At 33.5% G+C, this 57,671-nt stretch carries 57 protein-coding genes; 37 read left to right on the top strand and 20 right to left on the bottom strand.

Features of this window, described 5'->3' with window-relative positions:
- Nucleotides 1–28 precede the first annotated feature (28 nt).
- The 9 genes from KAOT1_RS09830 (at nucleotide 29) to KAOT1_RS09790 (ending at nucleotide 10,593) form a co-directional block, all read left to right on the top strand.
- Nucleotides 29–658, top strand: coding sequence for a hypothetical protein (locus KAOT1_RS09830; protein WP_007094642.1), 630 nt, complete (start codon nucleotides 29–31; stop codon nucleotides 656–658).
- A 38-nt stretch (nucleotides 659–696) separates the two neighbouring features.
- Nucleotides 697–1,326, top strand: a complete 630-nt coding sequence (locus KAOT1_RS09825) for an arsenate-mycothiol transferase ArsC (RefSeq protein WP_007094641.1) — start codon at nucleotides 697–699, stop codon at nucleotides 1,324–1,326.
- Between the two features lie 4 nt (nucleotides 1,327–1,330).
- On the top strand, nucleotides 1,331–2,377 hold the full coding sequence (arsB, locus tag KAOT1_RS09820; RefSeq protein ID WP_085956381.1) for an ACR3 family arsenite efflux transporter: 1,047 nt from the start codon (nucleotides 1,331–1,333) through the stop codon (nucleotides 2,375–2,377).
- 484 nt (nucleotides 2,378–2,861) lie between these two features.
- Entirely contained in the window at nucleotides 2,862–4,043 is a 1,182-nt protein-coding gene (locus KAOT1_RS09815) for an aspartate aminotransferase family protein (protein WP_007094639.1), read from the top strand.
- A gap of 199 nt (nucleotides 4,044–4,242) precedes the next feature.
- The gene (locus KAOT1_RS09810; RefSeq protein ID WP_007094638.1) at nucleotides 4,243–5,643 is read left to right on the top strand and encodes a tetratricopeptide repeat protein; all 1,401 of its coding nucleotides are present in this window, start codon (nucleotides 4,243–4,245) and stop codon (nucleotides 5,641–5,643) included.
- Nucleotides 5,644–5,717: 74 nt separating this feature from the next.
- Nucleotides 5,718–6,668, top strand: coding sequence for a DUF368 domain-containing protein (locus tag KAOT1_RS09805; RefSeq protein WP_007094637.1), 951 nt, complete (start codon nucleotides 5,718–5,720; stop codon nucleotides 6,666–6,668).
- Between the two features lie 15 nt (nucleotides 6,669–6,683).
- Nucleotides 6,684–7,700 carry a DUF368 domain-containing protein gene (locus KAOT1_RS09800; RefSeq protein WP_007094636.1) on the top strand — a complete coding sequence of 339 codons (1,017 nt, stop codon included), beginning with the start codon at nucleotides 6,684–6,686 and terminating at the stop codon, nucleotides 7,698–7,700.
- Entirely contained in the window at nucleotides 7,675–8,436 is a 762-nt protein-coding gene (locus KAOT1_RS09795; protein WP_007094635.1) for a shikimate dehydrogenase family protein, read from the top strand. The genes KAOT1_RS09800 and KAOT1_RS09795 overlap by 26 nt, the downstream gene beginning before the upstream one ends.
- Nucleotides 8,437–8,556: 120 nt before the next feature.
- Nucleotides 8,557–10,593: a DUF349 domain-containing protein gene (locus tag KAOT1_RS09790; protein WP_007094634.1), complete on the top strand. Its 2,037-nt coding sequence runs from the start codon at nucleotides 8,557–8,559 to the stop codon at nucleotides 10,591–10,593.
- A gap of 437 nt (nucleotides 10,594–11,030) precedes the next feature.
- Here KAOT1_RS09790 and mazG read toward each other — a convergent pair whose 3' ends face one another.
- Entirely contained in the window at nucleotides 11,031–11,804 is a 774-nt protein-coding gene (mazG, locus tag KAOT1_RS09785) for a nucleoside triphosphate pyrophosphohydrolase (RefSeq protein ID WP_007094633.1), read from the bottom strand.
- Nucleotides 11,805–11,884: 80 nt separating this feature from the next.
- Between mazG and KAOT1_RS09780 the strand changes: the two genes are divergently transcribed.
- From KAOT1_RS09780 to KAOT1_RS09770, 3 genes are all read left to right on the top strand, one after another.
- Nucleotides 11,885–12,328: a DinB family protein gene (locus tag KAOT1_RS09780; RefSeq protein WP_007094632.1), complete on the top strand. Its 444-nt coding sequence runs from the start codon at nucleotides 11,885–11,887 to the stop codon at nucleotides 12,326–12,328.
- A gap of 170 nt (nucleotides 12,329–12,498) precedes the next feature.
- A complete protein-coding gene (locus tag KAOT1_RS09775; protein ID WP_007094631.1) occupies nucleotides 12,499–15,174 on the top strand; it encodes a pentapeptide repeat-containing protein in 2,676 nt (891 codons plus the stop codon).
- A gap of 209 nt (nucleotides 15,175–15,383) precedes the next feature.
- Nucleotides 15,384–15,884, top strand: coding sequence for a hypothetical protein (locus KAOT1_RS09770; RefSeq protein WP_157560090.1), 501 nt, complete (start codon nucleotides 15,384–15,386; stop codon nucleotides 15,882–15,884).
- 80 nt (nucleotides 15,885–15,964) lie between these two features.
- On the opposite strand, the gene KAOT1_RS09765 is transcribed toward KAOT1_RS09770, so the two are convergent.
- From KAOT1_RS09765 to ruvX, 3 genes are all read right to left on the bottom strand, one after another.
- Nucleotides 15,965–16,378, bottom strand: coding sequence for a DUF5606 family protein (locus KAOT1_RS09765; RefSeq protein ID WP_007094629.1), 414 nt, complete (start codon nucleotides 16,376–16,378; stop codon nucleotides 15,965–15,967).
- A gap of 223 nt (nucleotides 16,379–16,601) precedes the next feature.
- Nucleotides 16,602–17,192, bottom strand: a complete 591-nt coding sequence (gene def, locus KAOT1_RS09760; protein WP_007094628.1) for a peptide deformylase — start codon at nucleotides 17,190–17,192, stop codon at nucleotides 16,602–16,604.
- A 7-nt stretch (nucleotides 17,193–17,199) separates the two neighbouring features.
- Nucleotides 17,200–17,607 carry a Holliday junction resolvase RuvX gene (gene ruvX / locus KAOT1_RS09755; RefSeq protein ID WP_007094627.1) on the bottom strand — a complete coding sequence of 136 codons (408 nt, stop codon included), beginning with the start codon at nucleotides 17,605–17,607 and terminating at the stop codon, nucleotides 17,200–17,202.
- A 202-nt stretch (nucleotides 17,608–17,809) separates the two neighbouring features.
- On the opposite strand from ruvX, the gene KAOT1_RS09750 reads away from it, so the two are divergent.
- From KAOT1_RS09750 to KAOT1_RS09740, 3 genes are all read left to right on the top strand, one after another.
- A complete protein-coding gene (locus tag KAOT1_RS09750; protein WP_202944329.1) occupies nucleotides 17,810–18,988 on the top strand; it encodes an acyltransferase family protein in 1,179 nt (392 codons plus the stop codon).
- 109 nt (nucleotides 18,989–19,097) lie between these two features.
- Complete coding sequence (locus KAOT1_RS09745; protein WP_007094625.1) at nucleotides 19,098–19,877, top strand: SDR family NAD(P)-dependent oxidoreductase; 780 nt, start codon at nucleotides 19,098–19,100, stop codon at nucleotides 19,875–19,877.
- A gap of 223 nt (nucleotides 19,878–20,100) precedes the next feature.
- Complete coding sequence (locus tag KAOT1_RS09740) at nucleotides 20,101–20,916, top strand: 2,3,4,5-tetrahydropyridine-2,6-dicarboxylate N-succinyltransferase (protein WP_040559990.1); 816 nt, start codon at nucleotides 20,101–20,103, stop codon at nucleotides 20,914–20,916.
- A 268-nt stretch (nucleotides 20,917–21,184) separates the two neighbouring features.
- On the opposite strand, the gene KAOT1_RS22875 is transcribed toward KAOT1_RS09740, so the two are convergent.
- Both KAOT1_RS22875 and KAOT1_RS09730 read right to left on the bottom strand, forming a co-directional pair.
- Nucleotides 21,185–21,328: a hypothetical protein gene (locus KAOT1_RS22875; protein WP_007094623.1), complete on the bottom strand. Its 144-nt coding sequence runs from the start codon at nucleotides 21,326–21,328 to the stop codon at nucleotides 21,185–21,187.
- 277 nt (nucleotides 21,329–21,605) lie between these two features.
- Nucleotides 21,606–22,280: a M15 family metallopeptidase gene (locus KAOT1_RS09730; RefSeq protein WP_157560305.1), complete on the bottom strand. Its 675-nt coding sequence runs from the start codon at nucleotides 22,278–22,280 to the stop codon at nucleotides 21,606–21,608.
- Nucleotides 22,281–22,309: 29 nt separating this feature from the next.
- Here KAOT1_RS09730 and KAOT1_RS09725 point away from each other — a divergent pair, with 29 nt between their 5' ends.
- From KAOT1_RS09725 to KAOT1_RS22345, 6 genes are all read left to right on the top strand, one after another.
- Complete coding sequence (locus KAOT1_RS09725) at nucleotides 22,310–23,497, top strand: tetratricopeptide repeat protein (RefSeq protein WP_007094621.1); 1,188 nt, start codon at nucleotides 22,310–22,312, stop codon at nucleotides 23,495–23,497.
- Nucleotides 23,487–24,089 (top strand): alpha-ketoglutarate-dependent dioxygenase AlkB family protein, encoded by a 603-nt coding sequence (locus KAOT1_RS09720; protein ID WP_007094620.1) that lies wholly within the window; start codon nucleotides 23,487–23,489, stop codon nucleotides 24,087–24,089. The genes KAOT1_RS09725 and KAOT1_RS09720 overlap by 11 nt, the downstream gene beginning before the upstream one ends.
- A 278-nt stretch (nucleotides 24,090–24,367) precedes the next feature.
- A complete protein-coding gene (locus KAOT1_RS09715; protein WP_007094619.1) occupies nucleotides 24,368–25,228 on the top strand; it encodes an SPFH domain-containing protein in 861 nt (286 codons plus the stop codon).
- A 1-nt stretch (nucleotide 25,229) separates the two neighbouring features.
- A complete protein-coding gene (locus KAOT1_RS09710) occupies nucleotides 25,230–25,409 on the top strand; it encodes a hypothetical protein (RefSeq protein ID WP_007094618.1) in 180 nt (59 codons plus the stop codon).
- Between the two features lie 159 nt (nucleotides 25,410–25,568).
- A complete protein-coding gene (locus KAOT1_RS09705) occupies nucleotides 25,569–26,090 on the top strand; it encodes a DUF1648 domain-containing protein (protein WP_007094617.1) in 522 nt (173 codons plus the stop codon).
- Nucleotides 26,091–26,092: 2 nt separating this feature from the next.
- Nucleotides 26,093–26,266 carry an Arc family DNA-binding protein gene (locus KAOT1_RS22345; protein WP_007094616.1) on the top strand — a complete coding sequence of 58 codons (174 nt, stop codon included), beginning with the start codon at nucleotides 26,093–26,095 and terminating at the stop codon, nucleotides 26,264–26,266.
- 497 nt (nucleotides 26,267–26,763) lie between these two features.
- Here KAOT1_RS22345 and KAOT1_RS09700 read toward each other — a convergent pair whose 3' ends face one another.
- On the bottom strand, nucleotides 26,764–28,515 hold the full coding sequence (locus KAOT1_RS09700) for an OstA-like protein (RefSeq protein ID WP_007094615.1): 1,752 nt from the start codon (nucleotides 28,513–28,515) through the stop codon (nucleotides 26,764–26,766).
- A gap of 289 nt (nucleotides 28,516–28,804) precedes the next feature.
- Here KAOT1_RS09700 and KAOT1_RS09695 point away from each other — a divergent pair, with 289 nt between their 5' ends.
- The 11 genes from KAOT1_RS09695 (at nucleotide 28,805) to KAOT1_RS09650 (ending at nucleotide 38,853) form a co-directional block, all read left to right on the top strand.
- Nucleotides 28,805–30,946: a M16 family metallopeptidase gene (locus KAOT1_RS09695; protein WP_007094614.1), complete on the top strand. Its 2,142-nt coding sequence runs from the start codon at nucleotides 28,805–28,807 to the stop codon at nucleotides 30,944–30,946.
- The gene (locus KAOT1_RS23560) at nucleotides 30,931–31,656 is read left to right on the top strand and encodes a M16 family metallopeptidase (protein WP_083777300.1); all 726 of its coding nucleotides are present in this window, start codon (nucleotides 30,931–30,933) and stop codon (nucleotides 31,654–31,656) included. Before KAOT1_RS09695 ends, KAOT1_RS23560 begins: the two co-directional genes overlap by 16 nt.
- Nucleotides 31,657–31,815: 159 nt before the next feature.
- Nucleotides 31,816–32,586 (top strand): ParA family protein, encoded by a 771-nt coding sequence (locus KAOT1_RS09690; RefSeq protein ID WP_007094612.1) that lies wholly within the window; start codon nucleotides 31,816–31,818, stop codon nucleotides 32,584–32,586.
- 5 nt (nucleotides 32,587–32,591) lie between these two features.
- On the top strand, nucleotides 32,592–33,497 hold the full coding sequence (locus KAOT1_RS09685; protein ID WP_007094611.1) for a ParB/RepB/Spo0J family partition protein: 906 nt from the start codon (nucleotides 32,592–32,594) through the stop codon (nucleotides 33,495–33,497).
- A complete protein-coding gene (locus KAOT1_RS09680; RefSeq protein WP_007094610.1) occupies nucleotides 33,487–34,119 on the top strand; it encodes a DUF5683 domain-containing protein in 633 nt (210 codons plus the stop codon). The genes KAOT1_RS09685 and KAOT1_RS09680 overlap by 11 nt, the downstream gene beginning before the upstream one ends.
- A 30-nt stretch (nucleotides 34,120–34,149) precedes the next feature.
- A complete protein-coding gene (gene dapB, locus KAOT1_RS09675) occupies nucleotides 34,150–34,851 on the top strand; it encodes a 4-hydroxy-tetrahydrodipicolinate reductase (RefSeq protein WP_007094609.1) in 702 nt (233 codons plus the stop codon).
- Nucleotides 34,852–34,941: 90 nt separating this feature from the next.
- Nucleotides 34,942–36,504, top strand: a complete 1,563-nt coding sequence (lepB, locus tag KAOT1_RS09670) for a signal peptidase I (RefSeq protein ID WP_007094608.1) — start codon at nucleotides 34,942–34,944, stop codon at nucleotides 36,502–36,504.
- A gap of 68 nt (nucleotides 36,505–36,572) precedes the next feature.
- On the top strand, nucleotides 36,573–37,193 hold the full coding sequence (locus KAOT1_RS09665; RefSeq protein ID WP_040559455.1) for a WbqC family protein: 621 nt from the start codon (nucleotides 36,573–36,575) through the stop codon (nucleotides 37,191–37,193).
- Nucleotides 37,193–37,507, top strand: coding sequence for a DUF6122 family protein (locus KAOT1_RS09660; protein ID WP_007094606.1), 315 nt, complete (start codon nucleotides 37,193–37,195; stop codon nucleotides 37,505–37,507). Before KAOT1_RS09665 ends, KAOT1_RS09660 begins: the two co-directional genes overlap by 1 nt.
- 299 nt (nucleotides 37,508–37,806) lie before the next feature.
- Nucleotides 37,807–38,061, top strand: coding sequence for a hypothetical protein (locus KAOT1_RS09655; protein WP_007094605.1), 255 nt, complete (start codon nucleotides 37,807–37,809; stop codon nucleotides 38,059–38,061).
- Between the two features lie 60 nt (nucleotides 38,062–38,121).
- Nucleotides 38,122–38,853: a hypothetical protein gene (locus KAOT1_RS09650; protein WP_007094604.1), complete on the top strand. Its 732-nt coding sequence runs from the start codon at nucleotides 38,122–38,124 to the stop codon at nucleotides 38,851–38,853.
- 170 nt (nucleotides 38,854–39,023) lie between these two features.
- On the opposite strand, the gene KAOT1_RS09645 is transcribed toward KAOT1_RS09650, so the two are convergent.
- From KAOT1_RS09645 to KAOT1_RS09615, 7 genes are all read right to left on the bottom strand, one after another.
- On the bottom strand, nucleotides 39,024–40,058 hold the full coding sequence (locus tag KAOT1_RS09645; protein WP_007094603.1) for an endonuclease/exonuclease/phosphatase family protein: 1,035 nt from the start codon (nucleotides 40,056–40,058) through the stop codon (nucleotides 39,024–39,026).
- Between the two features lie 3 nt (nucleotides 40,059–40,061).
- Complete coding sequence (locus tag KAOT1_RS09640) at nucleotides 40,062–40,958, bottom strand: rhomboid family intramembrane serine protease (RefSeq protein WP_007094602.1); 897 nt, start codon at nucleotides 40,956–40,958, stop codon at nucleotides 40,062–40,064.
- A complete protein-coding gene (locus tag KAOT1_RS09635) occupies nucleotides 40,958–41,722 on the bottom strand; it encodes a rhomboid family intramembrane serine protease (protein ID WP_007094601.1) in 765 nt (254 codons plus the stop codon). The genes KAOT1_RS09640 and KAOT1_RS09635 overlap by 1 nt, the downstream gene beginning before the upstream one ends.
- Nucleotides 41,723–41,725: 3 nt before the next feature.
- Nucleotides 41,726–43,588 carry a DNA mismatch repair endonuclease MutL gene (gene mutL / locus KAOT1_RS09630; RefSeq protein WP_007094600.1) on the bottom strand — a complete coding sequence of 621 codons (1,863 nt, stop codon included), beginning with the start codon at nucleotides 43,586–43,588 and terminating at the stop codon, nucleotides 41,726–41,728.
- Between the two features lie 3 nt (nucleotides 43,589–43,591).
- Entirely contained in the window at nucleotides 43,592–43,891 is a 300-nt protein-coding gene (locus KAOT1_RS09625) for a hypothetical protein (RefSeq protein WP_007094599.1), read from the bottom strand.
- 256 nt (nucleotides 43,892–44,147) lie between these two features.
- The gene (locus tag KAOT1_RS09620; RefSeq protein WP_007094598.1) at nucleotides 44,148–45,419 is read right to left on the bottom strand and encodes an adenylosuccinate synthase; all 1,272 of its coding nucleotides are present in this window, start codon (nucleotides 45,417–45,419) and stop codon (nucleotides 44,148–44,150) included.
- 34 nt (nucleotides 45,420–45,453) lie between these two features.
- Complete coding sequence (locus tag KAOT1_RS09615; RefSeq protein ID WP_007094597.1) at nucleotides 45,454–45,897, bottom strand: Fur family transcriptional regulator; 444 nt, start codon at nucleotides 45,895–45,897, stop codon at nucleotides 45,454–45,456.
- A 341-nt stretch (nucleotides 45,898–46,238) separates the two neighbouring features.
- Here KAOT1_RS09615 and KAOT1_RS22870 point away from each other — a divergent pair, with 341 nt between their 5' ends.
- From KAOT1_RS22870 to KAOT1_RS09605, 3 genes are all read left to right on the top strand, one after another.
- Nucleotides 46,239–46,400: a hypothetical protein gene (locus KAOT1_RS22870; RefSeq protein WP_157560088.1), complete on the top strand. Its 162-nt coding sequence runs from the start codon at nucleotides 46,239–46,241 to the stop codon at nucleotides 46,398–46,400.
- A gap of 125 nt (nucleotides 46,401–46,525) precedes the next feature.
- Complete coding sequence (locus KAOT1_RS23415; protein ID WP_007092873.1) at nucleotides 46,526–46,912, top strand: helix-turn-helix domain-containing protein; 387 nt, start codon at nucleotides 46,526–46,528, stop codon at nucleotides 46,910–46,912.
- Between the two features lie 5 nt (nucleotides 46,913–46,917).
- Nucleotides 46,918–47,817, top strand: coding sequence for an IS3 family transposase (locus tag KAOT1_RS09605; RefSeq protein ID WP_007092993.1), 900 nt, complete (start codon nucleotides 46,918–46,920; stop codon nucleotides 47,815–47,817).
- A gap of 64 nt (nucleotides 47,818–47,881) precedes the next feature.
- Here KAOT1_RS09605 and KAOT1_RS09600 read toward each other — a convergent pair whose 3' ends face one another.
- The 3 genes from KAOT1_RS09600 to KAOT1_RS09590 form a co-directional block, all read right to left on the bottom strand.
- On the bottom strand, nucleotides 47,882–50,095 hold the full coding sequence (locus KAOT1_RS09600; protein ID WP_007094595.1) for a RelA/SpoT family protein: 2,214 nt from the start codon (nucleotides 50,093–50,095) through the stop codon (nucleotides 47,882–47,884).
- 194 nt (nucleotides 50,096–50,289) lie between these two features.
- Nucleotides 50,290–50,769, bottom strand: a complete 480-nt coding sequence (locus KAOT1_RS09595; protein WP_040559454.1) for a hypothetical protein — start codon at nucleotides 50,767–50,769, stop codon at nucleotides 50,290–50,292.
- 17 nt (nucleotides 50,770–50,786) lie between these two features.
- Entirely contained in the window at nucleotides 50,787–51,593 is an 807-nt protein-coding gene (locus KAOT1_RS09590; protein ID WP_007094593.1) for a TrmH family RNA methyltransferase, read from the bottom strand.
- A gap of 158 nt (nucleotides 51,594–51,751) precedes the next feature.
- Between KAOT1_RS09590 and KAOT1_RS09585 the strand changes: the two genes are divergently transcribed.
- A complete protein-coding gene (locus tag KAOT1_RS09585; RefSeq protein ID WP_040559985.1) occupies nucleotides 51,752–52,465 on the top strand; it encodes an SGNH/GDSL hydrolase family protein in 714 nt (237 codons plus the stop codon).
- A gap of 121 nt (nucleotides 52,466–52,586) precedes the next feature.
- The gene (locus KAOT1_RS09580; RefSeq protein ID WP_007094591.1) at nucleotides 52,587–53,393 is read left to right on the top strand and encodes a DUF6503 family protein; all 807 of its coding nucleotides are present in this window, start codon (nucleotides 52,587–52,589) and stop codon (nucleotides 53,391–53,393) included.
- Between the two features lie 94 nt (nucleotides 53,394–53,487).
- On the opposite strand, the gene KAOT1_RS09575 is transcribed toward KAOT1_RS09580, so the two are convergent.
- Genes KAOT1_RS09575 through KAOT1_RS09565 form a run of 3 tightly spaced genes read right to left on the bottom strand, consistent with a single transcriptional unit; the run spans nucleotide 53,488 to nucleotide 57,588 of the window.
- On the bottom strand, nucleotides 53,488–53,895 hold the full coding sequence (locus tag KAOT1_RS09575) for a hypothetical protein (protein ID WP_007094590.1): 408 nt from the start codon (nucleotides 53,893–53,895) through the stop codon (nucleotides 53,488–53,490).
- A 48-nt stretch (nucleotides 53,896–53,943) separates the two neighbouring features.
- On the bottom strand, nucleotides 53,944–55,242 hold the full coding sequence (locus KAOT1_RS09570) for an amidohydrolase family protein (protein ID WP_007094589.1): 1,299 nt from the start codon (nucleotides 55,240–55,242) through the stop codon (nucleotides 53,944–53,946).
- A gap of 12 nt (nucleotides 55,243–55,254) precedes the next feature.
- Nucleotides 55,255–57,588, bottom strand: coding sequence for an amidohydrolase family protein (locus KAOT1_RS09565; protein WP_316927985.1), 2,334 nt, complete (start codon nucleotides 57,586–57,588; stop codon nucleotides 55,255–55,257).
- Nucleotides 57,589–57,671 lie beyond the last annotated feature (83 nt).

The raw sequence follows: 57,671 nt of genomic DNA, 5'->3' as shown, positions 1-57,671 counted from the left end.
TTAACTAATATATGAAATACTAAAAACCATGAAAACAAAAAAAACAATCACAATTTTCATTTTATTCTTTTGCTTCTTTCAAGTTTTAGAAGCTCAAACTTTGAAAAGTGACATTAGAAACTCTGTACTTGAAATAGGAAAAACGTTTGTAGATATTCCTTCAGAACGCCTAAAACAATTAGATCAAATAGCTTTTTTGATATTTAGAAACACTAAAAAGTCTTCAGATGTAAAAATTGTTATGGTAGATAAAACAAACCAAGAAATAAGTCAACAAGCAATGATATGGTTACGAACAGGCATGATATACTATGGACACAGTAATCTATTTACTATTGAGTCTGCTGGTGTAGTTCCTGATAACAAATTATTATCCAATCTTTCTGATTTGAAAAAATTCGGCTTTAAAATTAAAAAAAAACGTAAAAAGAAACTTAAAGCTTATGAGGTTGATTATGGTTCAGGTAAATGGATGATATCTACAAAATCATTAGCATCATTAAATCAAAATCAAGCTGTTGAAATATATCTTGAAAGCATATCTTCTGATACTTCTTTGAATAAGAAAGTGGAATTACTCTTTTCAGATACTAATACTATCGCGCGAGAAATGTTGTACATAGCTACACGAATAAATAGTTTGATTCCAAAAAAATAGAGAAACTTTAAAAATTAAAAACAATAACAAATCTAGAAATGGCAACAGAAAATCCTATGTTTTTTAAGATAGCGGAAACCATCAAAAATGTAAGTACTTTTTCAATTACAGAAAAACGCGCAGAAACTTTAAAACCTTTGGTTGACTTTATCCAGTCAAAAACATCTAAATTACAACCTATCCGAATTAATTTTATCTGTACGCATAATTCACGAAGAAGCCACCTCTCACAAGTCTGGGCACAAATAATGGCGTATTATTTTAATATCAAAAATGTATCTTGTTATTCAGGAGGAACAGAAACGACAGCTCTTTTTCCGATGGTTGCAGAAACATTAAAAAATTCAGGTTTTAAAATAAAAATGATATCAAAAGGGGAAAATCCAATTTACAGCATCAAGCATACTGAAAATGAACCTGCAATAATCGGGTTTTCCAAAAAATATGATGATGACTTTAATCCCCAATCACAGTTTGCTGCAATTATGACTTGCTCGCAAGCGGATGGAGGTTGTCCTTTTATTGTTGGTGCTGAAACTCGTATTCCAATCACTTTTGAAGATCCGAAAGCATTTGATAACACTCCACAACAGGAAGAAAAATACAAAGAAAGAAGTTTGCAAATTGCATCGGAGATGTATTATGTTTTCTCTCAAATCAAATCATAAGAATATAGTTATGAAAAAATTAAGTTTTCTTGACAGAAATCTCACGCTTTGGATATTTGTGGCAATGGCTTTAGGTGTCGGTCTTGGGTATTTTATACCAACCTTCCCAAATATTATCAACTCATTTAGTAGTGGCGCAACTAACATTCCTATTGCAATTGGTTTAATTTTAATGATGTATCCACCTTTAGCAAAGGTTAATTATTCCTTGTTACCAAAAGTGTTTAAAAACACAAAAATACTTTCTATTTCACTTATTTTGAATTGGATAATTGGTCCTGTTTTAATGTTTTTACTAGCAATCATTTTTTTAAAAGATTATCCAGAATATATGGTTGGACTAATTTTAATTGGTTTGGCTCGTTGTATTGCAATGGTTTTAGTTTGGAACGATCTGGCAGAAGGAAGTAATGAATATGGAGCAGGTTTAGTTGCACTGAATAGTATTTTTCAAGTATTTGCCTATAGTTTTTATGCTTGGATTTTTATAACAGTTCTTCCACCTTATTTTGGGTTTGAGGGAGCAATTGTTGATATCTCAATTGAAACAATTGCAGAAAGTGTTGCTATTTATTTAGGAATTCCATTTGCAATGGGAATTTTAAGTAGATTGGTTTTAGTAAAGATAAAAGGCGAAGAATGGTATATAAAGAAGTTCATACCGACAATTTCGCCGATCACATTAATTGCACTCTTATTTACTATTATTGTGATGTTTTCTTTAAAAGGCGAACTAATTGTAGAGATTCCTATGGATGTTGTAATTATAGCAATTCCTTTGCTCATTTATTTTACATTAATGTTTATCATTGGATTTTTCTTTACCAAAGCAACAGGGACTGAGTACGACAAAACCGCTTCTGTGGCGTTTACAGCAGCAGGCAATAATTTTGAATTAGCAATAGCAGTAGCCATTGCGGTATTTGGCTTAAATTCAGGACAGGCTTTTGCAGGAGTAATTGGTCCGCTAGTTGAAGTTCCTGCGCTAATTTTATTGGTTCGAGTTTCCTTTTGGTTACGGAAAAAATACTTTTTAAAAGTCAGTGACTAAAAACATTTAAAAATAATAGTTAAATGATAAAAAGATTAATTAGAAACATATGAGAGTATAGGTAAAATCTACTTCTATTCATACACGAAATAGTTGCTTAATCCATATATACCTCATTTCCTTTATGTAGTTCTACTGAGTTTGCATGACGCACTTTCTAATACATACACATTACAAAAACCCGTTGTGCATTTTGATAAAATTTGCATCGAGAATAGAATTTTTCATACTAAAAATGTTCTCGATAGTTCTGTTGAGTGTTGTCGAAATACAATTTTTTCGTACCTCAAAATCACTCGAAACAGACGTTTCATTAAACATTTAAATTCAAAATGCACAACGGATTAAAAATAGTTTTGTAAATAACTTTTCAAGGAGATATTTTCTTTATACTTAGAATACAGAAACCCAAAAATAAAATGTAATGATTACCACGAGATAACTTCGTATCTTTGCAACGAAGATTTTGAAGGAGGTTTTAGCTATGAAAGAAGATTTTTTTACATATCAGGCACAAACAACGCCACATCCGCTTGCCATGGAAATATCGCATGCGGAAGGAAGTTACATTTACGATAGCAACAATAAAGCATATTTAGATTTTGTGGCTGGTGTTTCTGCGTGTAGTTTAGGTCATAAACATCCAAGAGTTGTCAATGCTATCAAAGAGCAATTAGACAAATATTTACACGTAATGGTATATGGAGAATATGTGCAAAAATCGGCAGTAGATTTGACAAAATTATTAGCTTCACAATTACCTGATCCGTTAAAAAAAACATACCTCACCAATTCAGGAACGGAAGCGATTGAAGGCGCTATGAAGCTTGCCAAACGTTTCACAGGACGTTCGGAAATTATTGCAGCTAAGCGCGCGTATCACGGAAACACACAAGGCGCAATGAGCATTATGGGCTTTGAAGAACGCAAACAAGCTTTTCGTCCATTGCTACCTGATGTTCATTTTATTGGATTTAATAATGAAGCCGATTTAGAAAAAATCACTACAAAAACAGCAGCTGTTATTTTAGAAACCATTCAAGGTGGCGCAGGATTTATTGTTCCTGATGAAAACTATCTCAGAAAAGTGAAATTTCGTTGTCAAACTGTTGGCGCATTGCTCATACTTGATGAAATTCAACCTGGATTTGGTCGCACAGGAAAACTTTTTGGTTTCCAAAATTACAACGTTGTTCCAGATATTGTTGTGATGGGAAAAGGAATGGGTGGCGGAATGCCCATTGGTGCATTTACAGCTTCGACGGAAATCATGGATGTTTTACACGATCAGCCAAAACTAGGACACATTACAACATTTGGAGGTCATCCCGTAATTGCCGCAGCGAGTTTGGCGACATTAAAAGAAATTTTAGATAGTGATTTAATGTGTCAAACTTTAGATAAAGAAGAACTTTTTAGAGAATTGTTACAACACGAATACATTGAAGAAATTCGCGGAAAAGGATTAATGCTTTCACTAATTGTAAAAAATGCTGACATTGCCAATCAAATTATTTTGGGCTGTTTGCAAGAAGGATTAATTCTTTTTTGGCTACTTTTTGAACCAAAAGCGGTTCGAATTACACCGCCTTTAACAATTTCAGAAGAAGAAATTAAGCAAGGTTGCTCCATAATTATGAAAGTTTTACGAAATATTAAAGACTAAATACTTCTTACAATCGTTATTAATACCTACAAAACCTACCATTACTAAAAATAACCAACTAAAAATCAAATCGTTGTCAAAGCGACACATATTATTCGTTGTTGATTACTTTGTTGAAAACAATTAGCCGTAAGCTAACAAAACAACACTTTCATCAACTACATTTAATGTTATAGAAATCTAAAAGCACGTATTGCCTATGCTATTTAGCTCTAATGAAGATCAAAATTTTGCACTTTCGAAGTTTGAATCGATGTTGAAAACTAACAATGTTTTCTTTTTTGATTCGGCTGAATTTGAAGATATCGTACACCATTATTTAGACGCAGGAAAAGTTTCGCTTGCAAAAAAAGCCATCAAAATTGGCTTAGAACAACATCCGAGTTCTGTGAATTTAAAACTCATAGAAATCGAACTGATGGTGTTTGAAAATAAACTAGATGAAGCTGAAAAACGTTTAGACGCTTTGTATGTTTTAGAAAGTTCTAACGCAGAAATATACATTCAAAAAGCAAATATATTTTCAAAAAGAGATGAACATTACAAAGCGATTGAATTGCTCAAAACGGCACTCGAATACAGCAACGATCAAGCTGATGTAAATTCTTTAATTGGAATGGAATACCTTTTTATTGACGACTTTAAAGAAGCAAAACGTCACTTTATGAAGTGTATAGAAGCTGATATTGACGATTATTCTTCTTTATACAACATCATCTATTGTTTTGAATTTTTGGAAGATATTGATGGCGCCATCAACTATTTAAATGGTTACATTGACAAAAACCCGTATTCAGAAGTAGCGTGGCATCAACTTGGAAAACAATATTACACCAAAAAATTATTTACGGAAGCTTTGGCTTCTTTTGACTTTGCTATTATTGCAGACGATCGTTTTATTGGTGCGTATCTTGAAAAAGGAAAAGTTCTTGAAAAACTGGGCGAATATGAAGAAGCAATTCACAACTATCAAGTTACATTAGAATTAGACGATCCTACTTCTTTTGCGTATTTGCGCATGGGAAAATGCTACGAAAAGCTAGGTAAAAAAGATTTGGCTGTTAAATTTTATTACAAAACGGTTCACGAAGATCCTTTATTAGATAAAGGTTGGACAGCAATTACAGACTTTTACATCAAGCAAGAAAACTATCAAAAAGCACTTTATTACATCAACAAAGCTATCAATATTGATACAGAAAATGTTTCCTATTGGAAGCGAAGTGCCGAAATTCATCGTGCATTGCAAATGTATGAAGAAGCAGATATTGCCTATCAAAAAACAGTAGAACTCGGAAATTACGAGCTTTCCACGTGGATTGCTTGGGCAGATATTTTAAAACTCCTCGGTGAATATAATAACAGCACGCATGTATTATTACAGGCATTAGAGTTTTATCCTGATAACTCAAAAATCGAATACCGATTGGCAGGAATTTATTTTATTCTTGGCGAGCAAAGTAAAGGAACATTTCATCTAAAAAATGCCTTACGAAACAACTTTAAACAGCATTTGTTATTTCAAAAACTGTTTCCAGGCGTAGTGATGCGTATTTCTGTAAAAAATATTATTTCAGAATTTAAAAAATCGTCCACATAAAATTCCATACTTTTGCGTGTAGCTTTTGGAAGTAAAAAAGCTTCTATGTTACAAAACTTATAATTCAGCTGCACATGAATAGAAATCTATTCGATTATTTAGTCATTACTTTAAAAGGGTTTGCTATGGGCGCTGCCGATGTTGTACCTGGTGTTTCTGGTGGAACAATTGCGTTTATTTCTGGAATTTATGAAGAATTGATTATGTCGATCAATAATGTAAATCTCGATCTGTTCAAAACTTTACAAAAAGAAGGAATCAAAGCGGCGTGGACACAACTCAACGGAAATTTTCTATTGGCGCTTATACTTGGTATAGGAACCAGCATACTTTCGTTAGCTTCTATTATCAAGGAATTATTAAAAACCGAATTTGTATTGTTGTGGGCATTTTTCTTCGGATTAGTAATTGCAAGTATTCTATTTGTAGGAAAACAGATAGAAAAATGGGATTGGAAAGCTATTCTTGGTTTTACTATTGCTGCCATTGTTGCCTATTTCATAACCACATTACCTATTGGAAAAGAAGAAGAAATTCCTTCTTGGTATTATTTAATTGCTGGTGCACTGGCAATTTGCGCTATGATTTTACCCGGAATATCAGGAGCATTTATCCTACTCCTTCTGGGCGCGTATGATCCTGTACTAACAGCTGTTAAGAATAGAGACATTCAAGTAATAGCTATTTTTGCAATTGGTGCAATTATCGGGTTACTTTCGTTTTCAAAAATCTTAAAATGGTTATTCAATAATTATAAAAATCTAACATTAGCCATTCTGACAGGTTTTATTTTAGGTTCACTCAACAAAATATGGCCTTGGAAAGAAATCATAGGGACACGTCCTAATTCACATGGAGAACAAGTAAATGTTTACGGGAAAAGTATTTTGCCAAGCACATTTGAATCTTTCAACAATTTAGACGCGCAAACCACTTATGCAATTGTGTTGATGGTTGTTGGATTTCTGACTATTTTTATGATGGAAAAATTTGCTTCCAAAAAAAATAAAAAACACACATCATAGAATTCATAAAACTGCATGGAAAACACGCGAACGCTCAAAGATAAAATCTTACTTGTCATCAAAGGATTGGCAATGGGTGCGGCAAACAAAGTTCCTGGAGTTTCTGGTGGCGTTGTTGCATTTGTCGCGGGTTTTTATGAGGAATTTATTTTCTCGCTACAGCGGATTAATGGAAAAGCTTTCAAACTATTATTTAACGGACGTTTTAAAAGTTTCTACGAATACATTAACGGACGCTTTTTAAGCTTACTTATCTTAGGAATGCTCGTCAGTTATTTTAGTGTTTCTAAAATCTTAGATTATTTTATTCAGCATTACGAATTGTATGTTTGGGCTGCTTTTTTTGGGATGATTCTCGGATCAATATATTACATCGCAAAAGATTTTAAACATTGGAATCGCGTTACAATATTGAGCTTATTGATTGGTGCTACGATTGGAATTGCCATAAGTTTTATGAGTCCCGCAAAAGAAAACGATCATTTGTTGTTTGTATTTCTTTGTGGAATCATTAGTGTTTCAGGAATGACGTTGCCTGGACTTTCGGGTTCGTTCATTTTGATACTTCTCGGAAATTATGTCCTTTTGTTAGTCGATTCAGTAAACGCGTTGTATGATACGTTTGCAGACATGCTCAGCGGAGATTTTAGTTTCACAAGTAATCCTGAACGCATACGCGATTTAAAAATTTTAGGTGTTTTTACAGCAGGTTCAACGGTAGGGTTGGTTACCTTATCACATCTTTTAAATTTTGTTTTAAAACATTACAAACACATTACAACGGCAGTAATTATTGGGTTTATTTCGGGTTCATTGGGCGTGGTTTGGCCTTGGAAAGAAACTATTTATAAAGTTGATGAAGCTGGCGTATATTTAGTAGACTCAAACGGAAAACAAATCATTCAAAATTACGAACGAATGATTCCTGATGTAGCTTCAAGCGAAACTTGGATTGCTGTATTTTATATCCTTATCGGAATTTCAATTGTATTAGCCTTAGATTGGTATGGAAAACGAACTAAAAAAGTATAAATCATTATTTGGGCTGCTCGGAAAACACATAGCGTATTCGTTTTCCCGTGGTTATTTCTCCGACAAATTTAAGTCGTTGAAATTGAACGATCATTTTTATACAAATTTTGATATTCCAACCATTGAAGATTTCCCGAAAATCATTGCTAAAAACCCAAATATCAAAGGAATGAATGTCACTATTCCGTACAAAGAAGCAGTGATTCCGCACTTAGATAAATTACACAAAAAAGCAAAAAAAATTGGTGCTGTAAACACCATAAAAATTCAAGAAGATGGCACGCTTAAAGGATACAACACAGATTGTTACGGATTCAAAAAATCCATCAAACCATACTTAAAAAAGCATCATAAAAAAGCATTAATTCTTGGGACTGGTGGCGCTTCAAAGGCAATTGCTTTTGTTTTTGAAGAATTAAATATTGACTACAAGTACGTTTCGCGGAAGCCAAAAAACGATCAATCGATTTCCTATCGAGATTTAAGTGAAAAAATCATGAAATCGCACCCAATAATTGTCAACTGCACTCCATTGGGAACTTTTCCTAAAATTGAAGATTGTCCAGACATTCCATACAAATATGTTTCTAAAGATTTTTTACTTTTTGATTTAATCTACAATCCGTCAGAAACTACCTTTTTAAAACTCGGTCGCTTGCAAGGAGCTGAAATTGCAAATGGTTACAAAATGTTAGAATTTCAAGCAGAAAAGGCTTGGAAAATATGGAATTCGTAATAAAAAACACAAATTTTACTGCAATTATAGCAGTTTCTCATCTGTAAAACTTTGTCGTTTTGTTTCTTGTTAGTATATTCGGACTTTAAAGCTTGAAGAAGAACCCAAACATTTTTAATGATGTTAGAAGAAAAAGATGATAACCTGCAAGACGCAGAAGGAAATTTAGAAGAACAGTCTAGTACTGCTAATGAAACGGAAGAAACGCAATCTGAAGTTGAAAATGACGTAACAGCTGAAGCTGAAAGCGATGTTGAAACTACCGAAACAGAAGCTGTTACTGAAGAAACGGAAACAGTTGAAGAAACTGTTGCGGAAACTTCAGCAGCAGTAACAGAAACGGACGTTGAAGATGCTGAGCAAACATTAGAAGAACATCAAGAAGCTGTTAATGAAGTGCATGAAAATGTTGCGGAAGATGCAGAAGATGAAAGTGCCAATGAGCGTCATGAAATTCCTGTGCTAGATTATCATTCCATGACAAAAGAAGCGTTGGTTGATGAGCTAGAAAAGCTTGTGAAAAATGAAAAAGTTCAAGCGATAAAAGAACATGTTGACGGAATTAAATCTGAGTTCAATCAGAAGTTTAATGAAGTTTTAGAGCAACGCAAAGAAGAATTTTTAGCCGAAGGCGGAAACATCATTGACTTCCATTTTTCATTACCAATCAAAGGAAGATTCAATGTTGCTTACAACGAATATCGTAGCAAGCGAAATGAATATTATAAAAATTTAGAAAAAGACCTACACGCAAATCTTGAAAAACGTCTGGCTTTAATTGAAGAACTCAAAGGATTATTAAATGTTGAAGAAAACATTAATAATACGTACAAACACTTCAAGCAAATACAAGAACAATGGCGTAATGCAGGTTCAATTCCAAAAACACAGTACAATAATGTTTGGCGAACGTATCATCATCATGTGGAACGTTTTTACGACTTTTTACACTTAAATAGAGATCTTCGTGATTTAGATTTTAAGCGTAATTATGAAGAAAAATTAAAGATTGTTGCGCGTGCTGAAGAATTAGCTAAGGAAGAAAATATCATTCACGCTTTCCGCGAATTGCAAAACTTACACAGACTTTGGAAGGAAGATATTGGTCCTGTTGCCAAAGAATTGCGTGAAGAAGTTTGGAACAAATTCAGTACAGCAACGAAAGTTATTCATGATAGACGTCAGGAATATTTTAAAAATATTGACAAGATTTACGAGCAGAATTTAGTAGTAAAAGAAGAAATTATCGCTAAAATTCAAGAGATTTCTGCTGGAAATTATAAAGTGCATAATCAGTGGCAAAATAAAATCAAGGAAATTGAAAAGTTACGTGAAGCGTTCTTTAATGCTGGAAAAGTTCCACTAAAAGTAAATGAAGAAACGTGGGCAAAATTCAAACAATCGGTTCGTGAATTTAACGCAAATAAAAATGCGTTTTATAAATCGTTAAAGAAAGAACAGCAAGAAAATCTAGCTAAGAAATTAGCCTTGATTGAATTGGCAGAATCTTTAAAAGATAGTGACGATTGGGCAGAAACGACACCAAAAATGAAGAAAGTACAAGCCGATTGGAAGAAGATTGGACATGTGCCAAAGAAAATTTCTGATAAGGTTTGGAAACAGTTTAAGAACGCGTGTAATCACTATTTTGATCGTTTGCATGCACAGAAAAATGCCGCAAGCGCTGAAGAAAATGCTGCTTTAGAAAAGAAAGAAGCGTTTTTGTCTGAAATGGAAGCATTTGAATTGTCTGGCGACACAAAACAAGACATCGAAACGATTAAGAAAAAAATTGCCGATTGGAAATCGATTGGTCGTGTTCCTTACAATAAGAAAAATATAGACAACAAATTCAACAAAGTGATTGACGGATTGTTCAAGAAATTGAATATTGACAAACAGGAATCTGAGTTGATTAAATATAGCAATCGTTTAGAGAATTTAGACGAACGCAAAATTAATTCAGAACGAATTTTTATTCGTAGAAAAATTGATGATATTACGGCTGAAATTCGTCAATTGGAGAATAATTTACAATTCTTTTCCAACTCGTCTTCTAACAGTCCGATGTTGAAAAAAGTACATCAAGATATTGAGAAACATAAAAGAGCGTTAGATACTTGGAAAGCTAAGTTGGATCAGTTGCGAGCGCTTTAATTAGTATCGAGATTTTAGATTTTAGATTTTAGTATTGAGATATTTCTCGACTAACATTAGATATACAAAAGTCATTTAGGAAACTAGATGACTTTTTTTGTTTCTTGCTGTTATGTGAAGCCAATTCAACATTTAAAATTCAACATCTAACATAAAAAAAAGATACAGATTACTTCGTCGAAACTCCTCGTAATGACGTTTCAAAACTACTTTTACATTTAAAATTTAGTGTTTTACACTTAGCATTTCAAAGCATATCTCGATACAAGTTTCTTAACAGAAATTCACTCGATATGACGATTGGTACTTTAAAAAACAAAATACTATGTGAAGTAAGCTCAACATTTAAGATCCAACATCCAACATAAAAAAAAGAAGCAGATTACTTAGTCTAAAATCTTCGTAATGACGTTCTGAAAGACTTTTACATTTTACATTTAAAGTTTCTTAGCTTCTTCCCAAAAAACGTCCATTTCAGCAAGTGTCATATCGGCAAGTTGTTTGTTGAGTCCTGCGGCTTTTTGTTCTAAATATTGAAAACGTTTGATGAATTTTTTATTCGTGCGCTCCAACGCATTTTCAGGATCAATTTTGAGGAAACGTGCATAATTAATCATTGAAAATAATACATCACCAAATTCAGATTCCATTGCTAGCTGATCGCCTTTGGCAACTTCTTCTTGAAATTCGCCTAGTTCTTCCTCTAACTTTTCCCAAACTTGCTCGGGTTGTTCCCAATCGAAACCAACACCTGCCACTTTATCTTGAATCCGATTCGCTTTTACCAGCGCAGGTAAACTTTTTGGAACGCCTTCTAATACTGATTTTTTTCCTTCTTTTAGTTTTAAATTTTCCCAATTGCGTTTCACATCTTCTTCATCATGCACTTCAACATCGCTGTAAATATGCGGATGACGACTGATGAGTTTCTCACAAATTCCATTGGCAACATCGGCAATATCAAAATCGTTCGTTTCACTACCAATTTTGGCGTAAAATACAATATGCAGGAGCAAATCGCCCAATTCTTTTTTGACTTCATTCAAATCATTTTCTAGAATGGCGTCACCCAATTCATAGGTTTCTTCAATCGTTAAATGACGTAAGGTTTGCAAGGTTTGTTTTTTGTCCCACGGACATTGCTCACGCAGTTCGTCCATAATAGTTAACAAACGATCAAAGGCTTCCAATTGTGCTTTTCTAGAATTCATAAGTTGGTGTGTATAAGAATGGCAAAACTAGGTATTTTCAAAACAATCTTTGTACTTTTAAATCATCAAAATAGCACTTTATGAAAACTTCTATTATAAAATTATATTCAAGAGAAATTGACCGATTGGCTTCCGAAATTGAACAATACAAAGAGGAAACTTCACTTTGGAAAGTTACGGAAACGATTTCAAATTCTGGCGGAAACTTGTGTTTACATCTCATTGGAAATCTGAATCATTTCATTGGAAAGCATTTAGGAAACACCAATTATGTACGGCAGCGTGATTTGGAATTCAGTTCGAAAAATATTCCAAAAGCGACTTTACTCACGGATATTGCAATTGTAAAACAAGTCGTCATTGCAGCTTTAGAGAACTTTCCTGAAGAAAAATTACGAGAAAATTATCCCATTGAAAAAAATGGTGAAGTCTTGACCAACGAATTTATGCTTCTACATCTTTTTTGGCATTTAAGTTATCATGTGGGACAGATTAATTACCATCGTAGACTTTTAGATTGTTAGACTCGTTCCCGCGTAGTCGGGAATCTCTTAGTTTTTAGACTTTTCCATACAGAGCTTATCGAAGTACTAAATTATTTCACACTGAGCGGAGTCGAAGTGTAGTTTTTTAGACATGTCAGATTGTGTACGATTTTTATTTTAGTTATTTTAGATGAAATTCGCACTTATATATGTCTGGAACTATTCTACAAAAAAAAACTATCAATTATTATAAGAAGAAACTAAAGATTGAAGTGTCTTTTTTCAAAAATCTTGATGAGTTTCTGAATAATGATTCAAGTGAAGTAAAAACTATTGAAAAAGATCTTTTACCGAATAATCTAAAGTTTAAAAATCTTGTAGAAGGTATTTCATATGTATTTATTTTCAATTCATTAATAAAAACCTATTGTTACATAATTGCTAATAACCGAGAATTATTTCCTGAAGTTAATCATATTGAAAAGCAAAATTTAATAGAAAAATTTGAAGGAAAGTTTGAAAATTTAGAAATAGAAATTGATACTAATTTTTTTCGAAATCCGAGTGACAGTAAAACTTTAAAGAACTTTATTTTACTGTTTAAAGAATGGCTAATTGCCTCAAAAATCACAAATAATCAGATAAAAAATATAACTTCAAATTTTGAGCGAATATTCATGTTATCTATGATTCAAGAGTGGATATCTAGACAAAGTTATTACAGCCAAATAGAGTCTATATTCATCAATAGTCCTTTCATAGATTATACAGAAGAAAGAGAACTTCATGAACTCTATATTCTTTATTTGACAAATTATTATATTTCAATCATTCTCGGAGATGAAAAAGGTATGACATTAGCAAACTTATATGTTGAACCAAGTGCTTCAATATTTAAAGAATGCTTTACAAAAGAAACACAAAAATATTTATACCATAAAGAGGAAGTATTTTGGACTTTAGAATCATATAAAAGTATACACGATATTATATATGATTTTACAAAAAATACAATTAAAGATAAACAATCATTGGAAAATCCCAATGTCAACTGTTTAATGATTTTAGGATACCCAGGACAAGGAAAAACGTCTTTATGTTATTATACCTTGTATGATTTAATTGAGAGTAAAAAAGAAAATAGTACCAAGTATTACTTTATTAAACTTAGAAATATTTCTGAGACTAAGGAGCTTATTAATAATCCAATAAAGATAATTAGCTCTTTCATAAAAGATATTCATGAGATAGAGTTTAATCGTAAAGATAAAAACTTGGTCATTTTAGATGGTTTAGATGAATTATACATGAAGGAAGGTTTGAATAGTAATGATATTGATGAGTTTTGTAGAGAACTTGGAAATATTTCAACATTATTACCTGATACAAAATTCATTGTAACTTCACGCTATGGCTATGTAAATTTAGAACGTCTTAAAAAAAATGAATTCATTATTTTATCACTTGATGAATTTGATAATGAACGTCAACAAGAATGGGTAGATAACTATCGAATTTTTCATCCTGAATCTAATTTAGACTTGAATCAACTAGATTATATCAATCGTAATATTCCTCATGTTTCTGAATTGATTCGCCAACCAATTTTACTGCATTTAATTTCTAAAGTAAAAATTGATTATGACGCACTTTCTAATAGGACTGACATTTACAACAAACTTTTTGATTCTCTAATTCTACGAAAATGGGAGAAAAAAGGGCAAATCGAAAATTTAAGAGGTCTTACTAAAATAAGTTTACGAAGATATATCAGAGATATTGCCTTATCTATTTTTCAAGGAGATTATGAATACATTCGTAAAAAGGACTTAGAAGAATTACCATCAACACAGAGTTTTTTAAACAAACTTGAAAAAGACAATTTAAAAGATTCACTTAAAAGTATTATGATTTCCTTTTATTTTCAAGAAGTAAAAAGAAAGAAAACCGATACATTTGAAGAAGATTCGAGTAACTATGCCATTGAATTTTTACATAAATCACTCCAAGAATATCTTGTTGCAGAAAAAATATGGTACGGCTTTTTAGAACTAATAGACAAACGCGCAAATGGTGAATATTTTATAGATACTTGGCAAGATGCTTTAGCGTACATTAGTGAAATTCTAAGTCCTAAAATCATCTCAAAGGAAATAACAGAATACCTAATAGAACTTATTCAAAATGAAGATGACTTACAATTGAAAATCGATTTAAAAAATCGATTATCATTATATTTTAATTCCTTTTTGAATGTTCATTTTTATGATACAAATCAAAAGTCTAAAAATAATATTGAAAGTAGCATCAATACTTTTTACGGTTTTTGGACGATTTTTTCACATTTAGATATTGATAAAAACTATATTTCTCCACAGTATAAAGAAACTTTCGTACAATTATTAAAATGGTCATTATCAAAACGACATTTATACTATAATTTATCTTATCAAAATTTAAGTCATTCTAATTTGAATGGAGTTAATTTTTCTGAGGTTAGCTTATTACACACCAACTTTTCGCATTGTGCTTTACAAGGAGCTTCTTTTCATAGAGCGTTTATTAATAAATCCATTCTTTATAACTCAGAATTGCAACGTGTGGATTTTTCACATGCTGAAATATACGATACAAACTTAACGAGTTGTGAGTTCATGAATTCTAATTTATCATACACAAATTTTCAAAAATGTAATTTTTCAAATTCTGATTTTTTAAAATGTTTTTATTTAAATACATATTTTGATTCATGCGATTTCTCTGCAGTTGGCAACATCAGTAAAACCGATTTTTATTTGTGCGATAAAGTAATTCGTCCAAAAAACTTATCAATAATCAATTCAATTCCTCAAGAAAAATTAAAAGAAAATAATTTCCTGAAATAAAATTTTAGATCTTCTCATAAACTAATCTAATAAAAATATTCATACTGAGCCTTTCGACTAACGTTCAAGATAACACCTGTCGAAGTATTCACATTGAGCAGAGTCGAAATGTGGCACACTTTATGACTACACAATTACATATAAATTACGGATTTGCAATTTTGCTAAAAAACTATTCCGTATTTTTGAACTCTTAAACTAAAATAATAATGAAAAAAACATTGATCGCACTGTGTATGCTTTTTGTAGCTGCATTTAATGTGCAAGCACAAGAAACTGTTTCTCAGGAGACTGAAGCAGAGAAACAAAAAAGAGCTATGGAGCTGATGTCTATAAAAGTAGATATGACCGTTGATACAGACCTTTTTATGCAAGTAACGCCAAATACGTATGTATCGGAAAGTCCAAAAGCTGTAATCATGGCAATGATTGTTCCTGAAACGTATGAAAATGCAAAAGCAAAACTAGAAAGTAATTTACCTGCTGAGTTTGAAGTAAAAGACAAAGGAGAAAAAATGATGAATGGCGTTAAAGTCATTTTTATGACCGGAGTTAGCAAAGCACAAGGAACTACTATTAATAGTACGGTATATTGCTTAAAACGCGACGCAGATACTTGTACGATGTTTATGGGAATGTCGGAAGTTGGTGCAGACAAGAAATATGTTGATGCCATTAATGCCGCAGCGAATTCAGTTATTAAAAAGTAATTCGTTACATGACATCATACGAAACAAAAAAATCCAGCAAATTGCTGGATTTTTTTATGACTAAACTTTGTACACATGTACTATTCTTCTTCTGATGAAGCCTCTGCGGTAAAATCGGTCATTCCTTTAGAATGTAATAAATTATACCACTGAATTACCTTTTTAATATCACTTGGATACACTCTATCCTGATCGTAATCTGGCAAAACTTCCGAGAAGTAATCTGTTAATACAGCTTTTGATTCTTTATGATTCACAGAAGTCGCCGCTCCGTTTTCTTTCTCCTTTACTTTTTCTAAAACTTCCGCTAGCGGAATTTCTTCTGAATATGTGTAAATTGCAATTTCAGACAGTAAACTTACATTATGACGTAAACTCACTGAGATTTTTTTTCCGTCAGATAATGATTCTGCCACAAACCCATTACGTGTTTGTGTTTTCAATTCATAAAGTCCTGGTTTCCCAGAAATAGCTAATATTTTTTCTAAACTCATACTATATTTTTTCTAACTTAAAGATGGCAAATATACAGATTGTCATTATTCCACCATGTTTTTTAACGTAATTTTTAGTGAGGCGATGTTTTGACAAGCCAAAAAGCACAGTCAAAATAGCTAGTCGAACTAATCTCCCTGAAAAGGGAGATCTTATAATGCATTAATAATCAATCAAATTCCTTCGTTATAGCGTAAAAGGCGATTGATTAATTGAACAGAATTAACGCATCTTTTTCGCGTCTGGAAAACGCATTTTGTAATCAACTTTGATACGTCCGCGCGAAATATTTGTCAACCTTCCTTTTAATAAACGTCTTTTTAGTGCAGATAGTTTATCGGTAAACAAAATTCCTTCAATATGATCGTATTCGTGCTGAATGACACGTGCCGCCAAACCATCATATTCTTCTACATGCTTTTCAAAATTTTCATCCATATATTCAATCTTGATACTTTCTGGACGAAACACATCTTCACGAATGTCAGGAATACTCAAACAGCCTTCATTAAAAACCCAAGGTTCGCCATTGCGCTCTATAATTTTTGCATTGATAAACACTTTTTTCATGCCTTCAAGCTGTTTGCGCTGTTCTTCATCAAGTTCTTCATCTTCTGCAAATCCAGTTGCATCAATCATAAACAAACGAATTGGCAAACCTACTTGCGGAGCTGCCAAACCTACACCATATGCATTGTACATGGTTTCAAACATATTTTCAAGCAAGGTGTCCAAATTTGGATAATCTGGAGTAATATCTTTTGCTACTTTTCGTAAAACTGGATCGCCAAAAGCGACAATTGGTAATATCATATTCGTATTATTTGTATAGATAAGATTGCAAAATAATGGTTGCACTTATTTCATCTATTAAACTTTTATTTTGACGTTGTTTCTTCTTCAATCCACTATCAATCATGGTTTGAAACGCCATTTTTGAAGTAAAACGCTCGTCAACACGTTTTATAGGAATTGCTGGAAGCGCTTTGGTTAATAAGCGAATAAACTCCTTAATCAACGCTTCACTTTCAGAAGCTTCGTTGTTCATTTGTTTGGGTTCGCCTATCAAGAACAACTCAACATTCTCTTTAGCTACATATTCTTTTAAAAACTTGATTAAATCATGCGTTCGAACGGTCGTTAAACCAGAAGCAATTAATTGCATCTCGTCGGTAACGGCAATTCCCGTTCGTTTCTTTCCATAATCAATCGCTAGAATACGCGCCATATAAATTTTTGGCAAAAATAAGGTTTATATTTCAATGTATATAAAAATTGGCAGAATTATTATGGTAATGATAGGAATGTTAGATTATTGAATTTCTTCTACAATTAGACTTTTTAGATTCTCAACAAATTAATTTTAGTCAAACACTATACTTTTCAAATAAAAAATAAGAAATTGGTACTTTTAAATTTGAGTTTTAGTTTTGCAAAAAACACAACGTATACATTCCCTAGATTCTTTACGCGCTATCATGATGATGCTCGGTTTGGTGTTACATTCAGCTTTAACCTATAATGTGACGGTTCATGGAAATGTTTGGAATATAAAAGATACAGAAGCAACCAATATTACAACCGATTTTTTGGTCTTGATGATTCACTCGTTTCGCATGCCGATATTTTTCCTAATTGCTGGTTTTTTTGGTGCATTATTGTTCTACGAAAGAAAACCATGGCAAATGATTAAAAACAGAACTGTGCGAATTGTAATTCCGTTCATCGTATTTTTACTCATCCTTACTCCTATAATGCAATTTTCTTTTGGATATGCTAGTGAAACCTTTGGCGGACAAGAAAATGCTTTGACAAATGCTTTGGCTCTATTCTCCGAATTCTCGGTTTACATTCCAAAAAGCACGTCGCATTTATGGTTTTTATATTATCTATTTTTTGCGACAACATTTACTGTATTGCTTGCTTTTTTATTGAAGAAAACACCAAAACTGACACAAAGAATCAAAAAAAATGGAAACTATATTTTTCATAAACCAGTACTTCGCATTCTTTTCTTTTCAGGAATTACATTTTTTATTTTGACAGTGTTAAAAACACCAATGGTTGCTTCGTCAACATCGCTCATTCCAGACACCAATACCTTTGTATATTATACTTCTTTTTATCTCATCGGATGGCTTTTATATACTTCCAAACAGCAGCTAGAAACACTTAAAAAATACGATTGGTTGTGTGTCATTTTAGCAATTTTGCTAGTAGTGATTCAAGGAATTCTCATTCAATATGCAGATCTTGGCTTGAAGTCGAACACTAATTCTCCACTGCTCATTGCTTTTAGTTCGAGTATTGTTTGGCTCTTTATCTTCGGAATTACAGGACTTTTTATTCGTTATGGAAGTCATCATTCCACAAGAATGCGCTACATTTCAGATGCTTCCTATTGGGTATATTTAATTCATTTACCATTAACAGCATTATTCCCAATTTTATTACAAAAAGTTCCTATTAACGGAATTTTAAAGTTTTTAATTGTGACAATAGCAACAGCAATTGTTTGTTTTACAAGCTATCATTTTTTTGTTCGAAATACATTTATTGGTAAATTTTTAAATGGTAGAAAATATCCTAAAAACTTGAAATCATTGTAAAAAGTTCACTTATTGATGTTCTCAAACCATTTCAATCAAGAATTAAATCAAAAGAGATAACTAACTTCATGCTGTTTGACTAATTTTGAAAGAACATAAAAATTGAAAAATGAAGAAAACAGCATTGATTACAGGAGCAAGTAGCGGAATTGGAAAAGAATTTGCAAAAATTCATGCAGAAAAAGGTGGCGATTTAATCATTGTTGCAAGAAGCGAAGACAAATTGCAAGAACTGAAAAACGAATTAGAATCTAAACATAATATTCAGGTTATAGTTATTACGAAAGACTTAACTGATGCTAATGCGGCGAAAGAAATTTACGAACAACTAAAAGCTGCAAGTATTGAAATTGATTATTTGATAAATAATGCAGGATTTGGAGGAATTGGTCGTTTTGACAAACGCGATCTTCAAAAAGATTTGGCAATGATTCAATTGAATATCTCTGCATTAACTGCAATGACACACTACTTTCTGCAAGATTTTGTAGCACGCAATCAAGGAAAAATTCTGAATGTATCTTCTACAGCAAGTTTGATGGCAGGTCCGTATCAAGCGGTATATTATGCCACAAAAGCGTATGTAACTTCTTTTAGTAACGCTGTGGCGGAAGAAGTACGCGATACCAATATCACTGTAACAGCATTAATGCCTGGCGCTACAGAAACGGACTTCGGAAAAACTTCAGGAATGGACAAGACTGAACTATTTGAAAGTACTGCAAGTCCTAGAAAAGTTGCTGAAGATGGTTACAAAGCTATGATTGCTGGAGATTTGGACGTGATTTCTGGATTGACATTTAGTCAAAAAATAATGATGGCATTGCTTCCTTTTATTCCTAAAAAAATGATGTTGAAACGTATTGGAGAAATGCAAAACGTTTCTTAAAAACTTACATTTTGTTGTAAAATCATAGAATCTGTTAGATATGTAAATTTTAATACTATAATCCGTAATAAGATTTTATCTTTGTGCTTTGAATTGTGCGCAGGATAGCAACGGCATCCTTTTTGGTACATTGAGCGGAGTCGAAATGTACCAAAAAGATATAGTGGATAGCCTGACAACGCACCCAAAAACAGATACGAAAAGCTACAAAATTTATACAAACATGATCGCATTAAAAGAAGCCATTGAAAATGCTTGGGACAACCGAGAATTATTAAAGAACGAAGATACACAAGCGGTAATTCGCAAAGTAATTGACTTATTAGACGTAGGCGAATTGCGCGTTGCCGAACCAACTGCAAATGGTTGGCAAGTGAACGAATGGGTAAAAAAAGCGGTTGTATTGTACTTCCCAATTCAGAAAATGGAAACCTTAGAAGCTGGAATTTTTGAATTTCACGATAAAATTCCATTGAAACGTGGTTATGCAGCAAAAGGAATTCGCGTAGTTCCACATGCAATTGCACGTCACGGCGCATATGTTTCTAAAGGTGTGATTATGATGCCAAGTTACGTAAATATTGGCGCATATGTGGACGAAGGAACAATGGTAGACACGTGGGCAACAGTAGGAAGTTGTGCGCAAATTGGTAAAAATGTGCACTTGTCTGGCGGTGTTGGAATTGGTGGCGTTTTAGAACCGTTGCAAGCAGCGCCTGTGATTATCGAGGATAATGCGTTTATCGGATCGAGATGTATTGTGGTAGAAGGTGTTCATGTAGAAACGGAAGCCGTTTTAGGTGCAAATGTTGTGTTGACAGCTTCTACAAAAATTATTGATGTTACAGGTGATGAACCTGTGGAAATGAAAGGTCGTGTTCCGGCGAGATCGGTAGTAATTCCTGGAAGTTATACGAAAAAATTCCCAGCGGGCGATTATCAAGTACCGTGTGCATTAATTATTGGAAAACGTAAGGAAAGTACCAATAAAAAGACATCACTAAATGATGCGTTGCGCGAGCATGATGTAGCAGTTTAGTGAAACGCTCTTTATTTCGACTTTACTTAATGTGAAGGTCGTTGGTATGTTGGTAAAGGTTTGAAAATGTAGCATACTACGATTTATCCATTTTGAAGAAATTATAGGAAAACCTTGTGCTATCATTTTTAAAAAAAAAGAGGCTGTCTGAAAAATAACAGAAAGTGTCATTCTGGACATGATTCAAAACCGAATCGTACTGACTCAAGTTTAGTACAAGAGTTCAGTTTGACAAAATTCAATTTTTCAGACAGTCGCTTATAATTATTTAGTGCAGCCAGCAATCAAACCAAGTATTACAACCTGTATATGGTCCGCCCGAACCACCTTTGACTTTATCGATTTCTTTGACTTCAAGTTTTGAAATATTCTCTTTAACTAATTTAAGATTTCTAAGATTCTTTTTTTTCATGGTTAAAAGTTTTGATTTATAATTGATTAAATTACAATTAAAACCACTTTTAGTACTACGGGAACACCGTACAATTTGATACATCATAAAAAAAGCAAACCGAAGTTTGCTTTTATACGTTTTTAGGCATGAAGCGATTTACAAAAGAATAATATATTCTGTAGCCGAAGTGCCACCTTGTACAGATGCTGAATCAGTAGTTTGGTACTGTGATAGATTTTCTAACATAATTTTTCGTTTTTAATGTTTAACAAAACAATTAAGTTACAAAAATTATTTATCGTACAGGAAAATCAAAGTACTGATTTCTGTAAGGTTCGCCGCGTAACGTAAAATGCCACCATTCTTTTGGATAGTTTCTAAAACCATTTTTGAGCATTACTTCTTGTAATAATTTACGATTTTGCAATTGCTTTTTACTTAAATTTTGATAAGAAACCCAAGATATTTTTCCGAAAAAATCATACGAACTTCCCATGTCTAATTCTTTCTTTGTTTTTAAATTGATAATGGTAAGATCAACGGTACTTCCACTACTGTGACGCGATTGTGTAGCAATGTATTGCAATCGAAATAAATCTTTTTTAGCCACATCAGGATAATATTCTTGCTTCATCAACGTATCGTTTATATCTCGTGCCCATCGACGAAAATGATCTACAGCACGTTGCGGTCGGTACGCATCAAACACCTTGATTCCTAAGTTTTGTTTTTTTAATTCCGATTGCACTTTCTGTAAAGCTTTTGCTGCCTGTAATGACAAAATACACTTTTCGGCTTCGTAACCATCAATATGAGTTCCGATAAAATTATCAGAGCAAAAATAGCGGAGTTCGAGTGTAATATCTGGCACATAATCGGTTACGTACACAAACCCTTTGGGCAATTGTGAGCTTGATTGTACCGCAAATAGATTTACAAGAATTAATAGTATATTTATTGACTTTAGCATCATGATACAAACATACGCATTAAAACCAGATGAACGAAAATACAGAAATAAGTAAAGATCAATTTTGGAAAAAAATCTTAACAATTATTATTGTAGGAATTGTGTTAGTTGCTGCAGTCTACTTTGGAAAACAGTATAAAAAATCGCAAAAAACGGCTGAAATCACAGCATTTTACAATCAATTTTCAGAGGAAACTTATATTGACTTTGCTAAAAAACTAGAAAAATCAATTCACATAGAAAACCCACAAAATTTTAATGAACATATTCATTTACCTTCTTTTTTTAATTTTTCTGCGGATGACTTAAGCAAAAGTGCTCACAAACGACTCGCGATAAAAACGATCAAACCTTACTTTGATATTGGTAATATGATAAGTCAACAATTGGCAGATCCGAACGACTTTAAATTCAATAAATTCTACAAAAAAGATGGTGTTCCGCATGTCGTTTTCAGATTGTATCGTGCTGATTTAGTAAATTTCATGGATTTTACACTCGGCATCAAAAAAGATAAAATCATCATTACAGATATGTACGTGTTTTTTGCAGGAATATCATTCTCAGAAGTGGCTTCCGAAATGTATTATCAAGCCATTAACAATGAGCAATCTTTTCTCGCATATATACAACTTAAAGAACAAATTGACGCTTATGTAGCATCAGAGAACTACGAAAAAGCGTATAATGTATTGATTTATATTCCCGACGAAAGAAAAAATGCACTTTACCCACAAATGTTACTCAATGTTGCTGGAAATTATGATGCTGACAAATTTTTGGAAGTAATTAATTATATAAAAAAACAAAAACCTAATGACAAAGGTTTGCATGCATATTTAAAATTTCAAGAAACACTTGTCTTTGGAAGTCCTGATGAATTGAATACAGCCATTGAAAACTTAAAAAAATATGTTGGTGAAGATTCTATTTTTGATCTATACAAAGGCTTAGTTTATAATGCTAAATCAAATTTTAAAGAAGCAACGCAACATTACGATTTAGTAATTAAGCAAGATCCAAACTTTTTTGATGCATATTTTTACAAACTCTTTAATTTGTTGCAACAAGACAAAACAGAAGAAGCACTAAAAGTAATCACAACCATGAATAAACGCTTTGTAATCAGTGAAGAAGGACTTACTTTTGACTTGCAAGACTACAAAGATTTCACAGCATCAGAAGCATATAAAAACATTTTTAAAAGTGCAGAATAATCAACAAATACAAGGATTTCCATTGCATTTACCTGATGCAGATATTACGTATTTTCCAAAATTTATAAAAGCGTCAGAAGCAACTTGTATTTTTGAAACCTTACTGAATGAAACACCTTGGCAACAAGACGATATCAAAGTTTTTGGCAAAGTGTATGCACAACCACGATTGACAGCTTTGTACGGAACCAATCAGAAATCATACAGTTATTCCAACATAAAAATGACGCCGCTTCCGCTCACGGAAACATTAAAGAGCTTAAAGAATAAAGTTGATATAGTATGCCAAACAGATTTTACAACATTATTATTAAACTACTATCGAGACGGAAAAGATAGTAACGGTTGGCATGCCGACAATGAAAAAGAATTGGGCAAAAATCCAATCATAGCTTCGTTGAGTTTTGGACAAGAACGATTTTTTCATCTCAAACATCGCACCGACAAAACACTCAAACACAAAATAGCACTACAACACGGAAGTCTTTTATTGATGAAAGGAGAAACACAACACAAATGGTTGCATCAAATTCCGAAAACGGCAAAACAACTCCACGGTCGTATCAACATTACATTTCGCATTATTCCATAAAAAAAAAGCATCTCGAAAGATGCTTCTTTAAAACTAACCAACCAAAAAAAATATACACTGCTCTCTTTAGAAAGTAACCAGCTTTGCTAAATGTCATTGCAGTGTTACATTATTATATAAACAAACGGCGTGCCAAACTTGTTTTTTCTTCGAAAACTCCTGATATAAGCGCCTTTAGAAAACATGTTCTAAAAATATTTCATATAACTATTTGGAAAATATCACTTTAATTTTATATATTTATGATATCATTTTAATATCAATCTAAAACATACATTATGAAAGAAGAGAAAATTATCGTGCCTGCAAACGGTTATTTGATGCTATTTATATTTTTAATCCTATTTTTTGGAAGTATCATCGCCATGATTGCTATGGAAAATCCAGTATTTATTCCTGGAATTGTAATTGCGCTTGTACTTGCTATCGGATTTATTATGGTAAATCCTAATAATTCACGCGTACTTCTTTTATTTGGAAAATATGTTGGTACTGTAAAGCAGAATGGTTTCTATTGGGTAAATCCGTTTTACACAAAAAAGAAAATTTCATTACGCGCTAGTAACTTTGATAGTGAACGTTTGAAAGTGAATGACAAACTTGGAAATCCAATTATGATTAGTACCATTTTAGTTTGGAAAGTAAACAACACCTATAAAGCAGCTTTTGATGTGGATAATTACGAACATTTTGTACGTGTACAAACAGATGCTGCGGTACGTAAATTAGCTAGCATGTATCCGTATGATAACTTTGCAGACGAAGGTCACGATGAAGATATAACCTTACGTTCTAGTGTCAATGAAGTAAGTGAAGCATTGGAAAAAGAATTGGAAGAACGCCTTTCAATTGCTGGAATTCAAGTCTTAGAAGCACGAATTGGGTATTTAGCCTACGCGCAAGAAATTGCAAGTGCGATGTTAAAAAGACAACAAGCAACTGCGATTGTAGCGGCAAGACATAAAATTGTAAAAGGTGCCGTAAGTATGGTGGAAATGGCGCTTGACGAATTAAACAAAAAAGAATTATTAGTCTTAGATGAAGAACGCAAAGCGGCAATGGTGAGCAACTTATTAGTAATTCTTTGTGGTGATAAAGATGCTTCTCCGGTTGTTAACACAGGAACATTAAATCAATAAGATGAATACAAAACAAATTACAGCAATTGGCATTGGCGTAGCTGGCGGAATGAGTATTGGCACTACTGTTGGTGCGGTTATTGGAAATGTAGCCATGGGAACATTGATCGGTTCATTAATAGGAACAATTATTGGCGTCGTATTAAGTTTGGTTATTTTTAATGAAGAAAAAGAACTTTGATCCATAAAATATTTCGAGTAAAATTTGACTCAAAACAAAGATGAAAAGCTGAAAGAAGTTTTAAACAATCATAAGAAACAAGGTTGAGTTTTACATACCCTCAACAGAAATGAAACCTATTTACAAATAATTTTTGAACACAATAAGAATAGATAACTAATGCATCCTGATAGACCAAGACTCAAAATTCCCTTAGAAACTTTAGATTACATTCTAGAATTTATCACACTTACTGTGTTAATTATTTTATGGTGTTACGCGATCATGAAATACATGTCGATGCCAGACATTATACCAACACATTTCAATCTTTCAGGAGAAGTTGATGGTACAGGAAGCAAAACATCCATTTGGTTTTTACTAGGAATTACAACAGTTCTTGCCGTTGGAATTCACATACTGACCAAATATCCGCACATTCATAATTATATGGTGGAAATCACAGAAAAAAATGCTGCACATAATTATAAAATGAGTGCTCGTCTATTGCGATTCGTCAATTTAATTACGTTATTAGTAATGAGCTATATTGCTTTTACTGTAATAAAATCAGCATTAGGAGAAACAGCAGCTACAGGAAATACGCTTATATATGTGATGATTGCTTTTGGAGTAATAATGCCAATAATCCTAGTAATCTATGTCGCAAAAAATCAAAAAGTAGCAACGTCAAAAAAATAACTATGGCAAAAAAGAAAGCCTTTGCATTACGAATGAATGAAGACATGTTGAAAGCTATTGAAAAATGGGCTGCGGACGAATTTCGTAGTACCAATGGACAAATAGAATGGATGTTGATGCAAAGTTTAAAAAATGCGAAAAGAGCGCCGAAAAAGAATTCAAACGATACAACATAGCAAGCATCAAAATATTTTTTTGATATTTCCTAGTATTTTTAAGCAAATTGAAAACCTTAATTGCTCAATGAAGTGGCTTAAACTTTTTTAAGTTGCTAAACAACGTGAGTTCGACGTAAGAAGCTACTACGATTATCCTGCATTTTACCAATTCTACTATAAAGCGTAACTAATTTTAAATCTATACATCACATTTTATAGAAGAATTGGTATTATTGATTGCTTTGAGCAAAGTATAAAAACTATTAAAAAGTATGAGAAATAAAATTCTATAAAAGAATCGTGGAATTGTGTAAGACGTAATTATCGATTCTGTCGGATATTTGTATTGTAAACAAAAGGAAAATAATTACCAGTTATTAAATAACAAATAATACACAAATAAGAATAATTAAGTTTTGGTTGGTTAGTGAAAAAAAGAGGGTAACATCTTCATTAAAGTTATCCTCTTTTTTTATGCGTAGTATTTAGTTTTAAAAAATATGAAACAGAAAATTCTATTCTTCTTTAGACTTCTTTTTTGTGTCTTGCGGTTGCACAACTAATTTCTTCTTTTCGTTGGCTTTTTTCTTTTTATCTTCTAAAAACTTCTTCTTGTCCTTTTTTGGGGGAACTGTGTTTATGGTAGATTTAAAAATTTCTTCGTCAGGATCTTTTTCTTCTTCTAAAGGATCCATTGCATTGTTGATACCACGAATTACTGGCAATACCAAATTATTGTCATCTTCATCAAAAATATCATCTTTAGAAAACATACGTTCATCACCACGCCAAATAAATCCGCGTAGTTTTCGAGCGTTTTTAGGTAAATCTTTATCCGGATAAATGACGCCATCTGGTCGTGTAAAAAAGGTAATATCTTCTATTTGATTCTCGTTTATCGTAAGATTGATGGCGCTACAAATCGTTTTATCAATTCCGATAAATTCATTTTTATCATTATACATATAATAGACGACTTCGGTATTTTTTACCACGTCAACTTCACGAAGTTCATTTTCTTCAAACTGTCCATACAAATTCAAGCCTTTTACTTGATTATAGCCATCGTCGCTCAACGTATCTTTTTGCACAATAAAAGCATTATTGATGACTTTTAAAGAATCGAGTTTTTCAGTTTTTACGTTTGATATCAGGAAAATGGTGTCGCCTGTCATTTGACTTTCGCCATTCCACATAATTGGATTTCGCAACATTTTTGTAATTCCCGAATTATTATCAGCAAACAACGAATCACACTTTCCGCTCATATCCGTTTTAAAAAACTTTACATTCTTATATGCGCGAATCACCCTATTTTTCGCAGGTCCAGTCACTAATAAGCGATCTCCATGAATATACATAGAATCTGTTTCCACCAAACTAATCGCAACGGCGCGTTTGGTAATAAAGGCAGAATCTTTTGCTTTGTATACTTCGCCATAATGACCTTTTAAGATCATATTATTTATAGTATCTGTAATTTTTATATTGTTGGTCGCTGAGGCGAATTCGGTATTTTTTTCAAAATACAAACTATCACCATTAATAATTCGGTTGTCGTAATCAATGCGCGATTTTTTGACAAAGTATCCTTTTTCGGTCACTGTATTATAAAACCCGCGTTCACAATAGATGGTATATTCTTCACCTTTAATTGTAGATGGTCCATACATATATGCATGTTTGGAATCAGTATAATAATCGAGTTGTGCAGAATTTACGGTGTATTCTGGATTGTTAATATTGACATCTTTTAAGAACTGATATTTGTTTTTTTGCATAAAATAACGTCCTTCAATACTCGTCAAGGTTGTTGCGCTATCTTTTACAATTCCTTTTGTATTAAAATAAGCTTCTTGCACGTTTCTGTCAAAGTACAACGTATCTGTTGTCAAGGTCATATCAGTGTTTTGCAATCGAACATTTCGTTTGGAAACGGCTAATTTTGTATCTCCATCATATTCAATATATTCACTTGACATTTCTACAGAATCACCTTGCTGAATGAAAACATTTCCATAAGCTTTTACCCAATTTCGATCTTGAAACAACACAGCTCTATCGCACCATAAATCCATTCCTTCATGTTCAAAACGAACCTGTCCTGTTTCTGTTTTAGAGAAGATTTTTGCGCCAGGAAATTTATTCTCGTTTACGTTCAAGTTTCCACCGTAAACGATTTTAATAACCGTTTTTTTACCAGCAGCATTCTGTGTTTGAGAAAACGCAACTTGAACAAAAAAAAGTAAGATGAATAATTTCTTCATAAATAGTATGACTAATATTAACGATAACAATACTTTCCATTAAAAAAATGAAGTGTTGTAATTGTTAAAATTTCGACCAAAAATAATCTTTTTTAGATGCAAACTTCAAAAATTATGAATTTTTAACTTACACGACTTTTTAAGCAACATTTTTAGTCCTTTTAAAAAGGTAAAATTTCAATTTGCAGTATAAAACTTACAATTTAATGTTAAAGTTTAGCATTTAGAGTCAAAATTTGTAACAATATGTGCTATTTTTAAACAGATCAAAATAATCAAAACTAAAATCATGAAAAAATACAGGTATCTATTTGGGTTGATACTCATGCTGAGTATAAGCGGTTTGCATACTACAACTGCACAATCACAACAAAGTATCAAAAAAGAGATTGCAGCATTCAATTTGGACGGAACGACCATTCCAACAGATCCAAATGTGAAAATTGGAAAGTTATCTAACGGACTTACTTATTACATCAGAAACAACGGAAAGCCTGAAAATAAAGTAGAATTGCGTCTGGTAGTAAATGCAGGTTCTATTCTTGAAGATGAAGATCAACTCGGATTGGCGCATTTTATGGAACACATGAATTTCAACGGAACAAAAAACTTTAAAAAGAACGAACTTGTTGATTACCTTCAAAGTATTGGTGTGAAGTTTGGAGCGCACTTAAACGCCTATACAAGTTTTGATGAAACCGTTTACATTTTACCAATACCAAGTGACGATCCTGAAAAACTAGAAAAAGGGTTTCAAATCATAGAAGATTGGGCGCACAATGCATTATTAACTGATGAAGAAATTGACAATGAAAGAGGTGTTGTATTGGAAGAATATCGTTTAGGAAAAGGTGCTAACGAACGTATGTTGCAAAAATATCTTCCTAAAATTATGTACGGTTCAAAGTATGCAAAACGTTTGCCAATTGGAACGAAAGAAAACCTAGAAAACTTTGAGTATGAAAGTTTAAGACGTTTCTATAAAGATTGGTATCGTCCAGATTTAATGGCAGTCATTGCTGTAGGAGATGTTGATGTTGCTGTATTGGAGGAAAAAATCAAATCGCACTTTGGTAAAATTCCAGCAGCAAAAAATCCGAAGCCAAGAGTTTCCCATGAAGTAAAAAATCATGAAGAAACCTTAATTGCGATTGAAACTGATAAAGAAGCATCTTTTGCGCAAGTTCAAGTATTATTCAAAGATTTAGGCGTTCCTGAAAAAGTAAAAACAGAAGAAGATTACAGAAAACAAATGGTTCAAGGATTATTTTCTCAAATGATAAATAACCGTTTGAGCGAACTGACAGAATCTGAAAATCCACCATTTGTATTTGGTTCTACTTATCATGGCGGAACGTGGGCGAGAAGCAAAGAAGCATATCAATCTATGGCAATGTCTGCTCCAGATGGACAATTAAAAGCATTAACAGCTTTATTAGAAGAAAATGAACGTGTAAAAAAATACGGTTTCAAACAAGGAGAATTTGAAAGAGCTAAAAAAAGTATGCTTGCAAGAATTGATAAAGCTTACAAAGACAGAGACAAAATGGAATCTTCACGAATAGTTGGAAGATATGTGAGTAACTTTTTATCAGGAAGACCAATTCCATCTATGGATTGGACACACAAATTCTACAATGAGCAAATTCCAACCATAAAACTGGAAGAAGTAAACAAACTTATCAATCAATACATTAGAGACACAAATACAGTAATTGTATTGACAGGACCAGAAAAAGAAGACACACCAAAAATTACAGAAGCGCAAGTGCTAGATGTTTTAAAATCAGTAAAAACAAAAGACTTACAACCATACGAAGATAAAGCAGTTGGAAACAGTCTAATATCTACGTTGCCACCAGCTGGAAAAATAACAAACAAAACCACAAACGACGCTATTGGTGTAACAACATTAACATTGAGCAATGGCGCAAAAGTGATTTACAAGAAAACAGATTTCAAAAATGATGAAGTATTATTCTCAGCGTTCAGTTACGGAGGAAGCTCATTATATAGCGACGAAGATTACAAAGCTATTGGATTTGCAAGTGGCGGATTGGCAGAAGCTGGCGTCAATGGATTATCAAAAATTGATATCCGCAAAATGATGTCTGGAAAAATTGCCAGAGTTTCTCCATACATTGGTTCGTACAGAGAAGGATTTAACGGAAGTGCGACACCAAAAGATTTGGAAACCTTATTCCAAATGACACACTTATACTTCACGAAATTAAACAAAGACGAAAAAGCATATAACAGCTTTATAACGAAGCAAAAAGGGTTTTTAACCAACATGATGAAAAGTCCTCAGTTTTATTTCCAATTTGAAATGGGGAAATTTATGAATGGTAAAAATCCAAGATACCGAGGATTTCCAACGCCAGAAATGATGGATGCAAGCGATTATGACTTGGCATACGAAAATACCTAGAACGTTTTGCTGATGCGGGAGATTTCAATTTTTACTTTGTTGGGAATATAAATGAACAAAAACTAGAAGAATATGCTACAAAATACTTAGCGAGTTTGCCAGGGAAAAATTCGAATGAAACACCAAAATTCTCGTCATTCCGACCGTTGACCGGAAAACATACAAAAATTATAGAAAAAGGAGAAGATCCTAAAAGTTCTGTGCAAATCATTTTCAATGGAGAAGCTGATTACAACAGAAAAGATGCGATTGCAATGCAATTTTTAGGAGAAATCTTAAGCATCAAACTCATTGAAAAACTCAGGGAAGAAGAAGGTGGCGTTTATGGTGCAAGCGCATCCGGAAATATTAGTAGCCATCCGTACGACTGGTTTAACTTTAGAATTTCGTTCCCTTGCGGACCTGAAAATGTAGACAAACTAAAAGATGCTGCTCTAGCAGAATTACAGGCTATCATTGATAACGGACCCACGGAAAAAGATTTAAACAAAGTAAAAGAATCTACGCTATTAGATAACAAAGAGCAAATCAAAAAGAACAGATATTGGTTGCGTTACTTATCTAATTCAGACTATCAAAAAAGAGACGTTAACCGAATGTTGAAATTTGAAGAAGCGGTTCAAGCAGTGACGCTAAAAGACGTTCAAAGTGTTGCCAAAAAATACTTAGATGGCGATTATATTTTAGGAATTCACAATCCAGAAAAATAAAATCATAAAACCATAAAATGTATCAAAAACCGCTTAGAAATTTCTGAGCGGTTTTCTTATGTGTCTTTTTAACGAAACATTATCACGTTTGTTAATAATTTTCATTTCATTAACTGAATAATAATTGTATTTTTATCGCTTAAAATCCTCAAACAAAACATGGGCAAAATAATTGCTATTGCAAATCAAAAAGGCGGCGTTGGAAAAACAACAACATCTGTCAACCTAGCCGCGTCATTAGGTGTACTTGAAAAGAAAGTATTATTGATTGATGCAGATCCGCAAGCAAACGCAACTTCTGGGTTGGGCATTGATGTGGAAAGTATTGAAAAAGGTACGTACCAACTGTTGGAACACACGGTAAACGCTGCTGATGTAGTGATGGAAACAAGTTCCCCAAACTTAAGCATCATTCCAGCACATATAGATTTGGTTGCTATTGAAATTGAATTGGTAGACAAAGACCAACGCGAATATATGTTGCGTAAAGCGCTCAAACCAATTAAAGATCAATACGATTATATTTTAATTGATTGCGCACCATCATTAGGATTATTAACCTTAAATGCACTAACTGCCGCAGATGCAGTAATGATTCCAATACAATGTGAATACTTTGCATTAGAAGGTTTAGGAAAATTATTAAACACGATAAAAAGTGTTCAAAAAATACATAATCCTGCATTAGACATTGAAGGATTGCTACTTACTATGTACGATTCGCGTTTACGCTTATCAAACCAAGTAGTAGAAGAAGTGCAAAAACATTTCAACGATATGGTATTTTCAACCATCATTCAACGAAATGTAAGGCTAAGTGAAGCGCCAAGTTACGGAGAAAGCATTATTAACTATGATGCAAGTAGTAAAGGTGCCACCAATTATTTAAGCTTAGCTCATGAAGTAATAAAGAAAAACAGTGGTAAATAAGATTTATGGCGAAGGCAACAAAAAAACAAGCATTAGGTAGAGGTTTATCTGCATTACTGAAAGATCCTGAAAATGATATTACTTCAGTTTCTGACAAAAATGCAGACAAAGTTGTGGGGAATATTGTCGAATTGGCAATTGGTACCATTGAAGTAAATCCGTTTCAACCACGTACAAATTTTAATGAAGAAACACTTCGTGAATTAGCTTCATCCATCAAAGAATTAGGTGTTATTCAGCCAATTACAGTTCGCAAACTAGGTTTTGAAAAATACCAATTGGTTTCTGGTGAACGTCGTTTTAGAGCTTCAAAACTTATTGGTTTAGAAACCATTCCTGCATATGTGCGTATTGCAAACGATCAGGAATCGCTAGAAATGGCGTTGGTAGAAAACATTCAGCGTGCTGACTTAGATCCGATAGAAATTGCACTGTCATATCAACGATTAATTGACGAAATTAGTCTCACACAAGAACAAATGAGTCAACGTGTTGGTAAAAAACGTTCTACTATTGCCAACTACTTACGTTTACTCAAACTAGATCCAATCATTCAAACAGGAATGCGCGATGGTTTTCTAAGCATGGGACACGGACGTGCGTTAGTAAATATTGAAAATACAAACGATCAATTGGAAATCTACGAAATGATTCTTTCCAAATCACTTTCTGTTCGTGACACAGAAGAAATGGTGAAGAATTACAAAAAAGACAAAACCATTGACGCGCCAATAACTGAAAAAGAAAACGTTCCGAAGTTCGTAAAAAAAGGAATTCGTGATTTCTCAGAATATTTTGGACACAAAGTTGATGTGAAAGTTGGGAAAAATGGAAAAGGAAAAATTACCATTCCTTTTCATTCTGAAGAAGACTTTTCACGAATTAAAAAATTACTAAAGAGTGGGAAATAAAATCATTGTAGCAATTTGTTTTCTATGTTTTGCTTGCCAAATAACTTGGTCACAAGAAGAAAAAGAAAAAACAGAGGAAACAAAAACGACAGAGACAACGAAGAAGGAGCAAACGACAGAAGCATCTGAATTAAAGATTGACAATGCTTCTGTAGTAGATGAAAAAAAGGTCATAGATCCGCTATCGCCATCAAAAGCTGCATTTTACTCTGCTATCTTGCCAGGTTTGGGACAAGCATACAACAAAAAATACTGGAAAATTCCTATCGTATATGCGGCACTTGGAACCGGAATTTATTTTTATGTAGACAACAACAAAAATTACAACCGTTACCGAACAGCTTACAAAAGACGTTTGGCTGGTTTTAATGACGATGAATTTCAAGGAATCGTCGCTGATAATGACGCTTTAATTGATGCACAAGAATTCTATCAGCGAAATCGTGATTTATCATTGCTTCTCACCGTAATTGCGTATGTATTAAATATCGTTGATGCCAATGTTGACGCGCATTTACTGCAATTTAACGTAAGTGACGATCTTTCAGTACGTCCGCATATTGACCAAAATGAAATCGATTTTAATCGAAATTTGGGACTCACACTCAACTTCAAATTTTAGTTGCTGTAGCACTTTCAAAAACAACAGAATATGAACATTGCATTGCTCGGTTATGGAAGAATGGGAAAGGAAATTGAGAAAATTGCGCTCAAAAGAGGACATTCAATTGTGCACAAAATTTCAAGTGATATTAGTTCGTTTGATTTCACTTCCGTAGATGTCGCTATTGACTTCAGTATTCCGTCTGCTGCATATCAGAACATTACACATTGTATCAAACACCAAATTCCCGTTATTTCTGGAACTACAGGTTGGTTGGAACAATATGACGACGTTGTGAATATGTGTGAAACGAAAAATGGCGCGTTTATCTATGCATCAAATTTTAGCCTTGGCGTAAATATTTTCTTTGAGATGAACGCATACTTGGCAAAAATGATGTCTCAATTAGAAGATTACAAAGTAAATATTGAAGAAATTCATCACACTAAAAAATTGGATGCACCAAGCGGAACGGCAATCACACTCGCAGAAGGCATCATTCAACATACAAAATATAATGATTGGAAACTTGACGGTTCTACCAATGACGTAACACTTCCAATCGTTGCCAAACGTATTCCAGAAGTTCCTGGAACACACGAAATCACATACACATCTTCTATAGACAGTATTTCCATTAAACATGAAGCGCACAATCGTGAAGGATTTGCTCTTGGTGCCGTTGTTGCCGCAGAATGGATTCAGGATAAAAAAGGCGTGTACACGATGAAAGACGTGTTAAACATATAATAAATATAAAATATAGTACCTTTCGGTTTATATATTTGTAAATAACCAAACAGGATTCAGTGCAAAATTGAATCATTAAACAAACAAAAAATGACGTTTACGCAAGCATTTTTAATATTTTTCTTCCTCGTTCAAATCATTCACTTTTTAGGAACTTGGAAACTCTACGTAAAAGCTGGTAGAAAAGCTTGGGAAGCTTTAGTTCCAATATACAATGCATTTGTACTCATGAAAATTATCAACCGACCAAAAGAATGGTATTGGGTAATTTTACTATTCATTCCAATTGTTCAGTTGATTGTATTTCCAGTACTTTGGGTAGAAACCATTCGTAGCTTTGGGCGCACAGAACGTTATGAAACGATTTTAGTTGTTGTAACACTTGGGTTTTACATTTACTACGTAAACTATATGTTAGACGTAGAATATGTACACGAAAGAAGCTTAAAACCAAGAACAACAGCAGGCGAGTGGATTGCTTCTATTTTGTTTGCAGTTGTTGCGGCAACATTGGTACATACGTATGTCATGCAACCGTTTGTGATACCAACATCATCGTTAGAAAAAACATTGTTGGTTGGTGATTTTCTATTCGTAAGTAAAATACATTATGGCGCACGAACACCAATGACTACAGTAGCTTTGCCAATGGTGCACGATGCCATTCCGTTTACGGGAATGAAATCATACATGAAAGAACCGCAATTGCCATACTATAGATTTCCAGGATTTGAAATCATTGAACGAAATGATATTGTAGTTTTTAATTGGCCAGTAGATACACTTACCGTAATTGACAATCCGAATAGTAAAACGATGTACAAACCGTTGGACAAACGTTCTAACTATGTAAAACGCTGTGTTGGTTTGCCAGGCGATAAGCTAGAAGTAAGAGATGGTTATGTATATATTGATGGAAAGAAAAATGTGCTTCCGGAGCGTGCAAAGTTGCAATTTAGCTATTATGTACAATCGAAAGGAAGATCGTTTTCAAAGCAATATTTACACGATCGCTACGACATTACAGATGATATATATTCACAAGGAAACAATACATATATCTTTTTTGGAATGACTGAAAAGACAGCAGAAGACTTAAAAAATCATCCAAATGTCGCTGCTGTTGAAAAAATGAAGTTAGAAAAAGGAGTACGAACCGATGTTTTTCCTCAAAGTGAAAACTATCAATGGAATAACTACCAATATGGACCAATTGAAATTCCGTATGCAGGACAAACGGTACAATTAACTATGGATAATATTCCTGTATACAAAAGAGCAATTTCAGAATATGAAGGGAAAAATTTAACTGTAGAAGACAATCAAATCAAAATTGATGGAAAGGTAATTACTTCATACACATTTGAGCAAGATTACTATTGGATGATGGGAGACAATCGAGGAAACTCGCAAGACTCTAGAAGTTGGGGATTTGTTCCATTTGACCACGTACTCGGAAAACCAGTTTTTGTTTGGATGAGTTGGGACACGAAAGCGAAAGGTATTTTTAATAAAATTCGTTGGAATCGTTTGTTTACAACTGTTAGTGGCGATGGAGAGCCAACATCATACTTTAGATATTTCTTAATTTTGCTGGCAGGTTGGTTTGTATTCAACTATTTTAGAAAGAAGAAGAAAGTGGCGAAATCGTAATTTGAAGCACTATTTATATAAATAAACTATTCAACTCATAAACTTATAAACTCATAAACTCCATAGGATTGAATATCATAGCTCATCCCACATATTTTCCAAGCATCGCACATTATGTAATGTTCGCTAAAACGGAGCATTTGGTCTATGAAATGGAAGATAATTTCCAGAAACAAACCTATCGAAACCGTACGTATATTTACGGCGCAAATGGAAAATTGATGTTTAATGTTCCTGTGAGACACAATAAACAGCAAAAACATCAGAAGTATAAAGAAATTCAAATTGCTAACGAAACTGCTTGGCAACGTTTGCATTGGAAATCACTTGAAAGTGCGTACCGTACTTCACCTTATTTTGAATATTACGAAGATGAATTACGACCGCTTTTTGAAAAAAGATACACGCACTTAATTGATCTGAATTTTGACACCATTGAAATTGTCAATGAATGTTTACAGTTGGAAATAGAAACTTCTAAAACTTCAGAATACCACAGCATCATTACTGGTATGCAAGATTTTAGAAAACTAGCAGTTGTAAAAAAAGAACCAGATTACGGTTTTGATAAGTACACACAGGTTTTTGAAAACAAACACGGATTTATTTCAAACTTAAGTATCTTAGATTTGCTATTTAACGAAGGAACAAACGCACTTGCGTATTTGGAACAGCAAACTATTTCCTGATGTTTTTGAGACCTTTTGCGCATTACGGTTTGCATTTTATCTTTCCATTGCTCATAGCACTTTTTCTGTATAGAAAAACATGGAAAACCACGTATTTTATCTTTCTTCTGTGCATGCTTATTGATCTCGATCATTTGCTCGCCACCCCAATCTTTGACCCGAATCGTTGTAGTATCAACTTTCATCCCTTACACAGTTACTATGCAATTGCCATTTACGTAGGATTTCTAATCTTCAAGAAAACACGAATTCTCGGAATTGGCTTGCTCTTACACATTTTAGCAGATACTGTTGATTGTTGGATGATACAATAGCGGATTATCATTCAAAAAAAAATTACGGAATACTTGCTAATATTTTACATGTATACAAACTATTTTAAACCACTTCCAATAAAGACCCTAAAAAAAAGGATGAATTAGCCCTGAAGAAAAAGGTGATTTAACTTACAATTTGAAATCAATTTAGTATCAAATTTGTCCCAATGATTCAAAGCAATGTTTATCAATTGGAATTCAATAATAATTTGTAGAGATACAATTGATCTATCTAAAGCTTTGACATTCAAGGGAGCCGAAAATTGTATAGAGTAGGTAAATTAAAAAAGAAAAATATGTCTTTAGCAGTATCAGTAGGAATCGCCATAGGCGTTGTAGCGACTTGGGGAGTAATTGGTGGAATGTATAGGAAACCAAATTCTAAAGGTCAAAATCATCCAACAGGAAATGCAGGTGGATCTAGTAGTTGCAGTCATTGCAGAGAAGTTAAATCTTATTACGATGGTTTGAGTTTGGGAATTAAAATATTAAAATTTGTTTGGTATGGATATAAAAAAATAGAATGTGCTATTCAGGGATGTCCGATTTAGCTTTGTTATTTCTTAATGCTATAAAAAAATAATTATCTTCGATAGTACTAAGTCGTAAACATGTTCTGGAAGAAAAAGAAAAAACTGCCTATTACCACAGAAGATCAAATCTGGATTGATGAAGAATTAGCATGGCTTAAAAAAGAATTAAGTCATAAGCATTTTATGGAAATCAGAACGGTTACACCAACAAAAAACTTTTATAACAGAACCTTTGATGGAAGTGAGCAAGATGCGGAATTCATCTTAAAACGTACGATGGAATTGATGAAAATTGAAGCTGTAGACATCAAGTTGAATTACTTCTCGGATAGTCCAATTGAAATGGACGATGGAACATTGCTATCAACTCCAGCAGACATCAACGGAGAATGGCAAAGTGCAGCAGGAACTTATGAGAGTAATGGAGAAGATGTGATTATCTCTATTGAAAGAAGTCAACTAAAAGATCCAATTTCTCTTATCGCTACCATTTCTCACGAGTTATCACACGAAATATTATTAGGAGAAAACAGAATAGCAGAAAATGACGAATATTTAACAGACTTGACTGCAATTACGTACGGTTTCGGAATTTTTATTGGAAATTCAAGATTCAATTTTACTAGAGTAGGAGCATTTGGTTGGCAATCAAAATCTTCAGGATATTTACCAGAGCAAATCATTGCGTACACCATGGCAAAACTATCGCAAATGCGAAATGAATCTACGGATTATGTCAAATATCTAGACAGTTCACTTCAAAAATATTTCAAGCAAAGTGAAGCGTATTTAGCAGTAAACAAAAACTGATTTTTTAATTAGTTGTGAGTATTGAGAAGTTTCAAAGTAAATATTATTTTTCCATAAACAACAAACCAACGAATAACGAATAACGAAGTTAAGTTATAACTGTTGAATTTTAAATTAGAAAAGTATAATTTAGCCAGCAACCAGCAACCAGCAACCAGCAACCAGCAACCTCAATCCAACGAAATCACACTTTGTATCGCATAATGATCTGAGTAATGTTCTGTAAAAGTTTTAAATTTATTTACGGTAAAGGATTCATCAACAAGCACAAAATCAATTCGCATCGGGAAAAAGGGATAATCTAAGGTTTTTCCAAAGCCGCTTCCAGCTTCTACAAATGCATCTTTCATACTACCTTTAATAGTTTTATAAACGTTAGAAAATTGCGAATTATTAAAATCTCCCAAAATAATTTTCTTATACGTACAGTTCTTCCGATTGATCTCAAACAATTCTGCTTGCGATTGCTGCATTTTAAAAGTTTTTGCCATTCGTTTTAGTAAACGTTCTGAATTTTCCTGTGTCAATTCTTCTTTTTGCGGATTGATACGTAACGATTGTAAATGTAAATTATACACACGAATGGTATCTTTATTCTTTACAATATCAATATAAATAGCATTATTTGGCGTATTTGGAAATTCCAAAGAACCTTTGTGGACAATTGGATATTTAGAAAAAATAGCTTGTCCCGTTTTTTTGTTTTTACCTTTTAAAACAACATGTTTGTATGTATAAAAATTAAAAGCTGCTTGTTGATTTTTGTGAAACTCCTGAAACGCTACAACATCAGGAAAATCTGCATGTACAAGGTCTACAATTTTCTTATCAACATGTGTTTCCTTAATCCAATTATAAATATTAAACAGACGCACATTGTAACTCATCACAGAAATTGAATTCTGAGAAGGTGCTGTCGTATTTCTTGAAAATTTATACAAAGATGTTACATGTGAATATCCAATAATCAGCACAAAAAAGGATAATAAAAATTGTCTTCGGACACTCAAGATCCAAATAAACATAAAAATAAAGTTGATGATGATAAACACCGGAACCAACAAACTCAGTACAGAGAGAATTGGAAAACTTTTAGGAACTGCGTATGGTAAAATATAGGATAGAAGAAGAAGCGCTGCAAATACAGAGTTTAAGAAGAAAAAAATTCTACCAAAAATACTTAATCGTTTCTTCTTTTCACGCATACATTAATTTTCCTTTCCTGACTTAAATAAAAAATCCTTTTCAGCTTTTGTCAGACTTTCATAGCCAGACTTACTAATTTTATCCAAAATAGCATCAACTTTTCGTTGCTTCTCTGCGGATGATTGTGCAGTCGTAGTTGTAGTAGAACGTTTCGTTGTCTTGTTTTTGTATACGGTTTTTAATGGAGATTTATCTTTTCTGCTAAAAAGATGCATCAATTTATCCCAAAAGCGTTCAAAACCAATACCAATATCGTTGCCTTTTATGAGTTGTTTGGAATACAAAAATCCTATCAAAGCTCCGCCAATATGTGCATAATGTCCGCCAGCATTCCCGTAAGGAATATAGGAAATGTAAGAGATTACCAATAAAGCAGCAATAATCCAATATTTAATTTGAATCAAGCCAAAAAGATTTACAATATAATTAGGCGCGTATATTGCACCAGCAACTAATATCGCCAATACAGCAGCCGAAGCGCCTACAGCAGTTGCTTCTGTTCCTCTAAAAGTTGGTAAAAAGTTATATGCCAACAGGAAAAAAAGCGATCCTGCTAAAATTCCATAAGCATATACTGTGATAAATTGTTTTTCTGTAAAGAATGTAAAAAAGATACGTCCGGAGAAGTACAATACAATACAATTAGACAGTAAATGTCCAAAACTTGCGTGTAAAAAAGCACAGGTAATAATGGTCCAAGGTTTATACAAAACATGCGTCCAGCCATTTTTCAGGGCAAAATAATCTGTAAAAAAAGTAGCATGTGCACCACCACTAAACGAATAAAAGATGGCATTATATATTGAAATGACTGCAAAAATAGTAATGTTGATTGCAATCAATTTCTCAGCAGCGTTCAGTCCACGATACGTAGTTAATAAACGTGTTTTTGTATCCATTAGTCCCAACGATTTTTATTAAACTGTGTTTTATCAAAATACAACATAAGTAAAAAGCCAAACAATGCGCCACCTAAATGGGCAAAATGTGCAATGTTTCCGGCGCCAAACAAGCTAAATCCTCCAGAAATTCCGCCAATAAAATCAAGCAGTAACAATCCAGGAATAAAATACTTAGCTTTTACAGGAATTGGAATAAACATAAGCATTAATTCTGTATTCGGATACATCATACCAAAAGCCACCAAAACTCCATACAAAGCGCCAGAAGCTCCAAGTGCTGGTGCATAGAAATCACCAACTAAAGTTGAAATCTGACTTTCTGTTAATATATTTTCCCAACTAGTCATATATTTAGCTTGACTAATGATATTAAAAATCTCTGTTTGATTATAGCCTGCTTCCAACAATATATTCATGTTACTATACACGCCGTAATAATTAACCAACGTATGTATCAAACCAGCTCCAACGCCAGTAATCATATAGAAACTTAAAAATTTCACTTTTCCCCAACGCATTTCTAGCGCAGAACCAAACATCCACAAGCCAAACATATTGAATAGTAAATGAGTGATACTTTCTGTAGAGTGCATAAACATACTTGTGACAGGTTGCCAAAATTTAAAATTTGGATTTTCAGGAAAGTACAATGCCAAAAGTTGCACAAGGTCTATACCTCTTTCCAGCAAAATCATGGTGGCAGCCCAAACGATCACATTGATAATGATGAGGTGTTTTACGGTATCTGTAATGCGCATCATAATCTATATAAATTTTTTATCTAAATCATCCACGCTCAGTGTGATGAATATGGTTCTGTTAAATGGAGAAACGTTAGGTTCTTTACAAGCAAATAAGTTGTTTACCAACGATTCTTGTTCTTCTACTTCTAGTTTTTTTCCAGTGCGAATTGCCATGCTTTTTGCTAACGATTTGACTAAAACGTCTGTTTGACTAAATCCTGTGTCAGGAATTTCTCCTTGAAAATCATTCAGCATTTGTTCAATGATAATTTGCAGTTCACTTTCAGAAATATTGGATGGAATTCCAGAAAGTTCAATCGTATCATTCGTAATATTGCTAAACATAAAACCAATATTTTCTAAACTTTCTTTTACTTCTTTTAAAAGCGCAATTTCACTTGTGGAAAAGGTAAACGTTACCGGAAATAGTAATTGCTGACTTACCGCTTCGCTTACCGTAATATTTCGTAGTAATTGCTCGTACAAAACACGTTGATGTGCTCGGTGTTGATCGATAATTACAATTCCTGATTTGATAGAACTTACAATATATTTTCGGTGTAATTGATAGGTTAACGTTTCACGAGGTTCTTCATTGGTAAACAAAGAACTTGTCATTTCTTCTGATTCAAACTCTATATTTTCGGTTGAAAACTGATTGGAATTTGATTTCGATTCCAATCCTACATACAAACTTTCCCAACCTTCTGTCGATTCTTTCTTGTAATTTGTATATCGCGGTTGTGTTGTCGTATTTCCAGCAGTTTTCTTTTCATCTGCAAACGGATTGAAACTACGATCTACCTGAATGTTAGGAACTGCCGCTTGTTTGTTTTTATAATCGTATGGTGTATCTAAATTTGCATCACGATCAAAATCGAGTACAGGAGCAATATTAAATTGTCCCAAACTATGTTTTACAGTCGCGCGCAACATCGCATACAGCGAATGCTCGTCGTCAAATTTAATTTCTGTTTTTGTGGGATGAATGTTAATATCAATCGTTTCAGGATGTACTTCGAGATAGATAAAATAACTCGGTTGCATCTTTTCTTTCAGTAAACCTTCAAAAGCGGCGTTGATCGCGTGATGTAAGTACGGACTTTTGATAAAGCGATTGTTTACAAAGAAAAATTGTTCGTTTCTGCTTTTTTTGGCAAACTCAGGTTTTCCCACAAATCCGCTAATTTTTACAATGTCAGTATCTTCCTGAATTGGCACCAACTTTTCATTGGTTTTTCCACCCAAAATATTCACAATACGCTGTCTGTAATTACTTTTCGGAAGGTTGAATAATTCGTTTCCGTTATGATACAACACAAATCCAATATCAGGATGTGCCAACGCAACACGTTGAAATTCGTCAATAATATGGCGTAATTCTACAGCATCAGATTTTAAAAAATTACGTCGTGCAGGAATGTTGTAAAATAGATTTTTGACAGCAATCGAAGTTCCTGTTGGTGTTGTAATCACTTCTTGCGTGATGAGTTTGCTTCCTTCAATTTTAATACGTGTACCAAGCTCGTCTGCTTCTTTTTTCGTTTGCAATTCCACATGCGCAATTGCCGCGATAGAAGCTAAGGCTTCTCCACGAAAACCTTTTGTGTTTAAATTAAATAAATCTTCTGCGGCTTGAATTTTGGACGTAGCATGTCGCTCAAAGGAAAGTCGCGCATCCGTTTCGCTCATTCCAAAGCCATTATCAATAACGTGTATAAGTGTTTTTCCAGCTTCCTTAACAATCAGTTTGATTTCGGTAGCTTTTGCATCAATTGCATTTTCAAGTAACTCTTTTACCACAGATGCAGGTCGCTGCACAACTTCTCCTGCTGCAATTTGATTTGCAACATGATCGGGTAAAAGCCTTATTATGTCTGCCATGTATTATCTTCCTCTAGTAAATATTGATAGGTCAAAGTCAATAAAAAACAAGAAAATCAATATAAGTACAGCGATGATGATAATCAAACGTATAGAAACTTCACGATTTCCTCGATGTCTACTGGCTTTTCGTGCTTCTTTCCAATGTCCTCCAAAGTCATTTGCGTTTAAACCTTCACGGTGTTTTACAAATCTAGACTCAATTTCATATACATTTCCAGTCTCTTTCCCTTCGTAATAACGAGGTGTATAGTTGAATCGTTTATTCTTTCTTAATTTAAAAACATTTCCTTTAAACAACATAGGCGTAGAATTATATCAAAGTTACCTAAAAACTGAACAAAAACCATTCCTAAACCTATAAAAAATGTTAACAATGGTAAATTTGGAGCTAAAAAAAGCTGTCTAAAAAGTACAGATTTCGTCAAACCGAACTCTTGTGCTGAACTTGATTCAGTATGATTCGGTTTCTCATAATAGTTAAAAATCAATATGATGAGATTCTAGATCAAGTCCAGAATGACGTTTCAATATACTTTTAGACAGCCTATTTTAGTTCTTATCTGTGTATTGTTTGTGTTCTATCAGGACCGACAGAAACAATTTTAATTGGAATTTCCAGTTCTTTTTCCAAGAAATCGATATAATCATTCAATTCTTTTGGAAACTGCGATGGATCGCTCATTTTGGTTAAATCTTCTTTCCAACCTTTGAATTCTGTATAAATTGGTTCAATGTTTTCTGGTTCAATATTATAAGGAAGATGCGAAATTGTGTCGCCTTTATATTTGTAAGCGGTACATACTTTTAAGGTTTTAAATCCAGAAAGCACATCACCTTTCATCATCATTAATTGCGTAACTCCGTTCACTTGACACGCATATTTTAGCGCAACCAAATCTAACCAGCCACAACGTCTTGGTCGTCCAGTTACGGCACCAAATTCGTTTCCAATTCGCGCCATTTCTGCTCCAACTTCATCAAATAATTCTGTTGGAAAAGGTCCTGAACCTACACGAGTTGTATATGCTTTAAAGATTCCGAAAACGTCTTTTACTTTGTTTGGCGCAACTCCCAATCCTGTGCAAGCTCCTGCGGCTGTTGTGTTTGAGGAGGTTACAAACGGATACGTTCCAAAGTCAATATCTAATAAAGAACCTTGCGCACCTTCTGCCAAAATCGTTTTTCCGCTTTTTTGTGCTTGGTGTAAATATTCTTCACTATCAATAAATTGCAATGTTTTTAAAACTTCAACAGCTTCAAAGAATTCTGCTTCCATTTCCTGCAAATCGTATTGAACATCTACATTATAAAAATTTATCATCGCTTCGTGTTTGTTAGTCAAAGCGCGATATTTTTCTTTCCAGTTATCCAATTCTAAATCGCCTACACGAATTCCGTTTCTACCAGTTTTGTCCATGTACGTTGGTCCAATACCTTTTAGCGTAGAACCAATTTTTGCTTTTCCTTTAGAAGCTTCAGAAGCAGCATCAAGCAAACGATGTGTTGGTAAAATTAAGTGTGCTTTTCTTGAAATGATTAGTTTTTTATGAATGTCAATGTTGAACTGCGCCAAACCATCTAATTCTTTCTTAAAAACTACAGGATCAATCACAACACCATTTCCAATCACGTTGGTTGCGGTTTCGTGAAAAATCCCAGAAGGAATTGTACGGAGTACATGTTTGATACCGTCAAATTCCAACGTATGACCAGCATTTGGTCCGCCTTGAAAACGGGCAATAATATCGTAGTTTGCGGTAAGTACGTCAACAATTTTTCCTTTGCCTTCGTCTCCCCATTGAAGTCCGAGTAGTAAATCTACTGCCATTGTATTAAGTATGTTAGTGTGTTGTTAGTGTGTCTTAATTATCTTTTTTCTTCTTTGTTGCGTAGAAATATAATGAGTGATTGTGAATGTCAATATCAAAAATTTCTTCAATAGTTTTTTTGATGCTTTGGATTCTAGGATCACAAAATTCCATCACATCACCAGAATCAGTAAGAATAATATGATCGTGTTGTTTGTCAAAATATGACTTTTCGTAATGCGCTTGGTTTTGCCCAAACTGATGTTTACGCACCAAATTGCTGTCTAATAAAAGTTCTATAGTGTTGTAAAGTGTAGCTCTACTTACTCTATAGTTTTTATTTTTCATTTTGATGTAAAGCGACTCAATATCGAAGTGTTCTTCGCTTTCGTAAATTTCTTGAAGTATTGCAAAGCGTTCAGGAGTTTTTCGGTGTCCGTTATCCTCTAAAAACTTAGTAAAAACGTTTTTTACAATATCTTGATTATTTTCCTCCATATGTTGTTGCATCTTGGCTGAAGATTAAAAAACAAATTTACACTTATTTTTCAAATTTATGGACATATTCCCGTTCGGAATTCAAATAGGTGTGTTAATAACGTACTATTTATGACTATAACATCTGATTTTGTTTGCTTTTTTACTTTGAAAAATGTACTTTTAGTAAGTATGTTTCTGATAATCAGAAATGTGAGCTCTCCTAACTTAATATGTAAACCCTATTGCAATTTGCACTAATTATGGTGTAAACATGCGCATAATTCACTTTAATGTTTTATATATTATGAAAAAAAGAATTCAATCCACGATTAAGATTAGGGAAAAAAGTCATTTCTAGTTTGGAAACGTTTCATCTGCAAGGTGGGACAGAAGTGCCAAGTGAAGTGCCAACCGAACCTGTAAAAACGAAAAAGACACAACGAACTGCACACGATGCATGTACAATTATTGCTACTTGTTACTGTTCTCTAACATGTCCAGAGAAATGTGATGAATGCTAAATTTTAATCATTTTTATTAGTAGTTATTGTTAAAAAAAGCTGTGAGATACAAGGAATTGTAGCTGACAGCTTTTTTGAATTTCTTGTCTCGTCCTGAAATAGCGTTACACTAAATTTTAAGCGTAATGAAAACAAATTATGTAAAACGTACTCAAAAAGATTATTCATTATCTTTTAAACTCCAAGTAGTTCAAGAGATTGAACAGGGTAAACTGACACGCTCACAAGTCTTATCAAAGTATGGTATACAATCTGGATCTACCATCAGAACTTGGTTAAAAAAATATGGTAACTTTGATTGGCATAATCAAACTCCACTTTCTATGACAAAGACTCCAGAACAAAAGATTTTAGAATTAGAAGAAAAAATCAAACTGTTAGAAAAGCAGAAGGCTCGTGCAGAACATCTGGCGGAGCGTGCTGACAAGAAAGCTATTTTGTTTGATATGATGATTGATTTAGCAGAAAAAGAGTTTAATATTCCTATCAGAAAAAACTCCAAACCCAAGTAATCGATATGTTTAGAATACATTACAGAGAAAGTATCTCATCTACTTGTGAGTTACTTGGGGTAAGCAGGCAAGTATATTACCGAGCGATACGTTCAAAAGAGAAACGACAGTGTATTGCTAGTGATGTGATAGAGCTGGTTCAATCTGTTAGAATAGAGCAACCACGCATTGGCACAAGGAAGTTATATCATATTCTACAAGAGTCTTTACGTAGTTTAGGTGTCGGCAGAGATCGTTTATTTGCTATTTTAAAGGCAAATCATATGTTGATTAAACCCAAGCGGAGCTATCATATCACTACTAACTCTCATCATCGGTTTAGAAAACATAACAATGTAATAGAGAATTTAGATGTAAACAGACCAGAACAAGTTTGGGTAGCAGATATTACCTATGTAGGTAATCGAGCTAATCCCATGTATTTATCGCTTATTACAGATGCATATTCTAAGATGATCGTTGGGTATTATCTATCCAATACCTTAGCAGTAGATAGTTCTATAAAAGCATTAAAGCAAGCTGTTAAAAACAGAAAATATCCCAAGGAAAGGCTAATACATCATTCTGATAGAGGTTTACAATATTGTAGTAATCAATATCAAAGAATATTAACTAAGAGTCATATTAAATGTAGTATGACAGAATCCTATGATCCATATCAAAATGCAGTAGCAGAGCGAATCAACGGAATCTTGAAACAAGAGTTTTTGATGGGCACCTCTAAAATAGACATCAAACTAATGAAGAAAATAGTACAACAGAGTATTAAAGTTTATAATACCAAAAGACCGCATTTATCATGTCAAATGCTAACTCCAGAACAGATGCACAAACAAAATAAAGTCAACATAAAAACCTATAAAAGAAAAAACACAGATAAGACAGCTGTCTTATCTGTGTTTTAACTATTTTTAATCCTAAATAACTGTAACGGTTTTTTAGGACGGGTCATCTGTAGTATATTTGGTGTTAAGCTCTTGTTATTTTCTCAATACCGTGAATTTTCTTCAAATTGTTAATAAGTCGCTTTAAAATAGTATTGTTTTTTACAATTACGGTGATTCTTCCTGTGAAAATTCCGTCGTTAGTTTCAAAACTGATGTTTCTAATGTTTACATGCATATTGTTTGAAATAACTTTGGTAACATCATTTACCAATCCCATATTGTCAATTCCCGTTAATTCTAGCAAAACGGTAAATTCTTCCTGAGAAGAATCAATCCATTTGGCAGGCATAATACGATATGCATAATTTGCTTGTAAACTCACTGCATTTGGACAATTTTTCTTATGAACTTTGATTCCTTCATTCACTGTTACAAAACCAAAAACAGGATCTCCTGGAATCGGATTGCAACAATTGGAAAGTTTGTAATTTAGCTTTTCTTCTTCCTTCCCAAAAACCAACAAATCATAACGGTTGGAAACTTCTGGCTGATTGATTTCTTCGGCGGGAATTGAAGGAGATCTTCTAATTTTATTCTTGAAAAATTTAAAAATACTATTGCTTCGTTGTGCTGCAAATTCTTTTAATTTCTGATTGTCAATCGTTCCAATACCAACGCGATAAAACAAATCTAAGCTTGTTTTTAGCTTAAAATGATTTACCAATTCATTGATTGATTTTTCGTCAAGTGAAATTTTGAGTTGCTTTAATTTTCTGCGTAAAATTTCTTTTCCATCTTCTGCAATCGCTTTCTTTTCTTCTCGTAAAGAAGATTTAATTTTTGAACGCGCTCTTGATGTTGTCGCATAATCCAACCAGTTTGCATTTGGTTTCGATTTGTCTGATGTGATAATTTCGACTTGATCGCCACTTTTCAATTCGTGACTCAACGGCACTAATTTTCCATTTACTTTAGCGCCACGCGTGTGATAACCAACTTGCGTGTGAATGCTAAAAGCAAAATCGAGCGGAGTTGCACCTTTTGGTAAAGATTTTAAATCTCCATCTGGAGTAAACACAAAGATTTCCTTTGCGTATAAATTCAGTTTGAACTGTTCAACAAAATCTACCGCATTTGCTTCCTGATTTTCGAGCGCTTCTTGAAGTTTATTGAGCCAAGGTTCCAAGCCTTGTTCTTTTTGATCTCCTTGTTTGTATTTAAAATGTGCCGCATATCCTTTTTCTGCAATTTCATGCATACGATGCGAGCGAATTTGCACTTCAACCCAACGACCTTTTGGTCCCATAACTGTGATGTGTAATGCTTCGTAACCTGTTGATTTTGGGGGAGATATCCAATCGCGCAAACGCACAGGATTTGGTCTAAAGTGATCGGTGACAATAGAGTATATTTTCCAAGCAAGGAATTTTTCGTTTTCTAAATCTTCCGTATCATAAATTATTCTGATGGCAAATTTATCATAGACTTCATCAAAGGTAACACCTTGTTTGACCATTTTTCTACGAATGGAAAATATCGATTTAAAACGCCCTTTTATTTCATATTCAAAGTTTTCTTTATCTAAAGAGTTTTTAATGACAGAAGCAAAGTTGTCAATATATTTCTGTTGTTCTTCTTTGCTTTCTTCAATTTTGTTCTCAATGTCATTAAAAACTTCAGGTTCGGTATATTTTAATCCTAAATCTTCCAATTCAGTTTTAATATTATACAAACCAATTCGGTGTGCTAACGGCGCATAAATGTATAAAGTTTCGGAAGCAATTTTAACTTGCTTGTGCGCAGGCATGGATTCCATGGTTTGCATATTGTGTAGACGATCAGCAATTTTGATGATAATCACACGGACATCATCATTAATCGTTAAGAGCATTTTACGGAAATTTTCCGCTTGCATCGAAACGTCTTTATCTTTTTTAAGATGTGAAATCTTGGTCAGTCCATCCACAATTTTGGCAACGGTAATTCCAAACATTCGCTCAATATCTTCCAGCGTATATTCGGTATCTTCTACGACATCATGCAAAAGGGCAGAAGCGATAGAAGTGGCGTCCATTCCAATTTCAGAAGCTACAATTTTGGCAACAGCAATTGGGTGAAAAATATACGCTTCACCACTTTTTCTGCGTTGATCTTTGTGCGCGTCAACAGCGACATCAAATGCTTTTCTGATGATTTTTTTATCTTCAGCAGAAAGTACTTGATAACTGATGCGTAGCAGTTCTTTATACTGCTTCGCAATCGCTGCATTTTCCTTTTCAATTTCAATTTCTGTCATATAATTAAAATTAAGTCAAAGAAATGTAACAAACAAGTATGTTTTACGAATTTAGTGAAGAAAATGGTTTTTGTGAGATATGTTGATCTGTCTTGTATTTATAGATATTTATTTTGTTTTGATTTTCAGTGTTTTAAATGTTTTTTAGAAGTGGTTGGTATCTATATAATTAATTTAGTTTTTGGACTAAATATCTACTTTAAATCGTTTTCACAATCATACTTTTTATAATGTCCATATTGATATTTAAGATTTATAGCAACTAAACTATTCTCAATTCTTTTATGCTCTTTTCCATTTCTGTATATAATTTCAGACTTATTACCATCAATATTATAGGAAAGACTATCACCTATTTTTAAGTTTGTTACATCAGTCGTAAAAAGTATTTTATTATTTTTGATTTGACACACAAAAATTTCATCATTGATTAATAGCAAATAATCTCCTTTCTTATTAGAATATGTCATATCTAAACAAGCATATCCTCCTTTTTCTATATAAGTTTTACTTCTAACTATTCCACTGAACTGAACGGTACACTGCTCCCAATAATCAATCTTATATTTTTCAGATTCAATTTTATTTTTTTTATCATTAAAATAAACAAAAATAACAAAAATCATTCCTACAATAGGAACTACGTAATTCATTATTTTAGAAATTTCTTTCATTTTTATACAACTATAGATTACAGAAAACTTCGTTGTCGCTTCGCTTCAAAAATCACAATTGCTGCCGCAACAGAAACATTCATGGAATCTATTTTTCCTTGCATGGGAATGATGATGTTTTGGGTAGAATTGTTCAGCCATTCATCACTTAAGCCTGTTGCTTCCGTACCAACGACGATCGCAGTCGCTTTTTGATAATTTTGAAGATGATAGTGCTCGGAAGCCGTCAATGCCGCACAATAAATAGCAATGTCTTTTTCCTGTAAAAAGGAAATGATTTCCGCAGTGCTTCCCATGGCAATTTGTGTCGTAAACACACAACCAACACTTGAACGTACAATATTCGGATTGTACAAATCTGTTTTTGGATTTGCGATGAAAACGGCATCAATATTGGCAGCATCTGCAGTACGAAGCAATGCGCCAATGTTTCCAGGTTTTTCAGGTGCTTCTGCGACTAAAATTAATGGAGTTTTGTTGTGAAAAGTAATCGTTTTGAGTGAATGTTCTTTGGTTTGTATAATTGCCAACACACCTTCCGTACTTCCGCGATAGGCAATTTTTTGATAAACTTCTTTCGAAATTTCAATACATTCAGGAGTGTTTTTAGCTGTAGCTAAAAGTTCTTGTATGCGTTCGTACGAACAAATTTCAGGATAAAATAATAGTGTGTCAATCGCATAGTTTCCTTCGAGTGCAAGCGTCAATTCACGAAAACCTTCTAAAATACATTTTCCTTCTTTTTTACGACTTCGCGACTTTTCTTGAAGTTGTAATATGTGTTTTATGGTCGTATTTTGTGTGCTGGAAATTTGTTTGTACATGCTGCAAATATAAGAAAGAGATTATTTTGAATTCACGCAGATGCTTAATTTTAAATAAAACAGTTACTTTGAAGTTTTAGAATGTTGTATTTTAGTAGTTTAATCAGAATAAGAGTAAAAATTTACGAATATTCAAAATTTAATTTTTTTTGAGACACATAAAACATCACACTATTTTTAGAGTAAAATTAATATTACTTTTATCATGCATTTGTATTTTTAGTTGTTCTTCTGATGATGCTGTGGAAGTGACTCCAAAATCATACCGTATTTTATCTTTGGGTGATAGTTATACGATTGGACAAAGCGTGTGCGAAACGTGTCGTTTTCCAGTGCAATTAAAAGATAGTTTAGTAGCTAATTTTCCTGCGGTAGATAATTTTAGTGTAAAAATAATTGCGGAAACTGGTTGGACAACCACAAATCTTATCAATGCGATTACAGAAGATGATAATTTGACGAATACTTACGATTTGGTGACGTTGTTAATTGGTGTGAACAATCAATATCAAAACAAACCTTTTTCTTTGTATGAAAGTGAATTTCCCGAGTTGGCAATGAAAGCAGTTTCTTTAGCAAAAGGTGACGCGAGTAATGTGATTGTGGTTTCTATTCCCGATTATGCATTTACACCATTTGGACAAGGTTTTGGTTTTTCGCCTACGACTTCCGAAGAAATAGATCAATACAATACTTTTGCTAGAAGTTATTGCAATGCAAACGGGATTACCTTTGTGAATATTACAGATATTACCCGTGAAGGTTTGACTAATCCGGCTTTGGTAGCGCAAGATCAATTGCATCCTTCGGAATTGGCATATTCGTTATTTGTTGAGCGATTGTTGCCATTTGCTACCGAAAAGATTCAATAATTCTACAATCTTTTTTAGACAATAAGAAAATATTAGCAACTATTAGTAATAAAAACATTCGTCATTCTTGTAATGATCTGTAAAACACTTCGACTCAAGCAGAAATAAAACAAACTAACTAATGAAAAAAATTACTTTAGTTCTCTTGGGACTATTCTTGATGACCGCTTGCAATAATACTGAAAAGAAATCGGAAACTTCCAACACTACAACGGAAGAAGCAAAAGTCAATCCAAAAAAATACCCAGAAAAATTACAAAAAGTGTTTGACGCACATGGCGGAATTGACAATTGGAATAAAGCACAAACATTGGTGTACGAAATGGTAAAGCCAGATAAAACAGAAAAGCATATTACCGACTTGCATTCTCGAAAAACACGTTTGGAAGGAAAAGGTTTTACGATTGGTTATGACGGAAAAGATGTTTGGTTAGCACAAAAAGACACAACCGCTTTTAGAAGCAACGCACGTTTTTACCATAATTTATATTTCTACTTTTATGCAATGCCTTTTGTGTTAGGTGATGATGGAATTACATATGATAAAGAAGAAAGTTTAACGTATGAAGGTGTTTCATATCCAGGATATAAAATTTCGTATGGTGATAATGTAGGCGATTCTCCAGAAGATAATTACTTTATTTATTACAATCCTGAGACCTATCAAATGGAATGGTTGGCGTATACGGTAACCTATTTTAATGGAAAGCCAAATGATAAAAGAGGTTACATTCGTTATGAAAATTGGCAAGATGTCAATGGAATTATATTGCCAAAAACATTGACTTGGTTTACAACCGATGAGGAAGGAAACTTAAAAGCACCACGTAATTCAGTAGAATTCACAAATGTAAGTTTGACAGAAAAAGCTATGGAAGCAACAATATACGCACGACCTGAAGATGGGAAAATTGTTCCGAAAGGATAATCATCATATGATTGAAAAAGAAAAATTGGAAATAAAAAAATCCTCATTATGTCAATGAGGATTTTTTTATGCGTTACGTTTCTCGTATACGTATTTATTGTTTATAAGCTCCGTTTAAATGTAATTGATTGACATCAAAACCATTAAACATGATATTATTTAAATTGTTTCGTAACTGAAAACGTTTTGGAGTTATATTTGGTAAAATAGAATGTTCTGTTGAAAGATTACGAAAAGTAGCAGAAATACTATGATCGTCTAACAGTCCACGTCGAATTCCCTTCTGAACATGTTCTCCAATATTAGATAAATTTGGCAAACGTTCGCGCACGTTGGAATAATCGGTAGCGATATTATTAGATAATTCTGAAAATGTAGGTAACTGAAAATTTTCAATCGTTTCATTTTCTTCAATAGTTGGTGTATTTGACGTATTTTGAGCCGAAATCTGCAACACCGCCAACACGGTAATTGCCAAAGCAAATTTTTGTATTCTTTTCATAATATCCTTTTTTTATTTGTATAAGTAGCAACTTGTTCTATAAAGTTACTATTTTCCATCATATTTTTTTGTATAACGCTTCCATAATTTCGTTTGATGCGTCTCCAAGCTCAACTCACGACCTTCAATAAAGGCATGTGTTAAAATATTTCCACGCATGTCTAGCGCATCTCCTTCGCTTATAAAAAGTGTGGCGTCTTTTCCAACTTCTAAGGTTCCTAAACGATCGTCAATCCCTAAAATTTTTGCAGTATTTGATGTAATTAATTGCAATGCTTTTTCTTTATCCAAACCATGTGCAGCTACAGTTCCCGCCAAAAATGGTAAATTACGTGTATTCATACGTTCCATTTGACCACTATTTTCCAATCCGACTAAAACACCAGCATCTGTTAGAATTTTAGCTTTTTTATAGGAAAGATCATAATCTTCATCGTCCATGTTTGGTACAGAATGTGTTCTGTGTAATAACACAGGAATTTTATTTTGGCGTAAAGTGGTTGCTACTTTATGTGCGTGATATCCACCAACAATAACAATTTTAAGTTTGTTTTTCTTTCCAAATTCGATCGCATCTAAAATTCCTTTTTCGGTATTTACATGTACATACAATTTTTGTGAACCATCTAGCAAACCTTCCATAGCTTCGTATGGCAAATTCTTTGGACTTCTTGAACCTTTTAAATAACTGGCGGTTTCATTAAATACATCTTGAATTTGTGTCAATTGTTTTGCATAATTTTTATTTGGACGTAAACCTCTTGGTTCTCCAAGCCACCAACGACCACGAGAATAGTTATTTGGCCAATTCATGTGAATTCCATCATCAACTTTTATGGCAGCATCTTCCCAATTCCAAGCATCTAGTTGTACGATAGATGAAGTTCCAGAAACAGCGCCACCACGTGGAGTAATTTGTGCTGTTAAAATTCCGTTTGGTCTGCAACTCTCTACTACTTTCGATTCTGTGTTATACGCAATCAAACTACGGATGTGCGGATTGAAACTTCCCGTTTCTTGTTGGTCACGCGTTGCTCTTACGGCATCAACTTCTACCAAACCAAGTGTCGAATTTGGCGCGATAAATCCAGGATACACATGTTTTCCTTTTGCATCAATTACTTTTCCAGCTGTTGCTGTGTTTGCAGAAGTTCCAATGCGAGTAATCTTTCCGTTTTCAAAAACAACAGTAGCGTTTTCAATAGTCGATCCGTTTCCAATATGTGCGGTTACACCAACAATTGAGATTGCTTGCGACTGTTTATCCGCAGGCGTTTGTTGGGCAAAACTTAGACTGCTAAACAAAACAGCTAAGCATAATGTATATGTATAAATATATTTTTTCATGTCAGTTTTTGTTTAAAATTCAACAGTATCACAATGATGATGTACTTTGTCTTTTTTCTTAGCAGGTTGTGTTTTCATGCCTTTATTTTTCTCAGCAAGCATCATATTCATCAACTCGTTGCGTTCATTTTGAATCTTTCTTCGCAATTGCGCATCACGTTCCAAATCAAAATACACCGTTCCTTCAATCATTGTTGTTTGTGCTTTTGCGTAAATTGACATTGGATGAGCTGTCCATAATACCAAATCAGCTTGTTTTCCAGTTTTAATACTTCCAACTTTATCATCAATATGTAATAATTTGGCAGGATTCAGTGTCACAAACTTCCAAGCATCTTCTTCTGAAACACCACCATATTTTACTGCTTTTGCCGCTTCTTGATTCAGTCTACGAGACATTTCGCCATCATCTGAATTGAAAGCTACTAAAACTCCTTGATTATGCATGATTGCTCCATTGTACGGAATGGCGTCATTTACTTCATACTTGTAAGCCCACCAATCTGAAAAAGTAGAACCGCCAACACCGTGTTCTTTCATTTTGTCAGCTACTTTGTAACCTTCTAAAATGTGAGTAAATGTGTTGATGTTGAAACCGAATTTATCAGCAACTTTCATCAGCATGTTAATTTCACTTTGAACGTATGAGTGACAAGAAACGAAACGTTTTTTATTTAAAATTTCTAAAATTGTTTCCATTTCAATATCATAACGATAGTTTCCTGATTTCTTCTTTGCTTCGTATTCTTTTGCTCTTTGGAAATAATCTGTAAACACTTGCTCAACTCCCATACGTGTTTGTGGGAAACGTGTGGTTTCTGTATCGCCCCAATTACTTTGCTTTACGTTTTCACCTAATGCAAATTTGATAAATCCGTCAGCATCTTTAAACAACATTTCATCAGCAGATCGTCCCCAACGTAAACTCAAAATGGCAGAACGTCCACCAATCGGATTGGCAGAACCATGCAATAATTGAATGGTAGTAACGCCACCTGCTAAGTTTCTGTAAATATCGACATCTTCTGGGTTTACCACATCTTCCATGTTTACTTCTGCAGTAGAATTATGTCCAGCTTCATTGATTGTAAAAGCTGCAATATGTGAATGTTCATCAATAATTCCAGCAGTTAAATGTTTTCCAGTCGCATCAACGATTCGAGCATTTCCAGCGCTGAGGTTTTTCCCAATTCGGGCAATTTTTCCATCTTTTACTAGAACATCTGTATTTTGAAGAATTCCGTCTTTTTCATTCGTCCAAACTGTGGCATTTCTAAATAAAACGTTTTCTTGTTTGGGTAAAGTTGCGGAACCATACGCTCCATTAGGATAAGAAATTGGTAACATTTTTGGAGCTTCCATTTTTCCACCTTTTCCTTTTTTATCTTTCGATTTAGATACTTCTTTTTGCGTAGCATTGAACGAAGTTTCGGAGCCATTTGCAATAATGGCTTTACCTGAGAAAAATTTCACATTACGAACAGGTGCTGTCAAACGAATATATTCAGTTTTTGTCGTATCTGGCGTAGTGAATTGTAATTGTAACCAATCGTTTTTAAAAGCAATTTTTGATCCTAATTTTAAAGAATCTTTCATTACCGTTGCTTTCAATTTTTCTGGTGAACCTACAATGGTCACATCGTAATCGTTTCCTGCAACGTTAAACGTATATTTTCCACGTAGGTCTTTTTGTGATTTGTCTTTGAAAACATTCTGATTCCCTTGAACCCAATTTTCATAAATTACCGTTTTTGGATCAAAAATATCACCAGAAGTAATTAAAAAATTCGCTTGTCGTCCGTTTTGTAAACTTCCAACTTTGTCTTCTTGTTGTAAGATACGCGCTGGAACAGTCGTCAATGCTTCCAAGGCTTTCGTTTTGTCCAAACCATATTTGATGGCTTTCATCAAGTTTCCTTTAAATTCTTTACCAGATTTTGAACTGTGCATGGTAAAGCTGAACTGAATTCCATTGTCAAGCAACGCTTTCGGATTGGAAGGTGCTTGATTCCAATGTTTCATCGCTTCCAATTCTACCACACTTGCCGAATACGGATCTGATACATCATACGCTTTTGGAAAGTTGATTGGAATGATAAAAGAAGCATTCGTCGCCTTCATTGCTGCAATGTTTTCATATTCCGTTCCATCACCAACCAATACATATTGAATTCCAAATTCGTCTCCGATAGCGTCCGTTTTAATACTATTATGTTTATTCCCAGAGTGGAAAATTTGTACTAAGTTTTTATTTGCATTTAAAGCTTCTAACGCCAAATCGGTACGTTTTGCATTGCCTTTGGCGTACCAATCTGCATCATGATACATTTGACGAAGCAGTGCCATACTTCCCATCAAGAAGTTGGATATGCTTGTTGTGATGTGTTACTTTTCGATACGATAAATATTGCGCGGAGCGATGTCAGATA

Source organism: Kordia algicida OT-1, assembly GCF_000154725.1.
In the GTDB taxonomy this organism is placed as follows: Bacteria; Bacteroidota; Bacteroidia; order Flavobacteriales; family Flavobacteriaceae; genus Kordia; species Kordia algicida.
This window is presented reverse-complemented; position numbering and strand designations above follow the sequence as displayed.

Excerpts from the sequence above, each read along its gene's own strand:
- KAOT1_RS09830 (WP_007094642.1), top strand. The coding sequence starts at position 29 with ATGAAAACAAAAAAAACAATCACAATTTTCATTTTATTCTTTTGCTTC.
- KAOT1_RS09825 (WP_007094641.1), top strand. The coding sequence starts at position 697 with ATGGCAACAGAAAATCCTATGTTTTTTAAGATAGCGGAAACCATCAAA.
- KAOT1_RS09815 (WP_007094639.1), top strand. The coding sequence starts at position 2,862 with ATGAAAGAAGATTTTTTTACATATCAGGCACAAACAACGCCACATCCG.
- KAOT1_RS09810 (WP_007094638.1), top strand. The coding sequence starts at position 4,243 with ATGCTATTTAGCTCTAATGAAGATCAAAATTTTGCACTTTCGAAGTTT.
- KAOT1_RS09805 (WP_007094637.1), top strand. The coding sequence starts at position 5,718 with ATGAATAGAAATCTATTCGATTATTTAGTCATTACTTTAAAAGGGTTT.
- KAOT1_RS09800 (WP_007094636.1), top strand. The coding sequence starts at position 6,684 with ATGGAAAACACGCGAACGCTCAAAGATAAAATCTTACTTGTCATCAAA.
- KAOT1_RS09795 (WP_007094635.1), top strand. The coding sequence starts at position 7,675 with ATGGAAAACGAACTAAAAAAGTATAAATCATTATTTGGGCTGCTCGGA.
- KAOT1_RS09790 (WP_007094634.1), top strand. The coding sequence starts at position 8,557 with ATGTTAGAAGAAAAAGATGATAACCTGCAAGACGCAGAAGGAAATTTA.
- mazG (WP_007094633.1), bottom strand. The coding sequence starts at position 11,804 with ATGAATTCTAGAAAAGCACAATTGGAAGCCTTTGATCGTTTGTTAACT.
- KAOT1_RS09780 (WP_007094632.1), top strand. The coding sequence starts at position 11,885 with ATGAAAACTTCTATTATAAAATTATATTCAAGAGAAATTGACCGATTG.
- KAOT1_RS09775 (WP_007094631.1), top strand. The coding sequence starts at position 12,499 with ATGTCTGGAACTATTCTACAAAAAAAAACTATCAATTATTATAAGAAG.
- KAOT1_RS09770 (WP_157560090.1), top strand. The coding sequence starts at position 15,384 with ATGAAAAAAACATTGATCGCACTGTGTATGCTTTTTGTAGCTGCATTT.
- KAOT1_RS09765 (WP_007094629.1), bottom strand. The coding sequence starts at position 16,378 with ATGAGTTTAGAAAAAATATTAGCTATTTCTGGGAAACCAGGACTTTAT.
- def (WP_007094628.1), bottom strand. The coding sequence starts at position 17,192 with ATGATATTACCAATTGTCGCTTTTGGCGATCCAGTTTTACGAAAAGTA.
- ruvX (WP_007094627.1), bottom strand. The coding sequence starts at position 17,607 with ATGGCGCGTATTCTAGCGATTGATTATGGAAAGAAACGAACGGGAATT.
- KAOT1_RS09745 (WP_007094625.1), top strand. The coding sequence starts at position 19,098 with ATGAAGAAAACAGCATTGATTACAGGAGCAAGTAGCGGAATTGGAAAA.
- KAOT1_RS09740 (WP_040559990.1), top strand. The coding sequence starts at position 20,101 with ATGATCGCATTAAAAGAAGCCATTGAAAATGCTTGGGACAACCGAGAA.
- KAOT1_RS22875 (WP_007094623.1), bottom strand. The coding sequence starts at position 21,328 with ATGAAAAAAAAGAATCTTAGAAATCTTAAATTAGTTAAAGAGAATATT.
- KAOT1_RS09730 (WP_157560305.1), bottom strand. The coding sequence starts at position 22,280 with ATGCTAAAGTCAATAAATATACTATTAATTCTTGTAAATCTATTTGCG.
- KAOT1_RS09725 (WP_007094621.1), top strand. The coding sequence starts at position 22,310 with ATGAACGAAAATACAGAAATAAGTAAAGATCAATTTTGGAAAAAAATC.
- KAOT1_RS09715 (WP_007094619.1), top strand. The coding sequence starts at position 24,368 with ATGAAAGAAGAGAAAATTATCGTGCCTGCAAACGGTTATTTGATGCTA.
- KAOT1_RS09710 (WP_007094618.1), top strand. The coding sequence starts at position 25,230 with ATGAATACAAAACAAATTACAGCAATTGGCATTGGCGTAGCTGGCGGA.
- KAOT1_RS09705 (WP_007094617.1), top strand. The coding sequence starts at position 25,569 with ATGCATCCTGATAGACCAAGACTCAAAATTCCCTTAGAAACTTTAGAT.
- KAOT1_RS22345 (WP_007094616.1), top strand. The coding sequence starts at position 26,093 with ATGGCAAAAAAGAAAGCCTTTGCATTACGAATGAATGAAGACATGTTG.
- KAOT1_RS09700 (WP_007094615.1), bottom strand. The coding sequence starts at position 28,515 with ATGAAGAAATTATTCATCTTACTTTTTTTTGTTCAAGTTGCGTTTTCT.
- KAOT1_RS09695 (WP_007094614.1), top strand. The coding sequence starts at position 28,805 with ATGAAAAAATACAGGTATCTATTTGGGTTGATACTCATGCTGAGTATA.
- KAOT1_RS09690 (WP_007094612.1), top strand. The coding sequence starts at position 31,816 with ATGGGCAAAATAATTGCTATTGCAAATCAAAAAGGCGGCGTTGGAAAA.
- KAOT1_RS09685 (WP_007094611.1), top strand. The coding sequence starts at position 32,592 with ATGGCGAAGGCAACAAAAAAACAAGCATTAGGTAGAGGTTTATCTGCA.
- dapB (WP_007094609.1), top strand. The coding sequence starts at position 34,150 with ATGAACATTGCATTGCTCGGTTATGGAAGAATGGGAAAGGAAATTGAG.
- lepB (WP_007094608.1), top strand. The coding sequence starts at position 34,942 with ATGACGTTTACGCAAGCATTTTTAATATTTTTCTTCCTCGTTCAAATC.
- KAOT1_RS09660 (WP_007094606.1), top strand. The coding sequence starts at position 37,193 with ATGTTTTTGAGACCTTTTGCGCATTACGGTTTGCATTTTATCTTTCCA.
- KAOT1_RS09655 (WP_007094605.1), top strand. The coding sequence starts at position 37,807 with ATGTCTTTAGCAGTATCAGTAGGAATCGCCATAGGCGTTGTAGCGACT.
- KAOT1_RS09650 (WP_007094604.1), top strand. The coding sequence starts at position 38,122 with ATGTTCTGGAAGAAAAAGAAAAAACTGCCTATTACCACAGAAGATCAA.
- KAOT1_RS09645 (WP_007094603.1), bottom strand. The coding sequence starts at position 40,058 with ATGCGTGAAAAGAAGAAACGATTAAGTATTTTTGGTAGAATTTTTTTC.
- KAOT1_RS09640 (WP_007094602.1), bottom strand. The coding sequence starts at position 40,958 with ATGGATACAAAAACACGTTTATTAACTACGTATCGTGGACTGAACGCT.
- KAOT1_RS09635 (WP_007094601.1), bottom strand. The coding sequence starts at position 41,722 with ATGATGCGCATTACAGATACCGTAAAACACCTCATCATTATCAATGTG.
- mutL (WP_007094600.1), bottom strand. The coding sequence starts at position 43,588 with ATGGCAGACATAATAAGGCTTTTACCCGATCATGTTGCAAATCAAATT.
- KAOT1_RS09625 (WP_007094599.1), bottom strand. The coding sequence starts at position 43,891 with ATGTTGTTTAAAGGAAATGTTTTTAAATTAAGAAAGAATAAACGATTC.
- KAOT1_RS09620 (WP_007094598.1), bottom strand. The coding sequence starts at position 45,419 with ATGGCAGTAGATTTACTACTCGGACTTCAATGGGGAGACGAAGGCAAA.
- KAOT1_RS09615 (WP_007094597.1), bottom strand. The coding sequence starts at position 45,897 with ATGGAGGAAAATAATCAAGATATTGTAAAAAACGTTTTTACTAAGTTT.
- KAOT1_RS23415 (WP_007092873.1), top strand. The coding sequence starts at position 46,526 with ATGAAAACAAATTATGTAAAACGTACTCAAAAAGATTATTCATTATCT.
- KAOT1_RS09605 (WP_007092993.1), top strand. The coding sequence starts at position 46,918 with ATGTTTAGAATACATTACAGAGAAAGTATCTCATCTACTTGTGAGTTA.
- KAOT1_RS09600 (WP_007094595.1), bottom strand. The coding sequence starts at position 50,095 with ATGACAGAAATTGAAATTGAAAAGGAAAATGCAGCGATTGCGAAGCAG.
- KAOT1_RS09595 (WP_040559454.1), bottom strand. The coding sequence starts at position 50,769 with ATGAAAGAAATTTCTAAAATAATGAATTACGTAGTTCCTATTGTAGGA.
- KAOT1_RS09590 (WP_007094593.1), bottom strand. The coding sequence starts at position 51,593 with ATGTACAAACAAATTTCCAGCACACAAAATACGACCATAAAACACATA.
- KAOT1_RS09580 (WP_007094591.1), top strand. The coding sequence starts at position 52,587 with ATGAAAAAAATTACTTTAGTTCTCTTGGGACTATTCTTGATGACCGCT.
- KAOT1_RS09575 (WP_007094590.1), bottom strand. The coding sequence starts at position 53,895 with ATGAAAAGAATACAAAAATTTGCTTTGGCAATTACCGTGTTGGCGGTG.
- KAOT1_RS09570 (WP_007094589.1), bottom strand. The coding sequence starts at position 55,242 with ATGAAAAAATATATTTATACATATACATTATGCTTAGCTGTTTTGTTT.
- KAOT1_RS09565 (WP_316927985.1), bottom strand. The coding sequence starts at position 57,588 with ATGGCACTGCTTCGTCAAATGTATCATGATGCAGATTGGTACGCCAAA.